Genomic DNA, 55,701 nt, shown 5'->3' with positions numbered 1-55,701 from the left:
AAAAAGCTTTTTACCGCGTCCGCTGTTTGTCAGGAAGGAAGCCCTGCGGCCGGGGTCAGTTTTTTCGCTCCTGACCGTTTACGGATTCAGCCAATGCCTACGCTTAAAATTTCAAAAACTCGGCCTGTCGGCCTCAAACAATTTGAAATTTTTTAGCTCCGGCATTTGCTGAATTTTTCCGTAAACGCTCAATGTCGCTTCAAAAACCGACCCCGTCCTTGGGCTTCCCTGGAAACGCTCTTCCGGGACCGAGAAAGTTTTTCTGCAAGCACTGGCATTTTTCCACGAAAAATGCAAATTGTAAACGCCTGTTCCTATCGCGTAAGCTTGGCCGCAGGGCTTCCTTCCTGACAAACCTGACGGGCGCCGGCCATGAGGCGGTCCGGTGGGGGCGGTTTGCGAGTCGCATTGAGCGCGCAAGCGGTCAGCAGGGAGCAAACCGCCACCACCGGCCCGCATCATGCGAAAACCCCTAAAAGACAGCCGATAAGCATCTGCACAAAGCAGGATGAAATTTACTGCCCGTTGCCCGGCGCCCGATGATTCGGTTGACAACGATGATCATATCGGTTAGCAATGTCATAGACACGCATTGTCCGGCCAGCCGCCGGATACGCCGAAACGATCCCATAGACCAGGGGCAGACCATGATCATCGGATTAGATGTTGGCGGAACCCATACCGACGTTGTTCTTGTGGGCGAAAACGGCCTGGAAAGACGGATCAAGGTGCCAACCGACACATCGGCGCTTTTTGATGCGGTTTTCTCCGGCCTGGAACACATTACCCGCGATATCGATATCAGTCAAATTTCCCACGCGGTTTTGAGCACCACCCTGACCACAAACGCCATTGTACAGGACAAGCTTCCGGCCGTGGGCATGATCGTGACCTCCGGGCCCGGAATCGACCCGGAAAATTTCCGCACCTGCGAGCACTATTACCGGGTGGCCGGGGCAATGGATCACAGCGGCAGGGAGATTTTAAAGCCCGATGAAAAGGCAGTGGAAGATGCCGCATCCCGCATGCGGGATTCAGGCATCGAGTACGTGGGCGTGGTGGGCAAATTTTCCATTCGCAACCCGGCCCATGAAAAACGCATCCGGGAAATCATTTCCCCCATGTTTGAAAAGGTCTTTCTCGGGCACAACGTCTCGGGCAACTTCAGCTTTCCCCGCCGCATCACCACGGCTTTTTTAAACGCATCCGTCTATCCCCTGCACAAACGCTTCTTTGAGGCCGTCCGGCAATCCCTGGACAAAAAAGGCATCCAGATACCCATCTATATCCTCAAGGCAGACGGCGGGACCATGGATTTTGAAACCTCCATTGACTTTCCCGGCCAGTCGATTCTCTCCGGACCGGCGGCAAGCGTGATGGGCTCCATCGGTTTTGCCGCAGATGACGAAGAGACCATTGTGCTCGATATCGGCGGCACAACCACGGATATGGCCGTGCTCATCAATGGCGTGCCTGTGCTGGCACCCTACGGAATCGAAATCGCTGAACACAAAACCCTGATCCGGGCCCTGCACTCCTATTCCGTGGGCCTGGGCGGTGACAGCACGGTGCGGGTGGAACACGGACACCTGTTTATCGGACCGGACAGAACCGGTCCGGCCATGGCCTATGACGGCCCGGAACCCACGCCCACAGACGCTCTTTTTGTCCTGGGCAAGGCCCAAAACGGCGACCGGGAAAAGGCGGAAAAAGGCATTGAGGCCATTGCACAGCTTCTGGGAGTTTCCACCGCTGAAGCCGCCCGGCGAATATTTGACCAGACCTGCCGGGAAATTCTGGATTCCGCCCGGCAAATGGTGAGCCTGATCAACAGCAGGCCCGTTTACACGGTGCGCGAGGCCCTGCACGGCCACCAGATCAAGCCCACCCGGCTTCTGGTACTCGGCGGGCCGGCACCCATGTTTGCAGAAAATTTTACGGCTGTTTCTGATTACCAGGTTAGCGTGGTACCGCACTGGGACGTGGCCAACGCCGTGGGCACGGCCCTTTCGCGCACCACATGCGAAGTGACCCTGTTTGCAGACACCTACAAGCTCGAGGCCTCGGCCCCTGAGGAAATGTTTATCCAGGCGCTCAAGCCGGGTTTTACAATGGCTGATGCCACGGAAATGGCCACGGAACTGCTGGAGAAAAAAGCCCTCAGGGAAGGGGCCAGCTCAGGCGACCTTGTCACCGATGTCACCGAGGCGCTGGAATTTAACATGGTGCGCGATTTCCGGATGATCGGCAAAAACATCCGCATCAAGGTCCAGGTCCGGCCCGGACTCATCGGCCAGTATGAAAAGATCATTGCGCAAATCAAAAAACAATCCCGAAACGGAGATCACCCATGCTAAAGGCCAAGACCCATACGGGCCTGGTTTTTTTCCCGGCATACGACTGGGCCATCAGCGCCACTCACCCGGAGCGCGAAGAGCGCCTTCTCTACACCCAGGACCAGATCTCCGAGGAGGGCCTTCTTGACGTTGAAGGCATTGACGAATTCAAGGCCGGTGTGGTGGATATCAAGGATGTACAGCGGGTTCATTTCTGCGTGCCGGATGCCAGAAGCGTTATGACCGAATCGCATTTCATCAGCGCCGGGGGTGCCAAAACCATTGGCAAGGCCAAAATGGACGGTCTTGTGGATCGCGGATTTGCCCTGGTCAGGCCCCCGGGCCACCACGCCATGCGCGTGGTCCACGGCGGAAGGGGGTTTTGCAACGTCAACAACGAAGCCATCATGATCGAATACCTCCGCCAGGCCTACGGAGTCGACCGGGTGGCCATCATTGACACGGACTGTCATCACGGCGACGGCACCCAGGACATTTACTGGCATGATCCGGACACATTGTTTATCTCCATGCACCAGGACGGCCGAACCCTGTTTCCGGGCACGGGCTTTAACAATGAAACCGGCGGTCCCACGGCTGCGGGCACAACCTTAAACATTCCGCTTCCGCCCTATACCTCGGAAGAAGGTTTTCTCACCGTGCTGGAAAAAGCCGTGCTGCCCATACTCCAGGAGTTCAAACCGGATCTGATCGTCAACTCCGCCGGCCAGGACAATCATTTCACAGACCCGCTGACCAACATGAATTTTTCCGCCAAGGGTTATGCGGATCTCACCGCCCGGCTCAAGCCCGACATTGCCGTGCTCGAAGGCGGATACTCCATTGAAAGCGCCCTTCCCTACGTCAATGTCGGCCTCATTCTGGCCATGGCCGGCATGGATTACAGCCACGTGGTGGAACCCGAGTACTCGGCCGAACGTCTCCGCCAGGGCCCCAGCATCACCGCAACCATTGAAAAAACCTGCCAGCAGGTCATAGATACCTGGAACGACCGGCAAAACATCCGCATCCGCATGCAGGAAAACGTAATTTATGCCGAGCGCCACAATACCGTTTTTTACGACACGGACGGATTTTATGAATCCCAGCATGAAACCCTCCAGGTGTGCCGGGAGTGCAGCGGTGTTTTGAAAATCGACTCTTCCGTGGAAAGAAAAATGCGGGTGCTGGCTGTCCACATTCCCCGCAAAGCCTGTGAAAACTGCCGCAAAACCGGATACCAATGGTTTGAAAAAACCGACATGGGCCCCTATGACATGATCCTGCTCCAGGACCGGCCTGAAGACCAGTACCGGGTGCGAAAAAAATAGGACGGCCCGGCTGCTATGACCGCGTTTCGTCAACAGGGGCTCCGCCACTGCCTGCAGATCCGTCACCGGCTGTTAAATGCGGTTCGCGCCTTTTTCTGCCGCCACGATTTTCTGGAGGTGGAAACCCCGGTGCGCACACCTGCACCCGCGCCCGAAGCCCACATTGAGGCCATCTCAGCTGACGGCGCCTTTTTGCAGACCTCCCCTGAACTCTACATGAAACGCCTGCTTGCTGCCGGGTATCCCCGGATTTTTCAGATCTGCAAGACCTTCCGTGCAAAGGAGCGCGGAAGCCGGCACCTGCCGGAGTTCACCATGCTGGAATGGTATGCGGCCGATTTTACCTATCATGAGATGATGAACCAGACCGAAAGCCTGATCCGCGAGACCTGTGAAAAGGTCCTGGGAACCCGGCATCTCAGGCGCCACGGCACGGTTATCCGCCTGGACCGGCCATGGCCCAAGATTACGGTCGAAAAGGCTTTTCAGCGCTTTACAAACACCACCATGGAAGCGGCACTTGCAGACCAGAGCTTTGACGAGCGTATGGCCCTGGAAATCGAGCCCGCTTTGGATCCCGCAAGACCCATATTTTTATACGATTACCCGGCGGAAAAAGCCGCTCTGGCCCGCCTCAGAAATGATAACCCCCATGTGGCCGAACGCTTTGAAGCCTATATCGGAGGGTTGGAAATCTGCAACGGATTTTCCGAACTCATTGATCCGGACCAGCAGCGCCGGCGCTTTGAGGCGGAACTGCAGCGGCGTCAGAAACAGGGCCTTGCCGCCGGCCCGATGCCCGAGGCCTTTCTTGCCGCCCTGGGCCAAATGCCGCCGGCCGCAGGCAATGCCCTGGGCATTGACCGGCTGGCCATGCTGCTTGCCAACGCTGAAACCATCGATGAAGTATCCGCCTTTGTGCCCGAAGAGGATTGAACCGGATTGTGTGCCCACCCTTCTTTTACTTGACCCCGCATAGGGATTTCATGTATACAATATAATAAATTTCGGGCATAACTATCGGAAAAGCGGCCCTTTCGGCCAGCAGCACCCAAACGGTTTTTTTGCCATTGACACGGCCCATGACTGCCAGAACCCGGAGCCTATCCGCAAATTTTTTTTGTTTTCTGACCGCCGGCCTTGCGTGCCTGGCCTTTGCCTGCCTGACGCCAAGCCCCGCCCGGGCGGAAATGTATATGTATATTGACGACAAAGGCGGATATCATTTCACGGATAGCCCCAAATCAGCGGATTACATACCAACCCCGCATCTTGAAGCACCCCGGCCGCCGGTGCAGTCAGGGATGCGGTATACTGAAATAATCAAAAGCATTGCAGCTACTTACGGGGTGCGGCCGGAACTGGTGCAGGCCGTAATCCGGGTGGAATCCGGATTCAACCCCACGGCGGTTTCCCGGGCCGGAGCCCGGGGGCTGATGCAGATCATGCCGGTACACATTAAAAAACACCGGATTTCAGACCCTTTTGATCCCAGGCAGAACATCACCGCCGGGACCCGCTATTTAAGCGGTCTGCTCAAGCGCTACAACGGGGATTTGAACCTGAGTCTTGCGGCATACAACGCCGGGCCCTCCAGGGTGGATCACTACAAGGGCATCCCGCCTTACCCCGAGACCCGGCAGTACGTGCAAAAGGTGATTTCCTGCTACAAACAATACCGCAGAGAGGAAAAATAAGCCGCCAATACCATGCCCATAAGCCAACCCAAACCAGTGAGCCACATCGATGCCCTGGGCAAGATTTACCGCCTGTATGACGACTACATGGGCAGCTTCTCCTTTGCCTGCGAGAAATTCTGCGCCGAATGCTGCACCACGGCCATTACCCTGACCAGTCTGGAAGGCCGGTTCATTGATCATTTCTTAGACGGGCAGAAAAAGGCGGCCTTATACCAGCAGATGCGCGGCCATCTCCATACCCCCCGGTATCAGCCGGCCATGACCACCAACGCCTATGCCCAAATGTGTCTGGAGAACAAAACCCCGGCCGAAGAAGCCCCGCCGGAACCGTCTTTGCCTTGTCCTTTGCTGGAAAACGACCTTTGCTCCATTTATCCGACCCGTCCGTTTGGCTGCCGGTGCATGGTTTCTTTCTCCAAATGCCGGAACACCGGAAGCGCCCATATCGATGAGCTGACATTGACTGTCAACACTCTTTTTCTCCAGGTCATCGAGCACCTGGACCAATCCGGTTTTTTTGGCAGTCTCATTGACGTAATGCTCTGTCTGGGATCTGATCCCGCGCATATGGCCAAAAAATGCGTCACCATAACCAACCGGCCTGTCAGCCAACTGATGATCCCCCCTGAACACCGGGAAAAAATCCATCCCCTGCTCGACACCCTAAACCACATCCTCTCGCGCACCGCCCAAGGGTAACGCCCTGCAATGACTCCTTGACTTGGCCTGAAAAAACACTTAAAAGTTTAGATTTTACCATTGCTTAAACCCATTGCAAGGACAGTTGCAAGCCAATGATCAAACAACGCGTGAAACAAATGGTGCTTAATGCGGCCCGCACCGCCCATGCGGCCGGGGTACTGGCATCAGACGATTTTCCGGATATCATACTGGAAGAACCCAAAACCGGTGCCCACGGCGATCTTGCCACCAATTTCGCCATGGCCGGGGCTGCAGCCCAGAAAATGGCCCCGCGCAAAATCGCAGAAGCTGTTGCGGAGCATATCACCGACCCGGATGGCCTGATTGAAAAAACCGAAATCGCCGGACCCGGGTTCATCAATTTTTTCATCCGCCCCTCGGCCTGGCTGCCGGTAATCCATGAAATCCACCAGCAGGACAGGGCCTATGGGGCCGAAAACCTTGGCGACGGGCAAAAGGTCCAGGTGGAATTTGTCAGCGCCAATCCCACCGGCCCCCTTCACATCGGCCACGGCCGGGGAGCGGTGGTGGGCGACAGCATAGCCGCGCTGCTGGATTTCTGCGGATACCGCGTGGAGCGGGAATATTATATCAATGATGCCGGCCGCCAGATCCTGACCTTGGGCAGATCCGTGTATCTGCGCTGCTGCCAGCTTGCCGGGCAGAATGTGGAATTTCCCGAAGACGCCTATCAGGGCGATTACATCAAAGACATTGCCCGATCCGTGATCGCGGAAAAAGGCCAAAGCCTTTTTGACATGCCCCGGAACAAGGCTGAAAAAGAGCTTGCCGGGCAGGCTGCAGAACAAATCCTGGCCGGCATCCGGCAGGATCTTGAAAATCTGGGGGTTTGTTTTGACCGCTGGTACAGCGAGCAAAGCCTATATGATGCCGGCAAGGTGGAAGCGGCCATCGCGTTTTTGAGACAAAAGGATCTGATTTATGAGCGCGAAGGGGCCCTGTGGTTTTGCGCCACCGCGTTCGGAGACGAAAAAGACCGGGTGGTGGTGCGCCAAAACGGCCAGACCACCTATTTTGCCTCAGACATTGCCTATCACCTGGAAAAATACCAGCGCGGGTATGACCGGGTCGTTGATGTGTGGGGCGCGGATCATCACGGGTACGTGCCCCGGCTGACCGCCGCCATCTCGGCCATGGGCAGACAGAGCAACCAGTTTACCGTCATTCTCACCCAGCTGGTCAATCTGCTGCGCAAGGGCCGGCCGGTTTCCATGTCCACCCGGGCCGGCCAGTTTGTCACCCTCAGCGACGTTGTCAGCGAGGTGGGCCGGGATGCGGCCCGGTTTATCTTTCTGACCCGGCACCATGAAAGCCCCCTGGATTTTGACCTGGAGGTGGCCAAGGCCAAAACCAACGACAACCCGGTGTATTACGTACAATATGTTCATGCCCGGATTTCAAGCATTTGCAAAAAGGCTGCAGACGAAAACCCGGATGTGCAAAAAAGCCCGGAACCCGCGGACCTGCAGCGGCTGAGCGAAGCCGAGGAAATCGCTTTGATCAAAAAAATGGGAAAATACCCGGAGGTTCTCTCCGGTGCCGCCGCCCTCATGGAGCCCCACCGGATCGCCTACTATCTTATGGATCTTGCGGCATTGTTTCATGCCTATTATAATAAGCACCGGGTGCTTACCGATGACACACAGCTGAGCAAGGCCCGCCTGCACCTGGTGGTGGCCGTGCAGAAGGTGATTCGAAACGGCCTGAAACTGCTCGGGGTCAGCACCCCGGAAATCATGTAGCAGGAACTGTAAAAAAAATCATGGGCGGCAGTTTTCCCAAAACCGATTCCTTCAGCAGCCGCGGAAGCACTTCCGGCTGGGTACTGATGATTTTTATTGCCTCAGGATGCATGTTTATCCTTGGGGTCCTGGTGGGGCGAAATTCCGCACCACTGCATTTTGACATGCAGCACCTGGACGAAAAGCTGTCCCAGCTGCAAAGCAGCGTTCTCTCCGAGCCCGGAGAACAGCAGGGCACTGACGGGCGGCTGCCGGATGACATTTCCTTTGAATTTTACGACCGGCTCAGGGAAAAATCAGAGATCGACGAGCATGCTCAGGGACGGCCCCGGGTACTGACACCAAAACACCCGAAACCGGATCTGGCAGAAAGCAGGATCCAGCCGCCCCGGGCCAAGCCGGCCGCCGAACCGGTGCCGGCCCAGCCTGCTTCAACGGAAGTGACCGAGCCGGATTCCAGGAAATTATACGCCATCCAGGTGGCATCCCTGCGCGACAGACAAAAAGCCGAAACCGTGAAAAACAAATACAAAAACAAGGGCTATCCCGCTTTTACCCAGAAGGCCGCAGTGGAAGGCCAGGGCCGTTGGCACAGGGTGCGCATCGGCCCCTACACCAACCGAAGCCAGGCGGAAAACGATCTGACCCGGCTCCAGAAAGCCGGCGTGGATGCCATGCTTCTGCCCCATGAGCCGGGGTTTTGACAATTTTTCAGCGCGGCCGGGATTTAAGGGAAAAGCGGCAATAACCGCCCGAAAGGAAAATCCATGAAAATTTCCAGAGAAGAAGTGGCCCACGTGGCCGCACTGGCCCGGCTGACCATCGATGAAACCGACGTGGACGGTTTTGCCCGCAACCTGGGCGATATCCTGGCCTATGCCGAAAGCGTAAGCCGGGTGGATACCACGGGTGTATCGCCCACGGCCCATGCCGTGGAAATCTGCAATGCCTTCAGACACGATGAAGTGGCCGGCCATCTCGAAGCCCAAAACACCATGGCCAACGCCCCGGAATCAGAAGACGGCAGCTTTGTGGTCCCCAGGGTCATTGAATAGTCATCCAGTAACAGAAAAGAGCCGACCATGACATCGACCAAACTATATGAGCTGACCATCCATGAAGCCAAAGGGCTTCTGGCCAAACGGCAAATCAGCGCCCGGGAGTTAACCGATGCGGTTTTCGGCCGCATCCGGCAGCTGGACCCGGAAATCGGCGCTTATATCACAGTGGCCGAAGATACAGCCAGACAGCAGGCCAAACAGGCCGATGCCCACTTCCGGCAGGGAAGCGCCGGCCCGCTTACGGGAATCCCCCTGGGCATCAAGGATCTGATCTGCACAAAAGGGATTGCCACCACGTGCGCATCCCGCATGCTGGCCGATTTTGTGCCCCCTTACAATGCAACGGTCATGGAAAAACTGTTTTCCGCAGGCGCGGTCATGACCGGCAAACTCAACATGGACGAATTTGCCATGGGCTCGTCCACGGAAAATTCCGCGTTTCAGATCACCCGCAATCCCTGGGACCGATCCCGGACCCCGGGGGGCTCCAGCGGGGGCTCTGCTGCGGCCGTGGCAGCCGACATGTGCCTGGGCGCCCTGGGATCGGACACTGGCGGCTCCATCCGACAGCCTGCGGCCCATTGCGGGGTGGTGGGGTTAAAACCCACCTACGGCCGGGTTTCGCGCTACGGACTGGTGGCCTTTGCCTCGTCTCTGGACCAGATCGGCCCCCTTGCCAAGGATGTCACGGATGCGGCCATCCTTCTCGGGGCCATTTCCGGCCATGACCCCAAAGACGCCACCTGCGCCAAAAATGATGTGCCCGACTATACGGCCGGGCTGGATGCCGGGATCAAGGGCCTGACCTTCGGCATTCCGGTGGAATACCAAAACACCGAGGGCATGGACCCCGGGGTCAAAGCGGCGGTGGAAAAGGCGGTTTCACAGCTCACTGATGCCGGAGCCAAATGCGTGGAAATCTCCCTTCCGCATACTGAGCATGCCGTGGCCGCCTATTATTTGATCGCCCCGGCAGAAGCCAGTTCCAACCTGGCCCGCTACGACGGGGTCAAGTACGGATTCCGGCACAAGGAGGCCGGAAGTTTGAAGCAGATGTATGAACAAACCCGCTCCAGGGGGTTTGGCCCTGAGGTCAAGCGGCGGGTTCTGCTGGGCACTTACGCCCTTTCAGCGGGATATTACGATGCCTATTACAAAAAAGCCTCCCAGGTCAGGACCCTGATCCGAAATGATTTTGCCGCTGCATTTCAAACCTGCGACATCATTGTTTCCCCCACGGCCCCCACACCGGCATTCGGCCTGGGCGAGAAAACCGATGACCCGCTGCAGATGTATCTGTCTGACATTTTCACATTGTCGGCCAACCTGGCCGGAATTCCCGGCCTGTCGCTTCCGTGCGGGTTTTCCGAAAGCGGACTGCCCATCGGCCTGCAGATGATGGCCCCGCACTTTGCCGAAGCCAGACTATTGCAGGCAGCATACGCCTTTGAACAGGCCGCCGGGATCTGTGGTCAGAAGCCGGATCTGCCGGCGGCTTAAAAACAGCGCTTAACACCAGACCCAAACCCGAAAGGGGGAAAATCCTGATGCAGCCCAAAAAGGAAGATTTACGAAAAGCAGTGAAATGGATCGGCCAGGTCAAAAAATACGAACGCCCGGATGCGCCCAACCAGGACCTGGTGGAGGAGGCCTCCAGAAAATTTGATCTTTCGCCCACTGACACCGAATTTCTGTATCGTTTTCTCCGGGGAGAAGTGGATGCCCCCGGCCAGTAACCCGCCCGGGAGGCTATGGAAATGACAGCCATCCGCATTCTGCCGGAAATTTTGTCCAATCAGATCGCAGCCGGCGAGGTGGTGGAGCGGCCGGCCTCCGTGGTCAAGGAACTGCTGGAAAACGCCATTGACGCCCAAAGCGACCGGATCCGGGTGGAAATCGAGCAGGGCGGCCGCTCCCTGATCCGGGTTTCTGACAACGGAGCCGGCATGGACCAGGACAATGCCCTGCTCTCCATAGAGCGTTACGCCACCAGCAAGATCCGAAACGCCCAAGACCTGCACGCCATTTCCAGCCTGGGATTCAGGGGCGAGGCCCTGCCCAGCATTGCCGCGGTTTCCCGCTTTCGCATGGTCACCCGCAGCCGGCAGGCCGATGCCGCCACCGAGATCCTTGTCGACGGCGGAAAAATCAAGGCGGTCAACCAGACCGGGGCCCCGGCCGGCACCCTGATCAGTGTCAGCCAGCTTTTTTTCAACACCCCGGCCCGGCGCAAATTTTTAAAAACCGTGAACACGGAAATGGGCCATATTTCCGAAACCGTTGCCTGTATTGCCCTTTCCCGGCCTGATATCGGATTCCAGCTTTTGCACAACAAAAAGCCGGTCCGGGACTGGCCCAAGACTGCAGAGCCGGCCGAACGGGTGGCCGATGTCCTTGGCAGCGAGTTTTCGTCTTTGCTTTATCCCCTGGCATACAGCGACCCCCGGACCCGGATATCGGGCTGGGTGGCTGACCCCTCTGCCACCCGCAGTTCCACAGCCCGGATCTACGTGTTTGTCAACGGCCGGTTTATCCGGGACCGCGGCATTATCTACGCCCTTTGCGAAGGCTTTCGGGGGCGGCTCATGAAGGGCCGTTTTCCGGTGGCGGTGGTATTTCTGGAGGTGCCGGCGGAAGAAGTGGATGTCAATGTGCACCCGGCCAAGCAGGAAGTGCGGTTTTTACATCAAAAAGACGTGATTGGGGCCGTGCGCAGGGCTGTTGAAAACACCTGGCAGCGCCCGCAGCCGCGCCCCGCGGCCCGCATGGAAAAAAAGGATTTGCCCTGGGAGCAGACAAACCTGTTTGAGCCCAAAGCCGCATACCAGCAAGGTTCACAGACACCCGAATCCATCCCGGCGCCTTCTCCTGAACCGCAAACCCGGGTTCAGGTCCCGGTCTCTTCAAAAGCCCCGGCCGAAACTTCTCCCGGGGCCGCCCCGGTGCCGCATCAATCCGGTTTTTTTGCAGATGCGGCCATCATCGGCCAGTTCCGCAACACCTATATTATCTGCGAGAGACCCGATGAGCTTCTCCTGGTGGACCAGCACGCCGCCCATGAGCGGATTTTATACGAGCAGCTGGCGGCTGCGGGCCAAAATCAGGCAACCCCTCCGGCCCAGCGGCTGTTGATGCCCGAAACTGTTGAGCTCACCTACCGGCAGGTTCCGGTCATCGAGCAGCTACTTGGAGAATTTAAGGCCATGGGTTTTGAAATCGAGCCTTTCGGGGACCGGACCTTTGTGGTCCAGGCCGTGCCGGAAATGCTCGGGGGCGAGGGCATCGGCCGGCTTGTGGCCGACATGGCCGAAGCCGCGGAAACCACGGGCGCGGCCCCGGAGCTTTCCCGGCTCAAAGACAAGTGCATCATTGTCATGGCCTGCCACGGGGCCATCCGGGCCAACCAGAGACTTGTGCCCGAACAGATGACCGCCCTGCTCAAAGATCTCGATGCCTGCCAAAACCCCTTTCACTGCCCCCACGGCCGGCCCACGGTGATCCGGTGGCCGGTTTCGCACCTGGAAAAGCGGTTTCACCGGATCGTATAAAAATCCGTCATTTGTCACACAGTCAGCCAAGGCGCTTTTTTAGCACCTCATTGACCACCTGGGGATTGGCCTTGCCCTTGGTCTCCTTCATGACCTGGCCGACGAAAAATCCCATGAGCTTTTTCTTGCCCTGGCGGTATTTCTCCGCCTCATCCGGATGATCGGCCACCACCCGGTCCACGATCGCCTCGATTTCCCCCTGGTCGCTGACCTGGACCAGGCCCTTTTTTTCAACAATGGTTTTGGCCTCATCTTCAGAGTCCGCCATTTCATCAAACACGGTTTTGGCGATCTTGCCGCTGATCACCCCGCTGTCAAGCAGCTCGATAAGACCGGAAAACCGGCTTGGGGATATGGGCGATTCTGTGATGTTTATGCCGCGGGCGTTTAAAAGGCCCGTGAGCTCGCCCATCATCCAGTTGCTCACCAGCTTGGGCCGGTTGACCATTTCCAGGCACTGCTCAAAATAATCGGCAAACTCCCGGGATGCGGTCAGGACCCCGGCGTCGTATTCGGGCAGGCCGAAATCAGCGATAAACCGGGTCCGCCGCTGGTCCGGCAGCTCGGGCAGGTCCTTTTGGACCTGGTCAATCCAGGTGCGGTCAATAACCAGAGGCACCAGATCCGGATCGGGAAAATACCGGTAGTCGTGGGCTTCTTCCTTTCCCCGCATGGATATGGTACGTCCCTTGTCCGTGTCCCACAGCCGGGTTTCCTGGACAATTTCCCCGCCCTGCTCCAGAACTTCGGTCTGGCGGTCTATTTCCCAGGCCAGGGCTTTTTCCACGAACTTAAAGGAGTTGAGGTTTTTTAACTCCGTGCGGGTGCCGAATTGCTCCTGTCCCTGCGGCCGGACCGATACATTGGCATCACAGCGGAAACTGCCTTCCTCCATGTTGCCGTCTGAAATATCGAGATAACGCAAAACCGCGCGCAGCTGCCGCAGATAGGCCCCGGCCTCGGCAGGAGAGCGCAGATCCGGCTCGGATACGATTTCAATCAAGGGCACGCCGGTGCGGTTGTAATCCACGTAGCTCACGGGACGGTCCGGATCATGGATGAGCTTGCCCGCGTCTTCTTCCATGTGAATGCGGGTGATGCCGATGCGCCGGGTCGTGCCGTCTTCCAGTGCAATGTCCACGCAGCCGTTTCTGGCAATGGGCAGCTCGTACTGGGAAATCTGGTATCCCTTGGGCAGGTCCGGGTAAAAATAGTTTTTTCGTGCAAACCGGCTGGTGCCTTCCACCCGGCAGCCCGTGGCAAGGGCCATTTTCATGGCATATTCCACAACAGAGCGGTTTAAAACCGGCAAAACACCGGGCATGCCCAGGCATACCGGGCAGACATGGGTGTTGGGCGGAGCGCCGAATGCAGTGGAGCATCCGCAGAATATTTTTGTCCGGGTTTTGAGCTGGGCATGGACTTCCAGGCCGATGACGGGTTCATAGCGCATGTGTGCAGATCCTTAACCTGTTTTACGTAAAATTGAATGGCTTGATAAATGCCGTGGTTCCAAACCCCTTATCTGCCACGGCTGCAAATCTTTTTCAAGCCCCGGACGGTTTTATTTTTGACAATCCATCAACCCGGCAGATATAGTAAACGATTTGAATAACGCAGCAACTCAAGGATACTCACTTATGGATTTTTTTCTGTGTGTCATCGGCATGGTCATGATTATTGAAGGCCTGCCCTATTTCACCTTTCCCGACCGGATGAAGGAAATGATGGCCAGGGTCCTGGAACTGCCGGATCAGACCCTGCGCATTTTCGGATTCACGCTCATGTTGATGGGCCTGATTCTGACCTATATCGGCCGGAGCTATTTCAGATGAACGCAAACAGTGTCACACAAGAGCAGAACCCCTATGCCATTGACGCCTATGACTATGACCTGCCCGAGGCATTAATCGCCCAGCACCCGGCAGACAGCCGCCAGGATTCGCGCCTGCTGGTGGTTTGCCGGGCGGACGGGGCTACAGCGCACCGGCGCTTCTACCAGCTTGCGGATCTTCTTTGTGCCGGTGATGTGCTGGTGGTCAACAACACAAAAGTGATTCCGGCACGGTTGTTCGGGCACAAGGCCTCAGGAGGCAAAATCGAGGTGCTGCTCATTGATTACGCAGGCAGAAAACAAACCGGCACCCGGCCGGACCGGTTTGAGTGCCGGTGCCTGATCCGGGCCTCAAAGGCCCCGCGGCCCGGAACCCGGCTTGTTTTTGATGACAGTCTGCACGCAGCGGTAATCTCGGCCGAAAACGGCACGTTTGTGGTGGAATTTACCTGCTCGACCATGTTTGAAGAAATCCTGCACAAAATCGGCCATGTCCCGCTTCCGCCCTATATCCGCAGAAACGGGCAGAAACACGACAGGCATGCCTATCAGACCGTGTATGCCGCGCAAAACGGGGCCGTGGCCGCCCCCACCGCAGGGCTGCATTTTTCTGCCGATCTGCTGGAGCAAATCCGGCAGAAGGGGGTGGAGATTGCTGAACTCACCCTGCATGTGAGCTACGGCACCTTCATGCCGGTGCGGGTCACAGACATCCGCGAGCATCAGATGCACACAGAGCATTATGAGATCAGCACGCCGACAGCAGACCGGATCAACGCAGCCCGGGCCAACGGCCAAAGGATCGTGGCCGTGGGCACCACATCCGTGCGCACCCTTGAATATGCCGCAGACGATTTCGGCCGGATCCAAAGCGGATCCGGGCAGTGCGACCTGTTTATCTACCCTGGATACCGGTTTAAGGCCATTGATGCCATGATCACCAATTTTCACCTGCCCCGGTCCACCCTGTTGATGCTGGTATCGGCCTTTGCCGGAAAAGACAATATCATGGCGGCCTACCGCGAGGCCATTGCCGAAAGATACCGTTTTTTCAGCTATGGCGATGCCATGTTCATCCACTAGAAAAACACCTGGACCCGGGAAAAAGCAACCTCATGTCTGTTTTTGCCATTAAATCCCAAAGCTCGGAAACCCGGGCGCGGACCGGATCCCTTGCCACCGCCCACGGCATTGTCAAAACCCCGGTGTTTATGCCCGTGGGCACCCTGGGCACGGTAAAGGCCCTGTCCCCGGAAGAAATTTCGACCTGCGGGGCGCAGATCATCCTGGGAAACACCTATCATCTTTATCTGCGGCCCGGCTGCGATGTCATTGATATTTTTGGGGGCCTGCACGGGTTTATGAACTGGAACGCCCCGATTCTCACCGATTCGGGCGGATTTCAGATCTTTTCCCTGGCCAAAATGGCCAAAATCACCCCAGACGGTTATGCCTTCCAGTCCCATATTGACGGCTCCCGGCATTTAATCTCCCCGGAGGATGCCGTGGACATCCAGCTCAGGCTCAACTCCGACATTCTCATGTGCCTGGATCAGTGCATTTCCCATCCGGCAGAGGAAAAAGAGGCACAAGCCGCACACGAGCTCACCCTGGACTGGGCCGCACGCTGCCAAAAGCAGGTGCAGGCAAAAAACATGGGGCAAAACCTTTTGTTCGGTATTGTCCAGGGCGGGATGTATCCGCACCTCCGCCGACTCTCGGCCCAGGGCCTTGCGGATCTGGATTTTCCCGGCTATGCCGTGGGCGGATTGAGCGTGGGCGAACCTGTGGCGCTCATGCATGAAATGGCCCGATCCACCCTGCCGCTTCTGCCCGAAAACAAGCCCCGGTATGTCATGGGCGTGGGCCGGCCCGAGGATCTTGTGGAAATGACCGGGTTTGGGGCGGATATGTTCGACTGCGTCATGCCCACCCGAAACGCCAGAAACGGCCAACTTTTCACCGCCTTTGGCAAAATCAACATCAGCAATGCAAGATTCCGCACGGATACCGGCCCCATCGAACCCGGCTGCACCTGCTACACCTGCCTAAACTTTTCCCGGGCCTACCTGCATCACCTCTACCGCACCCGGGAGATTCTGGCCTACCGCTTAAACACCATCCACAACATCCATTACTACACCACCCTGATGGGCCAACTGCGATCGGCCATTGAAAAAGATCGGTTTTTGACCTTCAGGGACGATTTTTACCGCAAAAGACAGACATAAAGACAAATCCCATGACTTTGCCCAATATCGGGGGCATCGGCGGCTGCGCCCCAAAGGCGTGGCTGAAAAATATCATTTGCAAATCAATGCAATCTGGCTTATAATTATAATTTAACCCTTGAAAAAACAAGTGGTTAATCCAACACAGACAAATACATAAGGAGACAAGAGATGAAAGAACAAGTACAGGCAGTGATTGATAAAATCCGCCCCTCATTGCAGGCAGACGGCGGGGACGTGGAACTGGTGGATGTGGAGGACGGCGTGGTCAAGGTCAGGCTGCAGGGCGCATGCGCCGGATGCCCCATGAGCCAGATGACGCTGAAAAACGGAATCGAGCGGCTGGTGAAAAAGGAACTGCCGGAGATCAAATCTGTTGAATCGGTGTAGCAAGACCATACTTGACACAATCCGAAGGGATCACAGCGGAACGACTTATGCCAATTGCCAGAAAGATGGGGGATTTTATTGAAAAATCCTCCTGGATACGGAAAATGTTTGAAGAGGGTGCGCGCTTAAAGGCCATCCACGGCGCAGACAACGTGTTTGACTTCTCCCTGGGAAATCCCAACATGGAGCCGCCGGAAGAGGTCAGAGACCATCTGGAGCAGGTCGCCGCAGATCCCGCACCAGGGCTGCACGCCTATATGCCCAACACGGGGTACCCCCATGTGCGTAAGGCTGTGGCCGATTTTCTGGGGCAAGAACAGGGAATTGAGATCACGGAAAACGAAATCATCATGACCTGCGGGGCTGCAGGGGGGTTAAACATTGTCTTAAAGGCCATTCTGGACCCCGACGATGAGGTCATCACCCCGGCGCCCTATTTCGTGGAATACGGCTTTTATGCCGACAACCACGGGGGAAGGCTCGTGGCCGTGCCCACCCGGCCGGATTTCACCATAGACGTGGCCGCCATTGAAGCCGCCATTACCCCAAAGACCCGGGCGGTTGTTATCAATTCCCCAAATAACCCCACCGGACAGGTTTATTCCGCCCAAAACCTTGCGGAACTGGGCCGGTGCCTGGAGAAAAAAAGCCGGGAGTTCAACCGGCGCATCTACCTGGTCTCGGATGAACCCTACCGAAAGATCGTCTATGACAACATCGAGGTGCCCGGGGTGTTTGACTGTTATGCAGACAGTGTCATGGCCACTTCCTATTCCAAGGATCTTTCCCTTCCGGGCGAGCGCATCGGGTTTGCGGCGGTCAACCCGGCAGCGGGCGGAAAACAGGAACTGCTTGCCGCCATGGCCCTGGCCAACCGGATTCTGGGCTTTGTCAACGCCCCGGCCCTGATGCAGCGGCTGGTTGCTCTGGTGCAGGGAACCAGCGTGGATATTGCCGAATACGACCGCAAGCGCAACCTTTTGTGCGACGGCCTGGAGCGGCTCGGATACCGATTTGTCCGGCCCGCGGGCGCATTTTACCTTTTTCCCCAAAGCCCGGTCAAAGATGATGTGGAATTCGTGGGCGCTTTGCAGCAGGAGCGCATTTTGGCGGTTCCGGGCAGCGGATTCGGCGCGCCCGGTTATTTCCGGCTCAGCTTCTGCGTGACCGATCAGACCATCACCGATGCCATGCCGGGGTTTGAAAAAACCATTTCCAAATTTCAATAAGGGCGGCCCCCGGCCGCCCGTCCGGCATTAAGCTCAGGAAAATCCCGATGAAGGATTGGGGCTGCATTTACCGGAGATGTTTTTGGCGCTCCCGCCGGAAGTGTTGACAAAACTCATTTTCCGCACCACCTGGCGGCTGCCGCAATTGTCACATGCCGGCGCCTTGTTGTCTTTTCCCAGCACAAGCGTTTCAAACACGCAATTGCATTTCTTGCACTGGTATTCATAAATGGGCATCAGAAAACTCCTGTGTCATGATTCTGTTTTTTGGGTTGTATTTATGACGCAATCGCAAAAAGTCGATTTTCAGATGGCGCCGTAAAAAGTTCAAGATCAAGGCTTGCGCAATTTCGAAGAATGCAGCGTACTTATTATCAGTACGTGAAATTCTGAGAAATCGCGCGTAACGCAGATATTGAACTTTTTACGGTGCCATCATTTATTACATGGGTTGCATTTCAATGATAACATAACCATTTTCAGAATACAGGCAAGACACAGACACAATCAAAGCACCCTGATCCACAGAGAGAAAAAATCAGTCTTATAAGGAGGTGGGGCCATTATGCGTAAGCGAAAACCCGCGTTTGCCGGTTCCTGGTATCCCGGGAATCCTGATGAATGCAAGCGCATGATCCGGTCGTTTCTGGAACAAAACCGCTTTGCCGCAAAAATTTCCGGCGCCGTTGCCGGCGGCATCGTGCCCCATGCGGGCTGGGCTTTTTCCGGGGACCTGGCCTGCCGGGTCATCGCCCATGTGCGGGGCGATACGGCAGAACCGGACCCGGACGTGGTCATCGTTTTCGGCATGCACCTGCCGCCCGGAACCCGGCCCGTTATGATGACCCGGGGCGCATGGCAGACACCCCTGGGCGATATTGAAATCCAGGAGCAGTTGGCACAAGCCGTGGCTGAAAAATTTTCCTGCGCCATTGAAACACCGGACAATTTTGTGCCGGAAAACACCATTGAACTCCAGCTGCCCTTTGTGAAACATTTTTTCCCGGATTCCAGAATAGTCACAATTGGCGCCCCCCCTTCCCAAACCGCCCTGGAACTGGGCCGGTTTGCGGCAGAAAAGGCCGCGGAGCTCAATCTTTCGGCAAAAGTGATCGGATCAACGGATCTGACCCATTACGGACCCGATTTCAACTTCACCCCAGCCGGCACAGGACCGGATGCCTATCAATGGGTAAAGAGCCAAAACGACCGCCGGGTCATTGACAAAATGCTGGAAATGGACGGCCCGGCAGTGATAGAACAAGGCCTTTCCAATCAAAACGCCTGCTGTGCCGGAGCAGCGGCTGCGGCCATTGACGCATCCAAAAGCCTTGGGGCCACTGCCGGGCACCTGGTGGGCTACGGCTCCAGTTATGAAAAAAATCCCGGCAGCACCTTTGTGGGATACGGAGGCATTGTTTACACCCGATGATGGACAATGTGCGGCAAAACCCCCTTGTTTCAGTGATCATCCCGGTTCACAACCGGCAGGACTTTATTGCCGATGCCGTGGACTCGGTGCTGGCACAAAAGTATGCGCCCTTTGAGCTCATTGTGGTTGATGACGGCTCAACCGATGACACAGCCCGAATCCTTTCGGCCTACACGGAGCGCATCCGTGTCATTCACCAGGAAAACGCCGGGGTGAGTGCCGCGCGAAACCGGGGTGTGCGCGCGGCGGCAGCCGAATGGATCGCGTTTCTGGACTCTGATGACTACTGGCTTTCCGAAAAACTGTCCCGGCAGATGGCATGGTTTAACGAAAATCCGCAGATGCGCATCTGCCAGACAGAAGAATACTGGATCCGCAAAAAAAAGCGCGTGAACCCGGGCCGGCGTCATCAAAAGCAGCAAGGCCATATTTTTGAGCCATCCCTTTGGCTCTGCCTGATCAGCCCCTCTGCGGTCATGCTGCACAGATCCCTGTTTGAGCAGCACGGGGGATTTAACGAAGCCCTGCCTGCATGCGAGGACTATGATCTGTGGCTCAAAATCACCTGCACCGAACCCGTGGGTCTGATTCCCACGCCCTTGATCGTCAGGCAGGGCGGACATGCTGATCAACTGTCGGCCCGGCCCGGGCTGGACCGCTACCGGATTGCCGCCATCTGCCATGTCATGGCCTCTGGCCGGCTCAGCCCCGGACAATACCGGGCCGCTGCAGCCGCACTTTCTGAAAAATGCCGGATTTATGCCCAGGGATGCGAAAAACGGGGAAAATTGAAACAAGCCGCCTGGTACCGGAACCTGATCCGGGACCCGTCTGCCGGGGTCAGTTCCTAGGTCATTCTCTTGATTTCCTGATACATCTGCTTTAGCCGCTTTTCTGAGACCGGGACTGCGGTTTTTAATTCCTGGGCAAACAAAGATACCGCAAATTCCTGGATCATCCAGAAAAAGGCTTCCACCTGTCGGCGTTTTTCCGCGGATGCCGATTCATCCAAAGACCGGATCAGTTCGGTGAGAAACTCCTCGAACGCATCCAGGCGCGCGGCCTTTGCCTTTTCCTTGTCCGGATCATTGATCCCCCGCTCGGCCCTTAAGCCCAGAGCCTCCAGGTACCTTGGAAGATGGGCCATGGTCTCTGTATCATAGAGCTCAATGAAATTTTCCGGGACCAGTTGGGAGATCCGGGTGCGGATCTGCTCCAGAAGCCCGGGGGCCGGGCCGGCCTTGAAATGCCGGGTTTCAAAGCCGTGGACCTGCTGCCGGGTTTTGTGATGGGCCTCAAGCACCCGGAGAACGGCCTTTTGAATCTCCATGCCCCTTTCCATGATCCGGTTGATATTTTTCTCCCCGTGGTCGTAAAATTGCGCCCGGGTCCGGATATTGACGGCAAACAGCTCGGTTTGGACCCTGTGCACCATCTGGTCGGCCACCGCGTCAGCTCCCCCGAAATACACCGCCATGGTTTTTGCCGAAGCCGGCAGGCTCATGCTGCGGCGCAAATGCTTGAAGGATTTGGCAAAATAATGGGCATACAGGCAGGCCACCCCGCTTTTATGGGTTTCTTCGGCCTGACTGCGGTTGTCTATCAGCCGCAAATCCGCCCCGTTTTTCCCGGGCACCAGGGCCGGATACACCGGCCATGCCTGTCCGCCGGCCCCGGACACGGATACGGTTTCAGGCAGATCCGGCAGATCCCAGTCCGTGAGCCCCTGTTTTTCCCATTTTTGCCTTTCCTCCTGCAGGTCATCGCAAAGCCCCTCTTTTGCCGCACCCCGGGTCAAAACAGATCTGTCCCGGCCGGCGGCCAGCTCCTTTCCCTCCGGATCCACCAGGGAAAACCGGAGCCGGAGATGATCGGGCAGCGCATCCTCGCTCCATGCGTTTGCCGGAATATCCACATGAAATGTATCATATATAAACCGGCTCAGACTGCCGGCAAGAGAATCGCGATACATGGGCATCTCACCCATGATCCGCGAAACCGTCTCAGAAACCGGAACCAGTTGCCTGCGCCATTTTTTGGGCAGGTTACGGATAAGGGCGGTGATTTTTTCCTCCAGCAGGCCCGGCACCACCCAGTCCGTGCTTTGTTTGGGCACCCGGCCGGCGGCCGAGGCCGGCACCCGGATTGTAACCCCGTCATCATCACCGCCTGGATTAAACGCATATTCACAAAAAAACCGCTGCCCTCCCAGCCGGATCTGATCCGGGTACAGGGCCAGCTCGTCTGTGTCTGCATCAGCGGCCATAAGATCCTGTTCAGACATTTTTAAAAAATCGTCCGAACCCGCATCCCGAATCTTTTTTTTCAGGGTGCGCATATCATAAACCCCGGAAAGCCGATCTTTGTAAAACGCCATCATATCGGCCTCACCGGCCAGCAGATCCCGTCGGCGGATGCGGTTTTCCCTGTCCCGGATCTGCTCGGCCAAAGACCAGTTATGGGTCATAAAGGGCAAAACCGTCTGCACATCGCCTTCAATCAGGGCGTTTCGGATAAAGATCTCTTCTGCCGCATCCGGATCGATTCTGCCGTATAACACGGGCCTGGCCGAAACAATGATGAGCCCGTAGAGGCTGACCTGCTCGTCTGCCACCACAGCCTCGCGTTTTTTCTCCCACCTGGGGTTGAGATGGGTGTATTTGCACCTGGTCCCGCCCAGGGCTTCGAGCCAGGCCGGATCGATATTGGCACAGGTTCTGGCAAATTTCCGGGTGGTTTCCACGATCTCTGCGGCAACGATCCATTCACCGGCCCTGTTAAACAGCCCTGAGCCCGGAAAAACCATCACCTCCTGCTGCCGGGCGGCCCAGTAAAGGTTTTTTTCCCTGCGCCGGGCGATATTGGACAAAAACCCGCTGGTCACGGACTTGTGAACCGCGGTGTACAAATCGGAAAAATCCGGTTTCCCCTTTTTGGCAGCCGTCTTTTTTTCCTTTTCCTGGTTTTCCGGCCCGGAACCGGGCAGGGGGCGGATTTCGAGCCCGGATTCGGCCAGCAGGTCCACCATCTGGTCATAAACATCAAACCATTCGCGCATGCGTTTAAATGAAAGAAAATAATCCCGGCAAAAGCGCTTGAGCTCGCCGGCCCGGACCCTGGGCCGGATGTTTTCACTGTTTTGGGTACAGGCGCAAAACAGGTTGTAGAGGGTGATAAAATCCGAGGCCCGATCCACAAAAGGCGCCCGTACCTGATCAGCCTTGGTCTCCTTGCCCTCTGGCCGCTCCCTGGGATCGATCACGGAAAGGGCTGCGGCCACCACCGTGACCGGGCCCAGACATTGGTTTTGGTCCGCCTCGATAAGCATCCGCGAAAGCCTTGGATCCAGGGGCATTTTGGCCATGATCCGGCCCTTTTGGGTCAGGCGGGGCATTTTGGCGGACCCTTTTTTCCCCTTGGCCGGCTTTTCAACAGCTCCGAGTTCATCCAGGATATCAAATCCGTCTCTGATCTGTTTTTGCGGGGGGGCGTCCACAAAGGGAAAATCCCGGATCGCACCCAGGCGCAGGGAAATCATGCGTAAAATCACCTCTGCCAGGTTGGCCCGCAGGATCTCGGGCAGGGTGTAGACAGGCCGGGACAGATAGTCCTCTTCGGAATAAAGCCGGATGCAGACCCCGTTTTGCACCCGGCCGCATCTGCCCATGCGCTGGTCTGCGCTGCTCTGCGATATCGGGGAAACCGGAAGGGCGGTGGTGCGGGTGCCGGGATGATAGTGCGAGACCCGGGCCAGGCCCGTGTCAATAACGTACTTGATGCCCGGGATGGTAATGGAGGTTTCAGCCACGTTGGTGGCCACCACGATTTTTCTTCCCCGGGCCGGTTGAAATACCCGTACCTGGTCGACTGCGGCAAGCCGGGCATACAGGGGCAGGATCGCAGCGTTTTTGTATCTTCTGCCCTCAAGGATCTCGCATGTCTCGCGGATATCGCGTTCCGTGGGCATGAAGATCAGGACATCGCCAAAGGCCGACTCCTGTTCAATGCGGTCCATGGCCGCAGCAGCCGCGTCCACGTAAGAATATTCCCCTGCCTCGCCGCCGGCGTCCTCCGGAGGCAACCAGCGCACCTCCACCGGATACATGCGGCCGGAGACCTCGATGATGGGCGCATCTCCAAAGGCTTTTGAAAATTTTTCCGTGTCAATGGTGGCAGATGTGACAATCACCTTCAAATCCGGGCGGGTGCGGACCAGGCCCCTAAGCAGTCCCAGGAGAAAATCAATGTTGAGGCTTCGCTCATGGGCCTCGTCCACGATCAGGGTGTCATATTCGTTTAAATACTTGTCCCCTTGCGTTTCTGCGAGCAAAACCCCGTCTGTCATCATCTTGATCACGGTCTGGTTGCTGACCCGGTCGGAAAACCGGATTTTGCAGCCCACACTGGCCCCGGTCTGCTGGCCGAGTTCCTCTGCGATGCGGTCTGCCACGGTGACCGCGGCAATGCGGCGGGGCTGGGTGCAACCGATGCGCCCGTCAATACCCCGGCCGGCCTGCAGGCAGAACTTGGGCAGCTGGGTGGTTTTGCCCGATCCGGTCTCCCCGGAGATGATCACCACCTGGTGGGCGGCAATGGCTGCTGTGATCTCATCCTGCTTTTCCCATACAGGCAGATCCGGGTTGGCTGAAATTTCCGGGAGATTGTCCATACGCTGTTTTCGCACGGCAATGGAGGCATCAATTCGCTTTTCTGCGCGCTGAAGAATGTTTATCGGATCTTTGGGCTTTTTTTTGCCGGCATTGCCCTTTTCAAGACCACGGATTTCGCGCTCCACGGCATGCCGGTCGCAGTGAAGGGCGCGGTCCGTCTTTGATCGAAGCCGGGCGATTTGTTTCCGGATTTGTTGACTTGTACTCATACGGCAAATATTGACTGGTTGAGTTGTATCCCAAAAAAAACATGCAAGCCGCCTTTTCCGGGCAAACCGGCGAAAAACAGATCACCTGCGGCATGCAAGGGCAACATAGCGAGCCTTTTGGGCAAAATCAAGGAACACCCAAAATTTCAAAATAAAAATAGATTTTTTCCACTTTTAAGCCCCCGTAAAATATGTTAAACGAATTGTGCACAGCAAAAGGCATTCCTGCATAACCGCCAATTCGGACACGCGCAATGATCAAGTATATTGACCGCCGGATTTTTCCGGTCTGTTTTCTTGCGTGTTTTCTGCCTGCATCCGCAAGAGCAGAAACCGCCCCTTTTGTCAAACAAACCGGGACATGGCTCTGTCAAACCGGCTATGCCGGATGGGTCGGGGCGGCGGCCGGTTTGCTGACCTTTGTGCTGGCCTGCTTTCTGATTTTGCTGCTGCGCCAGCAAAGCAGAATCCGGAAAATGAAAGCCGAAATCAACCGGCAGCGGAAGACCGCAGACAAAGCCATCCGGCAGCAGCAGTCAATGGAAGACATCCTTAACCATCTAAATGATTATGTGTTCTTCCACGATCTTTCCGGCAATTTTTCTGAATTCAACAGCGCCGTGAGACGGGATTCAGACTATTCAGCCACCGAGTTAAAGCAGATGAATCTCAGAAACCTGGTGCGCGCCCCCTATCTCCCCCAGGTAGACCAATATCTTCAACGGGTCCGCAAAAACGGCAAGGACCATGGCTACCTGCGGCTGGTCAACAAGGACGGAAAAGACCTGATCCTGGAATACACCAGCACCCTGATCCACAAAAGCGGCGGCGGGGTTGCCGGCGTGCGCGGCATCGCCAGAAACGTCACCGAACAGCACAAAACGCGCAAAGCCCTGAAAAAAAGCGAAAAAAAATACCGGACCATTTTAAACACCATTGAAGACGGTTATTACGAAGTGGACCTGGCCGGTCATTACCGGCTGTTAAACCGTTCAATACTCCGCATGCACAATTACACATGGGAGGAGCTCAAGGGGCAGAGCTACAAAAAGCTCATTGACGAAGAAGACGTTCAGTCCGTATTTGAAACCTTCAACTACGTCTACCGAACCGGAAATCCGGTCAAGGCATTTAACTGGAAAGCCCGCAGAAAAGACGGCAGCATCCTGCACCTGGAAGCCTCGGTCTCCCTGCTCTACGACAATAAAGGAAAACCCGCGGGTTTTCGGGGGATCACCCGGGATATTTCAGAACGCATCCAGGCCCGAAGGAAAACCCGGCAGCTCGAAGCCCGGCTTCAGCAGGCTCAGAAAATGGAATCCATCGGCACCCTGGCCGGAGGTATTGCCCATGATTTCAACAATGTACTGTTTCCCATCATCGGATATACGGAACTCGCCCTCCAGGACATCCCTTCGCAAACTCCGGCGGCTGCAAATCTGGAAAAAGTGCTCCAGGCTGCTGACCGGGCCAAGGGGCTGGTGCGCCAGATTCTGGCCTTCAGCCGCCAGAGCACCGAGCAGGATCCGGAACCTGTGCGGGTTGAGCCCATCATCAAGGAAACCCTGAAACTGCTTCGCAACACCATCCCCGTATCCATTGAAATCCACTCAGACATCCAGCAGGATGCGGGCGAAGTGACCATTCACCCGGCCCAGCTCCACCAGGTGATCATGAACCTGTGCACCAACGCCTATCACGCCATGGAAAACCAGCCAACCGGAAAACTTGAAATCAAGCTCAGGCGGGTGCGGGTCACTGCTGAAAACACCGGACTCCATGCCCAGCTTGATGCCGGCGCCTATATCCGCATCACTGTATCAGATACGGGATGCGGCATGTCCGCCGAGGTGATGGAAAAGATTTTTGATCCATATTTTACCACCAAATCCCAGGACAAAGGCACCGGCCTGGGCCTGTCAGTGAGCTACGGGATTGCTCAAAACGCCGGGGGCATCATTATCACAAACAGTACACCCGGGAAAGGAAGCCGCTTTCATGTTTACCTGCCAGCAGCCAAAAGCCGCCAGGACCGGCAGCCCGACCCGAAACCCGACACTGGCCTGCCTGAAGGCAGTGAACGAATTTTGCTGGTTGATGATGAAAAAGGGGTTCTTGAAGTCGAACAAATGACCCTGGAAAAACTGGGTTACCAGGTCACTGCATTTTCTGACAGCCCAGAGGCGTTTAATGCCTTTAAAGCCAACCCTGATCAATTTGACCTGATCATCACCGACCAGAGCATGCCGCAGATCAGCGGCATTGAGCTGGCCCGGAAAATCCGGCAGATCCGCAGTCATGTCCCGGTGATCCTGTGTTCCGGGTACAGTGAAAAAATCACGCGGGAAACCACCCTGGAAGATGACATCCAGGCCGTTTTGCTCAAGCCCATCTCCAGGCAGGAAATGGCCGGGGTCATTCGGAAAACCCTTGATTCCATGGGGCAAATACCTGTAAAAGAACAAAAGTGACAAAAAAGCAGGAAAGCAATGCATTGATGAATCTTCAGAATGTAAAAATACCATCCGAGATTCCCGTACTGGTGGTCGATGATGAGACGCCCATCACGGAAATGCTTTTTCAGGCCCTGTCCAAGGCCGGCTACACATGCCGCACAGCCGCAAACGGAGAGCAGGCCCTTTCGGTTATGGCTGAAAACCATTTCGATGTTGTGCTCACTGACATCCGTATGCCGGGCATGAACGGCGTAGATCTGCTGAAAAAAATCAAGGCCGCTTATGACAGCGATGTTATGGTCATGACCGGATTCACAGAAGACTACAACTACGAGTCCATTGTCACGGCCGGGGCAAGCGATTTCATCCAAAAGCCCATCAGCTTCAAGGAACTGATGATACGGCTCAAGCGCGTGCTGCGCATGCGCTATCTGCTCGTGGAACGGGACCATATCAATACGGAACTCCAGAATTCCGTTAAAAAACTGGAAAAATACTCTGTTGAGCTCAAAAATGCCTTAATCGAGGTGGAAGAGGCGCATGAGGAACTCCAGTACGCCTACCTGGACACGATCAACCGTCTGGTCAGTGCGGCGGAATACAAGGACGAGGAAACCGGCGATCATATCGTGCGCATGAGCCGCTACTGCACCCTGATGGCTGAAAAAATCGGTCTTGCAGATGAAACCGTCAAACTCATCCAGTACGCCTCTCCCATGCATGACATCGGCAAAATCGGAATTCCCGACCAGATCCTGCTCAAGCCCGGGCGGCTGACCGCCGGGGAATTTGAAACCATAAAGACCCATACCACCATCGGCGCCAGCATCCTGGGCGAATCCAGAGCGGATGTGCTCAAAACCGCCCATGAAATCGCGTTGAACCACCACGAAAAATGGGACGGATCCGGATATCCCAGGGGCCTGAAAAAGGAAGAAATTCCCATCAGCGGGCGCATCGTGGGCATTGCCGATATTTTTGATGCCCTTACCTCCAGGCGCCCCTACAAGGACCCCTATCCCCTGGAAGTGGCCGTGGAAATCATCCGCTCAGAACAGGGGATCAAGCTTGACCCGGACCTGGTGGCGGTGTTTATCAGCAACATCAACCAGGTGGAGCAGATCCGCCGGGAAGTCGGAGAGATCGAACACCCTTCTCTGGCCGATTTTGCCTGGAGCGAACGCGACCAGGCCGTGCACATGGACCGGCTCATCGCCCCAAGGCTGAAATAAACCTGATTATCCGGCCTTTTTGTTATTCCCCGATGATTTTGACCAGAACCCGTTTTTTGCGGCGGCCGTCGAACTCACCGTAAAAAATCCGCTCCCAGGTACCAAAATCCAGCCGCCCGTCTGTTACGGCAACCACGGCTTCCCGGCCCATGACCTGGCGTTTCATGTGGGCATCGGCATTGTCCTCGCCCACGTTGTGGCGGTACTGGGACACCGGCTCATGGGGAGCCAGCCGCTCCAGCCACTCGTCATAGTCCTGGTGCAGTCCGGATTCGTCGTCATTGATAAATACCGAGGCTGTGATGTGCATGGGATTGACAAGCGCGATGCCCTCTTTAATCCCGCTTTCAGCCAGGCATTGTTCCACCCGGGGTGTGATATTGATAAACGCGCGGCGGGTGGGAACGTCAAAAACCAATTCCTTGCGATAAGATTTCATTTGGCCTCCTTGCTTTGTTTGTTTTATTCCTGCAAATCCGACCAATGGCGCCAGGCCGGGATCATGGGAAAATACAGCCCCAGGCACACAATGCGGCCGGGCTCCATCTGGCGCATCAAGGCGGCATACCTGTCCATCTGAGCCTGATAGCGCTGCTGTTCACGGTCCAGAAAGGCCCCGATGCCGCCGCCGCTGTGAATGCCGGTTTTATAGTCAATGATCCGGCGTACATTATTTTCATCCACAAAGGTGCGGTCAATGATGCCGTGGATGAGCTCACGGCCGTAAAAACCGCTGACCCCGTATTCACAGGCGCCCCCATGATGGGCCGATAAAATCCATCTTCCGGTTTCATGGGAAATGGCATTGGACAGGGCGGTTTCGACCTGGGCCACGGCATGGCTGATCTCTGCCTGCCCCACGCCCTCAAATTCAAGCTGTTTTTGCAAAACCGGCCGGATTGCCGCAATTTTCGCAGCGCTCCAGTTTTCCGGACCCTGCTCGCAGATTTTTTTCAGCCACCTGTGCACCACAGACCCCACATGGCGCACGGTCATCCCGGCCCAGTCAAACCGCGGCAAAAGCGATTCGTCTCCTGAATCGGCTATCCCTGAATCCTCCGGGATCTGCAAATCCGGGAACTCCCCCCTGGCTTTCACGGATACGTCCGCAGGCGGGGCAGGGGGGTGCCAGTGGGCGGCCAGCCTGTAAATGCAGGGATGGGAAGTTTCCTGGTCTTTTGCCGGCGCATCTGCGCCAGAGGGTTTTTTCCGGGCTGCGGCCTGTTGAAATTCTTCTGAGACAGCCGGCCAGAGCACTGCCAGCAGGGAGCGGGAATCGGGTTTCATGAGATTTCCCTGCCGGTCCAAAAATGCTGCGCCAAAAATGTGAAGCCGCTTTTTTGCCCGGGTGGCGGCCACATACAAAAGCCTTCCGGCTTCATGGTTTCTTCTTTCCTGCTCAAGGCGCCAGATATACTGATAAGTCGGGTCCGTATCCTCTCCGGCCCCGGAAATCGGGGCCATCAGGAGCGACTTTTCAAATGGCGCCCCTGCGCGCTCCTGCCAGAGCAAAAGGGCCGGATCCTGGCCGCGCGGGGCCTTGTGCAGCCCGGGCAGAATCACCGTGTCAAACTCCAGGCCCTTGGCCTTGTGAATGGTCATGACCTGCAGCCGGCTGTCCGCACCCGGATCAGGCTGGGCAAACAACTCCATTACCCCCTGTTCAAAGGCGTCCATATCCGCCAGGGGCTCTGCGCCGGCCCGGGCCTCCACGTAATCGAGATAAACATCCACGTCCGCCAGATCAGCCGGATCTGCGGCAGCCGGACCGCCCATGGCCATCCATGCCTCTTCCACCCGCCGCCGCAGGCTCTGTCTTGCCCTGCGCTCCACTGCCGCATCCAGCACCGGCCGGATGCGCTCCAACCGCATGCGGCCGTCATGGCTTACACCAGCCAGTCGGTCCGGATCATGGATCAATTCCGGGACCGGGGTTTTGAAATCATCGCCGGCAATGGCGTGCAGGTCCTTTAGCGTCAGCCCGCACCAGGGCGCCCGCAGCACAGACAGCCAGGCAATGCGGTCTGCCGGATGGTTTATTGCCCGGGTCAAAGACACCAGATCCCGAATCACCGGCCGGTTGCCCAGGGCATCGATTTCCACTGCACAAAAGCGCAATTTCGCAGCCCGCATTTCCGGAACAATGGCCTGCAGATGCGGCCGGCTGCGCACCAGCACGGCTACCGTTTCCCGACTGTCGCACTCCAGGGCCTGCTGCACGCAGCAAACCACATCTCTTGCCTCTTGGACATTCACGTCGTCCTTGTTTTGTTTTGCATAAACACCCGCATGGACAAACACGGCCTCTTCCCGCCCCCCGGATGCCGCGGCAGTGGCGGGCATGTAGGGCACGGCTCCGGAGTCTGCATCAGCGGTTTCCGGCAGCACCTGTGAAAATGCGGCATTGACCCATCTGACAATGCCGGGGCCGGAGCGGAAATTGGTTTCCAGCAGCAGGGGCTCTAAGGGCAAATGGGTATCGAGTCCCTGCTCCCAGGCGGTTAAAAACAGGCCCACCTCTGCCTCCCGGAATCCGTAGATGGACTGCATGGGATCGCCCACGGCAAAAAAGCTTCTGCCGTCTCCCGGGACCCACCCGGCGGTGAGCTGCTGCATGAGGGCAAACTGGCTGATGGAGGTGTCCTGGAACTCGTCCATGAGAATGTGGGATATCCGGTAATCCAGAGACAGGGCAAGATCGGTTGGTTCCTGGGCATCGCCCAGGGCGGCCTTGGCCCGGATGGCGATTTCGGAGAAATCCACCTGCCCGGTTTGTTGGAAAATGGCCGCCAAATGTCCGGCCGCCCGCTTTAAAATCACAAACAGCGCCTGGAGAAGCGCCCACTGGCCGTCGGTGTAGCCGGCCGCCGGCAGGCGGCGAAACCCGTCTATGATTCCGGCCAGCTCAGGGTCTGTGTCCAGGGCGGCCACAAGGTTTTTAAACTGACGTTTCCTGGCTTCAAAAAATGCCTTTTGCCCGGAATCGCGCACCGAGGACGGGGCCGGAAACCCGGTGCTCCTGTTTACGGTCTTGCGCCACTGGCCGTCTTTGGTCAAAAGCAGATGCGCAATGCCCTGCCAAAGGGGCAGATCCCCGATGTCCGTACCCGGCAGGCCGGAAAGCTCCCGGGCCGCGCAAACAGGGGACTCCGGGTCCGCGTGTTCGAGGTTTTGCCCGGCAAACCCGCACAAATCCGCCAGATCCATGATACAGGAAACCGGAAACCGATCCCGGATCTGCTCCAGGGTGTTTTTGATCACATCTGCCATGGCCGCCTCCAGCATCCGCCGCAGACCGTCTGCATCCCGGATATCGGCCACATGGCGCATCCACTGCTCCCGGCGGGGCAGCATCAGGGCCACGAGATTTTCCACCAGATCCAGCCGGTTGTCCAGGTGGCGCACCAGGGTCTCCATGGCTGCAGCTTCGGGTCCGGCTGCTTCCAGTTCCGCCACCGTGTTTCTGGCAGCCCGGGCATAGAGATCCGCCGGGTCTTCTGCAATACGGCCCGGCGCACCGAATCCGGAGAGCACCGGCATCTGGCGGGTCAGGCCCGCGCACAAGGCGTCGATGGTCATAATCCGCATCCTGGAAGGATCTTCCCGGATTTTCCAGTTCAGATCCGCGTCCCGCTGGCACACATCCCGGGCAAGCTCCCATGTGACGGCCTCGTGCTCCTTTTCAGGCCGGCTGCCGGCTTGCGCCCCGTCTATGGCCCCGAGCACCCGGTTGCGCATCTCGGCTGCGGCCTTGCGGGTAAAGGTGATGGCCAGGATTTCCTCGGGATGATTGACCCGGCAAAGCAGTTTCAGATACCGCTGGATCAGCAGTCCGGTTTTGCCCGATCCCGCCGGGGCCTGGACAATAAAGGCGGTTTCCGGATCCAGGGCGCGCTGGCGCTGGTGTTTATCGGCAATATCGTTCATTGCACCCCTTCCCCGGCCGGATTTTCACGGCCGGCCTCCAGTATCCGGCACAGGCCGTGCAAATCGCAATACCGGCAGGTTTTGTTCACCGATTGCGGGGATACGGGCGCATGGCCGGAGGCGATTTCTTTGGCCAGCTGAACAAGTCCCTGCTCCCAGCTGCTTATCACTTCGGCCATGCTGCCGGCATCCGGTGCCAGCTTGTTGTCGTCTGCCACACAGCCGATGCCGTCCACAAGGCCCTCTGATGCGGCAATGCCCAGATAGGCGCAATTTGCCTTTTTTACCCGGGCAAAAAGCACCCCGGCCAGGTTTTCACCGCCGATGGCCAGGCTGTAGAGGGGAAGCTGGGGCTCGGCAATGCGGTCGGTAAACCAGTCACTGGCCGAGGGCGAGCCGGTCTTGTAATCAATGATGATTTGCCGGCCGTCTTCCAGGCGGTCAATGCGGTCGGCAAACGTGCGGATGGCCATGTTGCCCACAGACACATGAATCCGGCTTTCCAGGGCTTCCACAACAAACCGGGCCCTGTTTTTTTCCTGGTTGATCCACTCGGCCAGCAGGCCGGCCAGCCGGTCGGTTTCCACCCGGCAAAACCCGGGGGTAAAGGTTTCGGGCATGTGCGCGGCCATTTTTTCAACCGCCCCGGCCACGGCCTCCTGGATGCAGACGGCCAGCCCGGGTTCATCCATATCCGCCAGGCTCTGATAATCCCTGACCCGGCGCCACAGCCCCTCCAGGGCATAATGGACCAGGTTGCCCCGGTCCCGGGCGTTTAACCCCGGCGCCGGCATCTCCAGGCCCCGCGCGCCCAGCCGGTACCGGGCATAGGCCTGAAACGGGCAGGCGGCCTGGGATCTGAAAATCCCGGTACCCCCGGAGACCCCGGCACCCGGGGGTACCGGGGCGCCGGAGACATCTGAAAGTTTTTCCATTTGAGCCGGGGCCGCCAGGCTGATCCATGTATCGGCCTTGTTCAGAAATTCAAACTCCCGGGGGCCGGCTTCGGGCAGATGGGCGATCAAAGGACTTGGCAGGCGCGGGCTGCCCCCGTCGCTCTGCCCCCAGGAGCAGACCACCCGGTCTGCCCCGCCCAGCAGCCGGGCGGTCATCTGCCGGGCCCAAATGAGTTCCCGTTCCGGGCTGCAATGGGGCAGGCCCAGGGCCCGGGACACTGCTGACGGAATAAAGGCATTGGGCCGGGCCGAAGGCGGCCAGGCATCATGATGCATACCCATGACCCACAGATGATCAAACTCCTGGCCCGCAGCCTCCAGCAGTCCCAGGATCTGCACGGGCGCCTCGGGCTGTTCAGGCGCAAACGGGATCTGATGCAGCATGGAAACAAAAATCTGCCGGGCCCGGGCAAAGCTCAGGTTCCCGGCTGCCGGATACAGCTTTGCAAACCGTTCCAAAGCCTGCCTGAAAGCAGCCACGGACTGATACTCGGCACTTGTCAGGCTGCGCTGGCCCGGCCAGCCCGCGGCATCCAGGATTCGGACAAAGATTTTTGCCCACTGGTCCGGGGCATTGTTTTGGGGCAGGCCCCGGGCCTGGTGCTGCAAACCTTGCAGCAAATCACTCAATACAGGAGCATCTCCTGCGCCCGCCAGCGAGCGGGCCAGAAATGCCACCCGGGAGACAGACAATAGAAAATCGCCCTGTTCCCGAAGGGCCGCATCCACCACGGCCCGGAAATGATATTCACTCTGGCCCCCGTCCAGAAACGGGCTTTGCAGAAGCCGGCTCCAGGCGGCTGCATCGGCTTTCTGCTTTTGGGCCAGCTCCAGGATTGCGCACGCGGCTGCAGGCGCCGGATATTGCACGAGCATGGGAGGCGCTGAAATGTTGAACACCGGATGCTCCACAGGATCGGCAAAACCGGGCACAGACGGGTAAAACACCTGTTCAAACACACGCAGCACCCGGCTTCGTTCTTCAGCCAGATTCATGCAGACCACCCCGATGCGGGCCTCCGGATCACCCTCCACCCGGTCTCTGGCCCATTTTGCAGCAGCCCGCATTTCTGCGGCATCGTCTTCAAATCCCGCCCGGCAGACATCTGCCCGCTTTTGGGCAGCAGCCAGGGCCGTCACCCGGACACCTCGGTGAAAGAGGGCCTCAAACAGATCCCGGTCCGCAGGGGCGATCTCGTCAAACCCGGCCAGAATCAGGCCGGAAACATTTATGAAACTCCCGGCTTCAGCCGCTTTTGCCAGGCAACCAGCCAGCCCGGCCCGGTCCATGAACCCGGCGTCTTTGCACAACTGCTCAAACCTCTGGGCCCATGCGGCAAAAACCGCAGGGTCCGGGGCCTGCCAGTGTTGATCCGCACCCACGGCAACCTTCCACTCACGGCAGAGGGCCCAGGCGTCCTGCACGCGCCGGGCGGTTGCCCGGGTATCGAGAAGCCCGGCCCCGGCTTCGGACTCAGAGATGATTTTTTCCCAGATCAACTGCTCCTGGAATTCGTCCAGCAAAAGCACCGGCAGATCACCGGGCTGCTCCTGCCACAAATCTTCTGCCAGATCTGCATACACCCGGGCCAGCCAGGCCGTGTACGGCAGAATATCCGGACTTTGCCAGGCCCGACACCCCCGGGCCTGGCAAAAGCGGGCGTATTGCCCGGAAAGGCTTCTGGCCAGACGGCGGTTGACACATACCAGGACGTCGCCGGACTGGATCTGCTCAAAACATTGCTGAAGGGAAATTTGCCGGATATTCAACTCAGGGCACCTGTGATTGATTCAACTGCCTGGCGTTTTTCCATCAGGGCCGGCAGAAACCTGCGCGTCATGCCGGTAAAAGGGCGCTTTTGCAAAACCCCCACTCCGGCCCATTGAAAATCAGCCGGCCCGTTTGGCCGGATGCGCCCTGCAGCATAATCGCAGATCACCACCCGGGCTTCAACCCGGAAATGGGTGTAGGCATGGCGAACCCGGGTCCATTCATATGCGTTTTGCACCCGAAGGTTGACTGTCTGGCCGGCAATGCGGTGGCAGGCATCAATTGCCGACTCCCCCCCGCTGATGCGGCCGCCGGGAAATTCCCAGAGCCCGCCGAGAAGGCCGTTTTCCGGCCGGCAGACAATCAAAACTTTCCGACCCTTTTGAATCACGACCGCAACCAGCCGGTGCAAAGGCACAGGCCGGGTTTTGCGCCGCACTGGAAACAGATCCGTCTCGTTGCGGCCATATGCCAGGCAATGGGAGAATACCGGACAATTCCGGCAAAAAGCGGTCTTCGGCCGGCAGACCAGGGCCCCAAGCTCCATGAGCGCCTGGTTAAAGGCACCTGGCCGCCGGCAGTCCAGCAGATCTGCGGCCATGGCCGGATAGGTCTTATGGGCGGCCGGGACATTGACCGGGGCGGGATCGGCAAAAACCCTGGCAAGCACCCGCTTGACATTGCCGTCAGCCACCGCAAGGGGCCGGCCAAAGGCAATGCTTAACACGGCTGCACCAATGTATGGCCCCACCCCGGGCAGGGCTGTAAAGGCCTCAACAGTATCCGGCACCTTTCCCTGATAGTCTGCTGCCACAATGGCCGCGGCCCGGTGCAGGTTCCGGGCCCGGGCATAATATCCCAGGCCCTCCCAGCTCTTGAGCACCTGCTGAAGCGGGGCTGCAGCCAGGTCTTCAATTGCCGGAAAATTTTCCAAAAAACGAAGGTAATAGCCGATAGCTGTGTCCACACGCGTCTGCTGCAGCATCACCTCCGAGACCCAGATACGGTAGGCATCGCTGGTGCGGCGCCAGGGAAGATCCCTGCCATTTCTCTGATACCAGTTGATCAGGGCCTGCTGAAAATCATTTTTTTTCTGCGGATCAAGCATGTCTTTTATTTTTAAGCCTCAAGGGGTTTTTCCGGAACACGGATTTTTGCGGCTAACACCGGAATTGGGGTTGACCTGTTGTACGGTTGCGGTTATGGTATAAAACTTTTTTAATGGGGTATTTTTTTCAAACAAGACAAACCGGCTGTCAACAGACAGCATAAACCAAAAGTGTTGTTACATCAATGGCTGCAAACGCCCCCCAACCTCCGAAAAAGGACCTGGTCGCTGACTGGCAGCGACTGGCCAGGGTCTTTATCCGTCCTGAAGACGATGATTCCCGGGCCACCTTGATCAAGTACATGGAGCGGATTCTTTTCGGACTCCACGATTTTTTAAAGCGCCATGTGGGCATTACAGAGGCCAAAAGCCTGCGGGATCTTTCACAGAACTACATGCGCACCGATATCAGCGAGGAGCCGGAAAAAAAACTCGCAGATGTTATTGCCTGCCTGATCAATGAAACCGCCCCTCATGCGGTCAACGTGGCATCGCCTTATTTCGTGGGTCACATGACCTCGGCGATTCCGTTTTTCATGGTTCATCTAAAAACCATCGTGGCGGCCTTAAACCAGAACGTGGTCAAACTTGAGACCTCCAAGGTGGTCTCGGTGATTGAAAAACAGGTCATCGCAAAAATCCACCGGTTAATCTATGATTTTGAGGAAGACTTCTACCTGGCCCACGTGCAGAACACGGAAACCACCCTGGGGGTGTTTACCGAAGGGGGAACCACGGCCAATCTCACTGCCCTGTGGGTGGCCAGAAACGCAAAGTTTGCCCCCAAAAACGGATTTTCCGGCATAGAAAACGAGGGGGTGGCCGCAGCCTACCAAGCCTACGGGGTCAACCGTTGCGTGATCCTGGCCTCCCGCCTGGTGCATTATTCCCTCAGAAAATCCGCCGGCATCCTGGGTATTGGCAACAACAACGTCATTCCCGTGGACACGGACAAACACCACAGAATTGATATCAAAGCCCTGGAGCAGACCATTTCACGCATCCGCTCCGAGTCGCCCGAAACCTGCATTCTTGCAGCCGTGGGCATTGCCGGGGCAACCGAGACCGGCACCGTGGACCCCCTGGGACCCATGGCAGACGTGTGCCGGCGCCACAACATTCATTTCCACGTGGATGCCGCCTGGGGCGGGCCCACCCTGCTGTCGGCAAAATACAAGCACCTGCTGGCCGGCATTGAAAAAAGCGATTCCGTGACCATTGACGGGCACAAACAGTTTTACATGCCCATGAGCTGCGGGATGGTTTACTTCCGGGACCCGGAACTGCTCGATGTTATCGAGTACCACGCCAATTACGTCAACCGCCGGGGATCAGTGGACCTGGGCATCAAGTCGCTTTCCGGCTCCAGGGAGGCCAACAGCCTGATTCTGGATTCAGCCCTGAAAATTATGGGGTCCCAGGGCTATGCCCTGCTCATTGACCACGGAATCCAAACCGCTGGGGCATTTGCAGACGAAATTGAAAGCCGGCCGGATTTTGAACTGGTCACCCGCCCGGTATTAAACATCCTCACCTACCGGTACTGCCCGCAAAAAATCCAGCAGGCCATCAAAGACGAAAACCAGGACCGCAGGTGCAGCCTCAACAGCGCAATCAACCGGGTCAACCGGGACCTGCAGCGGCTGCAGCGGGAGGCGGGCTACAGTTTTGTCTCGCGCACCACCCTCCGGGGAGATCCGGCATGCGGTGAAAACCTGGTGGTCCTGCGGGCGGTGATCATGAACCCCATGACCGACATGAAAATTCTCCGGGAGATATTAGACGAGCAGCAAAACATTGCCGCCCGTTTTTGTGCCCCGGACCTGCCGGCGGTATAAAAACGGCTCAGACAGCAGCCGTTTTCAGGTCGTGGCGGCCTTGCGCCCCAGCTCAAAGGCTTTCAGGTTGGTTTCCGCAAACGCCTGCCGGGTCACCGCGCTGATAGCATCTTTGAGGCTCTGCTCGTTTAAGGGAATCAGGTTTGTTGCGCTAAGCGCACCGAGCAGCACCATGTTCACCGAAAGCACGTTTCCGGCCTCCCGGGCCAGGGCGGCGGCATCCAGGGAAATCAGCCGGGCGCACTTGGAGGCGATCAGGCGCTGGATATCATCGAGATCCGGATAAACGCCTTTTCCGATAGCTGCGGTAAAGGGCTGCAGGGCGGCGGTGTTGATGATCACCGTGGTGTCGGCATTGCATTTTTTCAGCGCGCGCAGGGCTTCGGCCGGCTCAAAGCCCACCAGGATATCGGCCTCGCCGTCGGAAATAATGGGGCTTTGCGCATCTCCGAAAACCAGGGCGGATTCCACCACCCCGCCGCGCTGGGCCATACCGTGAATTTCACTCATGCGCACGGGCAGCTGCGAGCGCCGGGCGGCTTCCCCAAGCACACGGGAGGCCAGCAGATTGCCCTGACCGCCCACGGCCACGATGATCAGTCGGGTTACATCCATTATTTTTTCTCCTTGACGGGCACAATGGCATTTTCCGGGCATACCTGGGCGCAGACCGAACAGCCCGTGCATATGGACTCATCAATGCAGACCCGGTCTTCATCCATATAAAAGGCCGGGCATGCCAGGTCATTGATACAATTGCGGTGATTGGCGCATTTCTGCGGATCCACCCGAAAGGGGCGCCCGGTTTGTTTCTTCAGGCTCCGGGCCTGCAAAACGCAGTCCTGCCGGGCAATGACAACCGAGACCCCCTCAAATTCGATGGCTTCTTTGAGAGCGGCCACGCTTTTTTTGACATTATAGGGCCGGATCACGCTGACATGGGGCACGCCGATTCCCTTTACCAGAGACTCAATGGAGACCCGGCCGTAACCCTCCTGGCCAAGGCCGCTCATGTCCACGCCCGGATGGGGCTGATGACCGGTCATGGCCGTGGTGTGGTTATCCAGAATCACCAGGGTCAAGTCATGGTTGTTGAAAACCGCATTGATCAGCCCCGGAATGCCGGAGTGGAAAAACGTGGAATCCCCGATATAGGAGATGACCTTGTCATCGAGCACCTGGGAAAACCCGCATCCCGTTCCCACAGACGAGCCCATGCAGATGAGAAAATCGCCTGCTGACAGCGGGGGCATAAACCCAAGGGTGTAGCAGCCGATATCATTGGGCTTGACCGTGGCCATGCCTTCGGTGGCCTTGTTGACCGCATAAAAGGTGGCCCGGTGTGAGCAGCCCGCACACAGGTTGGGCGGCCGCTGGGGGATTTCCGGCACATCGGAGAGATCCAGGGGCACGGCCGGCTCCAGGGCCACATCAAACCAGGCGGCGATTTTTTCACGCACCATGGCCGGATCATATTCAAACAGCCGGGAAAACAGGTGCGGGGCCTTGCCGCCGATGGGCAGAGTCAGGCCCGCTTCCTGGGCCAGGGCGCGGATGGCCTCTTCCATGTAGGGCTCGCCTTCTTCCACCACAAGGACTTTTTCACACCCCCGAAGAAAGGCCTTTACCTTTTCACCGGGCATGGGATGGGAAAAACCCACGCGGAAAATCCGGGTTTGGTCTTCAATGCCCAGATCCCTGATTGCATCGGCCACGTAATTGTAGCTCACCCCGTTGACCACAATACCCCAGGGGCCTTTTCCATGGATAAAATTGTATTTGGACTCACAGGACAGGGCCTCTGCCTGGTCCAGCCGCTTTAGCAAACGCACGTGCAGGTTGCGCGACACGGCCGGCACGGTAACCAGATGAAACGGATCCTTGACAAAGCTTCCCTTTGTTTTCGGCGGGGTGATCTCACCGAGCACCACCTGCCCGGTGGAATGATTGATCCGGGTGGTGGTGCGCACAATCACCGGCTCCTGGAGGGTTTCGGACAATTCAAATGCATATGGCATAATCTGCCGGGCCTCATCCACGCCGGACGGCTCCAGGATGGGAAGACCCGAGAGCTTGCCGTAATACCGGTTGTCCTGCTCGTTCTGGGAGGAAAACATGTAGGGATCATCTGCGCAAAGAATCACCAGGCCCGCCTTTACCCCCACGTAGGCCAGGGTCATCATGGCATCTGCCGCCACGTTCATGCCCACGTGCTTCATGATGCACATGCTCCGAACCCCTGAATTGGCAGCGGCTGCGGTTACTTCCAGGGCCACTTTCTCATTGGTGCTGTATTCGAAATACAGGTCGCTTTGCTTTGCCATCTGGAAAAAATTGGCCGAGATTTCCGAGGACGGCGTTCCCGGGTATGTGGCGGCAAAGGCCAGACCCGCTTCCACTGCACCCCGGGCGATGGCCTCGTTGCCCAGAAGCATCAGCGTTTCTCCGGCATTGTCCTGCAGCAGCTTGTGCATAAGCCGTGTTCCTTTATTATACTGGGTTTGATTTTTTCACGTTTCGGGTTAACTTTTAGAGAGTTTCTCACGTTGCATGATGTTTTTACAGAAAGGAACCCTGCGGTGGGGGTCAGTTTTTTTGGTTCCAAAAAAAGATCCCGACCTTGAGTTGCCCTGGAGGTCCTATACCATGGAAAAACCCTGTATGAAACATTTTTCGTTGAAAAGCGGGCCGGAAGCAGGCGGCACTATCAAAGGGGTTTACAATCAAAAACAGATCCAGTATAAAAAAGGTTTATTTCCTGACATTTCCAGCCGATAGAATATTTGGAAATCTGACTGGATCATCCTGTTTTACAGTTTTTTGTTACAGACTCTGAGGCGCATATGGACGAGCGAACCACCCTGGTGATTGCCACCCGGAATTCGGGAAAAACCCGTGAAATCCGTGAACTGCTGTCCGGATATCCGGTGACCGTAAAAAATCTCGACGATTTCGGCCCGATTCCGGAAATCGATGAAGACGGTGAGACCTTTGACGAAAACGCCTATAAAAAAGCATCCTTTGCCTCCCGGGTACTGGGACTGCCAACCCTGGCAGACGATTCAGGCCTGTGCGTCAATGCCCTGGGCGGGCAGCCCGGAGTGCACTCGGCCCGGTTTGCCGGCGCTGATGCCACGGACGTGGAAAAATGCCGAAAATTGCTGGAAATGATGGAAAACCAGCAGGACCGGAGCGCGGCATTTGTTTGCGTGATCTCCATTGCCGTGCCTACGGGCGCAGCACTTACCTATGAAGGCCGATGCGAGGGGCAAATCCTCCGGGAGCCGACCGGACAAAACGGCTTTGGCTATGATCCGGTATTTTATTACCCGTCTTTGGGCAAATCCTTTGCCCAGCTGCCGGCTGCGGAGAAAAACCGGGTCAGCCACAGGGGCCGGGCCCTTGCCGAGATTTGCGAGGAAATGGACAAGATACTCAAATGGATCGATCTGCAGATGCCGGTGCCGGAAAAGTTTGCCTGCGGGCCTGCGGATGATTCCACAATCACTTAAACAGGGCAGGTAAATCCATGGCCATTGAAACCTTAAATCAGATGATCGCCACTCATCCCGAGGTTCTGCGCAATTTAAAACGCGCCCAGATTACCCGATATGCCGTAGACCAGCGCGAAGGGCTGGTTTTGCCCTGCGGTGCGCTGTCCACCTGGACCCCGCCTGAATCAACGGGCCGCTCCCCGAAAGACACGGTGATCGTTCGCTACCCGGAACTGGAGGAGCACATTGACTGGACCTCGCCCAACAACCTGTCCATTGACCCGGAAACCTTTCACCGTCTCTGGATTGATGCGCTGACCGTGCTGTGGAAAAAACCACGGGTTTATGTCACCGACCGTGTCATCGGGGCGGATCCCCAGTATGCCATGCCGGTACAGACGGTTACCGATTTTGCCTTAACCAGCCTGTTTACCATGAACATGTTCCGGCCCGTGCCTTCAAAAATCGATAAAAGCCTGTTTGCAGACAAGCCCTTTACCCTGCTGGTCGCCCCTTACGACAAAATCGACACCTCCAGGTATGAAGGCCGGCTCAGAAAACGCGAGGACGGCACCACCTCGGACATGATCATTGCCATGGATTTCAAAAACCGGCTTGGGCTGGTATACGGATCGGCCTACTGCGGCAGCGCCAAAAAGCTCATGTTTACAGCCATGAACTATTACCTGCCCCATGAAAACATTCTGCCCCTGCACTGCTCGGCCAATGAAGACCACCAGGGCAACGTTTCTTTGTTTCTGGGCCTTTCCGGAACCGGCAAAACCACCCTGTCGGCCGACAAAAACCGATCTTTGATCGGCGATGACGAGCACGGGTGGGATGAAAACGGCATCGCCAATTTTGAGCACGGCTGTTATGCAAAGCTCATTGACCTGGAGCCTGAAAAAGAGCCCGAAATCTACAAGGCCGTGTTTTCCCACAGGGAAATCGAGGAAAACGGGGTGATCATTGAAAACTGCATGACATATCCCAACGGCACCGTGGACCAGTTTGACGCCCGCCTGACCCAAAACAGCCGGGTCTCCTACCCGCTGCGGTATTTGAGCAACGTCAAAATCAAGGGCACGGGCCGGCATCCGTCCACCATCATATTTCTGACCGCTGATGCCAACGGGGTGCTGCCCCCCATTTCCCGGCTTAATGCCGAGCAGACCATGCTCTGGTTTCTCATGGGATACACCAGCAAGCTGGCCGGAACGGAAACCGGCATCAAGGAACCCCAGACTACGTTTTCCAGGTTTTTCGGCCAGCCGTTTATGGCCAACAAGCCTTCGTATTACGCCAACCTGCTCGGCGAGAAAATGAAACAGCATCAGACCCGGGTATTTCTGGTCAATACCGGCTGGAGCGGGGGGCCTTACGGAACCGGCACGCGCATTGACATCACCCAGACCCGCGCCATGCTGGATGCGGCCATGGAAGGCCACCTGGACAATGTGTCCTACACGGAAAACAAACGCTTTCACCTGAGCGTGCCCGACTCCTGCCCGGGTGTGGATGCGGAAATCCTGCATCCCGAAAATACCTGGTCTGACAAAAACGCCTTTGAGCAGCGGGCCGAAGCTTTAGCCAGGGAATTTTCAGATTATTTTGACCAGGCCTATTCAGACGCTGACATTGATCCGGGCGTCCGTGCCCAGTGCCCGGGAAAATAAGGCGTCCTGAATTTATTTATACGCAAACAGAATTGATGGTGCCGTAAAAAGTCCTAAAACGGATATCTCCGTCAACCACTAAAGAGACAACTTTTTGATTTTACTTAACACTTAATCACTTAAAACTTAACACTGCCTGTAAAAAAGACTTTTTACAGGCGCATCAGAATTGATTTTTTGAAAATGGCAAGTTCCGAATCCGAAGACACGCAGATCCGCTCCGCCCACCAGCAGCGCATGGCCCGGCTGGCTGCAGACAAGCAGCGCATTTTAATGCAGCCGCCCGAAAAGGCCCTGGATGAACTCCTGGACCACCCCCAGGCCACTGCCCTGGTTCACTCCATGGCAGAAGAGGACATATATTTTCTGGTCCACGAAATCGGGGCGGAAGACGCCATGGAACTGCTGTCCCTGGCTTCCAACCGACAATGGGAATACCTGCTGGACCTGGAAATCTGGAACCGGGACCGCATCAACACCCAGGCCCTGGGCCACTGGATGAGCCTGCTGTCCCGGGCAGATCCGCCGCGTTTCCACCAGTGGACCGCATCAGAGAAATATGACCTGTTGGAATACTATCTCCATGAGGCCCTTGAAATCCGGCTCCCGGAAGAAAACGAAGACCCCGGCGATTATCCGGACGGCTTTTTCACCCATGACGGGGTTTTTTACGTCCGCATCCTGGACGGATTTTTAAACGCCATTGAAGACGAAGACGACCGGGAAGAGCGCCAGCAACTCATCCACCAGCTTCTTCGCCACATTGCAGACGAGGACCTGCAGACCTACCAGGCCACCCTGCTTCGCAGCGTCAACGTCATGGAGGCCGAAAGCCAGGAAGAAGCCCTGCGGTTTCGCAATGTGCGTCTTGCGGAAAAGGGATTTCTGCCGTTTGAAGAAGCCGTTGGCGTATATGCCCCCATGCGGCCGGAATCGGTGCGCAAACGCCCGGCCCGGACACCGGATACGGCATCTGATGCGGACTTCAACCTTCCGGTGCCTGTGCAGCACAGTTCCATGCTCTCAGACAGCGGGATTTTCGGCACGGCGCTCTGGCAAATCAAATCAAGCCAGCTTGTCTACGAGCTTCAGGTGGAATTTGCCGCCCTGTGCAATCAAGTGATCGCAGCAGACCAGCAGCCCGTGCGCCAGCGCGAGGAGCTTGGCCACGTGGTGGAAAAGGTTTCCGCATACCTCGGTCTGGGCCTGCACCGGCTGGCCGGGACCCAAAAACCGCCGGCACCCGGACAAAGCGCAGAGATCTTAAGCAACTACAGCCTGGCAGACATCTTCCGAACCGGTTACGCCCTGGCCGTTGATCTGCGGAACCACGCCCGGAAATGGAAGGCCGATGCCTGGTACGCACATCGCCGGCTGGCCCTGAGTTTCTGGGGAGAGCGGCTTGTGGGTTTTGTGGGCGGACTTCTGCTGACCCGGCCCAAATTTTTTGACAATTACCAAACCGGCCGGATGTACCGGGAATTTGAAACCATGCAGGACATCGCGACGGCCGAAGCCGCCTTAAACGAAATCACGGCCTTTGACCACCTGCTGTCGTGCATGGACATCAATACCCATTATCTGCCAAAGCGGTATTTTATCACCCATGAAAACCTGCTGCTGACCCTGTGGGCAAAAGACCGCCTGGGCCTGGCCCGGATTCCGCTGCCGATTCCGGTCAATGCGTTTCAGCCCTTTTTCAGTGAGCTTTGGGAACAAGGCACAAAAACACCCGGGATCCGGGATTCGGCCAAATCCGATTTTCTCCAATGGCTTTCAGCCCAAAGCGGGATTTCCATCCATGACATATCTGTTCGCATGGAGGAGGCCCTGGAAAACCTGTTTTCCAGGATTGCCGAAGAATACGGCCATGTTCCGGCAGCGGACCTGGATCCACGATTTGTCCATCTGTTTATCCTCGAGAAAACTGAAAATCAATGACGCTTCTGTTCATTTACCTGTCTATCGCCCTGGGGGTCTCATTTCTGTGCTCCATCATGGAATCGGTCCTCCTGTCGATCACCCCTAGCTTTACCGCAGCCTTCGAAGAGGTTCATCCCAAAACCGGCAAACTGCTGCGCACACTGAAAACCGATATTGACCGCCCCCTGGCCGCCATTTTAAGCCTAAACACCATCGCCCATACAGTGGGTGCCGCCGGTGTGGGCGCCCAGGCCGTGGAAGTGTTCGGCAGCCAATACGTGGGCGCCACATCCGCGGTGCTCACCTTTTTGATTCTGGTTTTATCCGAGATCATTCCCAAGACCATCGGCGCGCTTTTCTGGCGGAGCCTGACCCGGCCCACGGTGCTTTTGCTCCGCAGCCTCATCATTGTCCTGTATCCACTGGTGCAAATGTCACAGGTAATTACCTACCTGTTTTCCAGGGGCAAAAAAATCACGCCGGTGACCCGGGATGAAATCCGGGCCCTGGCGGATCTGGGGTTTGAAGAAGGCCTGTTTCTGGAAAAGGAATCCCGGATTCTCAAAAACCTGATGCGCCTGAGTTCCATCCGGGCCGCTGATATCATGACCCCTCGCAAGGTGATGTTTTCCCTGCCCGAAAACATGCGCATAGAGGAAGTCTACAAGGTATATCCCAGCATTCATGTTTCCCGGATTCCCCTGTATGAACCGGACAACAAATCCATTGCCCGATACATTTTAAAAGACGATCTGCTGCTGGCCCTGGCCACCGGGGATGCCACCCGGACAGTATCCGAGCTGGGCCGGGACATGCTGGCCGTACCTGAAACAGTCAACCTGTTTCGCCTGTTTGAACAGCTTCTGGACCGGCGGGAGCATATTGCCCTGGTGGTGGATGAATACGGCGGCATTGCCGGACTGGTGTCCATGGAAGACATCCTGGAGACCCTTCTGGGCACGGAAATCATTGATGAAACCGACACCATTCCCAACATGCGCAAGTGGGCCAGAAAGCAATGGTATGAAAGAGCCCGGTCCCAAGGCCTGATTGCCGCAGAAGATGACCAGAGCATAGAAACGGAAAGATCCCTTCCGGAAAGTTCATAAAAATGGAGAAAACCCGGGCCTGTATGGGACAGCAGATATTCAGCAGCAATTTCAAAGACGAGTTCCGGCGGTATGAAAAATATATTGCCGGGTGCGGAAAACACTTCTAATGGTTGTTATTGTCTGCATTTTCGTAATCCTTGCCGCAACCGCGGCTGTATGGCACGGCAGTTTTCTGCTGGAAAAGGCCGCCGGCCGTCTGGCCGCCCATTACCATTTGCCGGCCGTGGTCCAGGGATCGATTATCATGGCCGTGGGCTCCAGTTTTCCCGAACTTTCCAGCACAGTAATCGCCACTTTGGTCCACGGCAAGTTCGAACTTGGCGTGGCTGCGGTGGTGGGATCGGCGGTGTTTAACATCCTTGTCATTCCCGGAGTTTCCGGGCTTGTGGGCAAGGGACTGGAAGCAGACCGGGAAATGATTTACAAGGAAGGGCTGTTTTACATGATCAGCGTGGCCGTGCTCATGTTAAGCTTTGCCCTGGCCCTGATCTATTATCCGGTGGCCGGCAGCCAGTGGGAAGGAAGCATCACCCGCCCCCTCGCCCTTCTGCCCGTGGGATTTTACGGGCTCTACATTTTCCTTCAGCACCAGGATACGATGGAATACCGGATACAGCAGCGGGAAAACGGCCTTCATGCCCAAAAGATCCAGGGCGGGCGGGCAGACTTTGGCTGCGCCTGTTGCTGGGCCTGGCTTTTATCGGAGTCGGCGTGGAAGGACTGGTGCGATCGGTGATCATCCTGGGAGATGTTTTCAACACCCCGCACTTTTTCTGGGGGCTGAGCGTGATTGCCGCTGCCACAAGTCTTCCGGATGCCTTTGTCAGCATCCAGGCCGCCCGCCGGAAAGACGGTGTCGTGAGCATGGCCAATGTGTTGGGCAGCAACACCTTTGACCTGTTAATCGCCATTCCCGGCGGCGTGCTCATTGCCGGCACCTGCATCATTGACTTTTCCGTGGCCGCCCCGGCCATGGGGCTTCTGGCCGTGGCCACCATTGCCCTGTTTGTCATGCTGCGCACCCATCTGCGCCTTACCCGGTTTGAATGCATTCTCCTGCTGGCTCTGTATGCCGGATTTCTTGGCTGGATGGGGGTTGACGCGTTTTTTTACGCATAACCAACACCGTGGATCTGTTTGACATCCCGGGGATTTTATTCTATTTTAATTTAGTTGAGAATAAAATGAGTTAACAAAAAGCCTGTGCGTTGTTTTAATGGCACCGTAAAAACTCTGATTTCAGATGGTGCCGTAAAAGTTTAAGATCAAGGCTTGCGTAATTTCCAAGAATGCAGCGTACTTATCCGTACGTGAAATTCTGAGAAATTGCGCGTAACGCAGATATTGAACTTTTTACGGCGCCATCATACATTACCGGGAGAAACAGCCAATGGCCAAGATTACCATCGAGGACTTACAACGGATCAAGGAAAAGACCCTGCATGAAACCGCACTGCGCCATCAGCAGCCCAATGTCCGGGTCACGGTTCACATGGGAGACTGCGGAATTGCCGCCGGCGCCAGGCAGGTAATGAATGCCGTGATCGAAGAACTGGGCAAAAGCGGTCGCCATGATATTCATGTGCTGGCCTCTGATTGTCTGGGCGTGTGCGAGACCGAACCCAACGTTACAGTGGCGGTGGCCGGACAGAGTCCGGTGGTATATCAGAAAATGAATGCCGAAAAGGTCCGGCAGGTATTTGAGCGCCATGTTTTAAACAACGAGGTGTTAACCGACCATACGGTGGAAGTGCCGGAGCCGGACAACAGCACGCAGACCAGCAAGGAGGCATGATAAATGGCAGACCAGATTCAAGACGTTTTGCGGCAGACCGAGGCGTTTTCCGACATAGAGAATGAAGAGCTGAAAAAAATTGCCGGTTTCAGCGGCATTGCCGGATTTGAAAAGGGCGCGCGCCTGTTTAAGGAAGGCGAAGCCGCCGCCCACTTATGGGCCATTGCCGGCGGGCAGGTGGATCTTCGCTTTGAAATGCCGGCCCGGGAAACCACACAGATCCAAACCATCTCCACGCTTTCATCTCACGGCATCATCGGGTGGTCCAGCCTGTTGCCGCCTTATAAATACAAGCTGTCTGCATACTGCTCCTCTCAATCCTGCGAAGTGGTAAAAATCAGCGGTGAGCAATTGCTGGCTTTTTTAAAGGACAATCCTGAAACCGGATACAGGGTTCTAAGGGCCATGATCCAGGTTGTGGGCACCCGGTTTGAACACCTGCAGGCAACAGCTGATGCCGCACCCCTGAGCAATTCATAAAATTTGCGCACGCGGCCTTGTTTGACGCAAAAACCCAGACCAAGGGAGAAAAATAATGACCAGTCTTGATTTCATGGACCAGGTGGAAATGTTTACAGGCTTAACAGACCAGCAGCTGGAAGCCCTACAAAATACAGCCGAAGTGGTGGAATACAGAAAATCCGATCCCATCTTCAAGCATGGAGAGGCGGCCAAAAACCTCTGGATTGTGCTGGAAGGCGAAATCCAGCTGATCTGCGAGTCAGAGCAGTCCAGACAAAAGGATGTGTGCGAGCCTTTGACATTTATTTCCTCGGCCCAGACCTATGGATGGCACTGCTTTGTCCCGCCCTTTGAGTACCGCCTGTCCGGATACTGTGCATCCCGGCACTGCCGGCTCATCCGGCTGAAAAAAGAGGATCTGGAACAGCTGTTTAAAAAATACCCGGAAATCGGCTATTCTGTGATGAACTACACCCTCCGGGCCATCGGCACCCAGTTCCAGGAACTTCAGGATGAACTGGCCCGGCGGCAGGGCCAGGAAATCATGAGCAACTGGTAAATCAAAGAGTTCATGCCGCCCGGGACAGCCTGACCGCACAGACCTTGTATTCCGGGATTTTGGAGACCGGATCCAGGGCGGAATTGGTCAGCCGGTTGGCTGCCGCCTCTGCATAATGAAACGGGATAAACACGGTTCCGTCCACAGCCTTTGGCGATACGGTCATTTTTGCCACGATCTCACCGCGTCTGGAAGCAATGCGGATCTTGTCCCCGTCTTCCAGACCGTATTTATCGGCATCCGCAGGCGAGATTTCCACAAAGCTCTCCGGCGCCCGCTCGTTTAAGCCATCGGTTTTCCGGGTCATGCTGCCGGTATGATACTGGTACAGAACCCGGCCGGTGGTCAGGTACAGGGGATATTCCTCGTCCACCTGCTCAGCCGGCGGGATATAGTCAATGGCATGCAATACCCCCTTGCCGACGGGAAAGGACTGGGTGTGCAAAATCGGCGTTCCCGGGTGATCCGGGCTGGGACACGGCCAGTGAATCCCTTCATGTTCGATGCGCGCATAACTGAGACCGGCATAGGAAGGCGTCACCAAAGCCATTTCATCAAAAATTTCCCCGGCATTCTCATAATCCATGGCATAGCCCATGCGCTTGGATATGGCCGCGATTATCCACCAATCCTCCCGGGCCTCCCCAGGGGGATTGACCGCCTTGCGCACCCGCTGAACCCGGCGTTCGGTGTTGGAAAACGTACCGTCTTTTTCCGCAAAGCAGGTGGCCGGCAGCACCACGTGGGCTTTCTGCGCGGTTTCGGTCATGAAAATGTCCTGCACTACCATTAAATCCAGATGATCCAGACTTTCCTCGGCGTGATTGAGATCCGGATCCGATACCAGCGGGTTTTCGCCGATGATATAAAGATTCTTTAACTCTCCGGAATGGGCTTTGGGAATCATTTCCGTCACCGGCAACCCGGCCTTGTCTGACATGCCGGAGACCCCCCATGCTTTTTCCATTTTGGAGACATTGTCGGCCACTGTCACGGGCTGGTAGGCGGAAAACACGTTTGGCAGCCCGCCCATGTCACAGGCGCCCTGGACATTGTTCTGGCCCCGCAGGGGATTGACCCCGGTGCCGGGCCGGCCCAGATTGCCGGTGATCATGGCCAGGTTGGCCAAAGATTTCACATTGTCGGTGCCCGAGATGTGCTGGGTAATGCCCATGCAATAGACGATGGCCGCGTTCTTTGCGCCGGCATACAGGCGGGCGGCCTCAATAATCTGATGGGCGGGAATGCCAGTTATCTCAGAGACATATTCAGGGGTGAATTTGGCAACCGCCTCTTTTAGAGCATCAAAGCCCTGGGTGCGGTTTTCCACAAACTCCTTGTCATAAAGGTCTTCCTTTATAATCACGTGGATCAGGCCGTTGATCCATGCCACGTCCGTGCCCAGGTTGGGCCGGAGCCACTTGTCGGTAAACTCGGCAATCTTGATCCTGCGGGGATCCACAAGGATCAGCTTTGTATCCTTAAAGGATACGGCCCGCTTGACAAAGGAGGAAATCACCGGATGATTTTCCGTGGTATTGGAACCTGTGATCAAAATGACATCGGCTTGTTCAACGTCTGCGATGGTGTTTGTCATTGCCCCGCTTCCGAATGCTGCGGCCAGACCGGCCACGGTGGAGCTGTGTCAGAGACGGGCGCAATGGTCGATGTTATTGGTTTTCAGCACCGCCCGGGTAAATTTCTGGGCAATGTAGTTGTCCTCGTTTGTGATCCGCGCCGAAGTCAGCACCCCGATACTGTCGGGCCCGTGGGTGTCCCGGGTTTCGGTGAACCGCCGGGCCACAAGGTCCAGGGCCTCGTCCCAGGTGGCTTTGCGGAACTCTCCGTTTTCCTTGATCATGGGGCTTGTGATCCGCTCCGGTGAATCAATGAACTTGTATCCAAACCGGCCCTTGACGCAGAGGCTGCCGTAATTGGGCGCCACATCCGCGGCGCCGGTGACCTTGAGTACGGCATTGTCCTTGACATGCAAATCCATCTGACAGCCCACACCGCAGTAACTGCAGGTGGTGCGCACCTTTTGCGCCTCCCAGGGCCGCCACCGGTACCTGGCCTCCTTTTCCACCAGGGCGCCCACCGGGCATGCCTGGACGCATTCCCCGCAAAAAACGCAGTCCGAGTCCTTCAGGGGCTGGTCGCCGGCGGCCACGATTTTGCCGTCTTTGCCGCGATATCCAAAGCTGATGGCGCGGTTGACCTGGACTTCGTTGCAGGCCTGCACGCACCGGCCGCACAGGATGCAGCGGGAAAAGTCGCGCACGATAAACGGGTTGACCGTTTCCATGGGATACGGGGTTTGCGTGGCGGAAAAAGCATCCCCGGAAACCTGGTACCTGTAGGCCAGATCCTGAAGCTGACAGTCGCCCCAGACAGGGCAAAGCCGGTTGCTGTGATCATAGTCCTGCACCTGGAGCTGAAAATCGGCGAAACTGCCGGATGCGTCCACCTTGCGCACGGCGCAGTTGTGGTTGCCCGAAGCCAGCAGCAGCTCGATTGTTTTCTTGCGCGACTTCACCACATCGGGCGACTCGGAGTGGATCACCATGCCGGCCTGTGCCGGTGTGCAGCATGCCGGCAGCAGGTTGCGGGCCTTTTCCACTTCCACCACGCAGATCCGGCACGCCCCGGTGGGCGTGGCTCCCTTGAGATGGCACAATGTGGGGATATCAATGCTGTTTTTCCGGGCCACATCCAAAATCGTTTCCCCGGGTTCAAAGGAAAACCGGTTTCCATTAATGGTCACTTGATTTTCTGTCATGGCTCAATCTCTGCAACTTTTTGGATTTTCATATTTTTGCGCCCAATGGCGCACAAACGAATCTTAAAAGTCTTAAAAATATATTAGATAGCCGATTTTGCAACACCTTTCAAGAAAGAAACTCAGGATCCCGGAGCTACAACCATATTTCCCGTTCCGGATCCCGCAGGGACATGGGCGGACCCAGGACTTCATACCAGATCACGGCCCGGCGCAGCTCATGCCTTGAAAACTGATGCGACCGAAGGGGTTTTAATTCCTTTTTTCCCATTTGCTCGAGTGCCGGCGCCGGCGGCCTTCTTGTTGTTTCCCCGATGCGCGCCTCCGGGGTCCATCCCTGCCGGCTGCGCGATTCAATCAGGGTTTGTCCCCGTTCCGGCCGGGGACTTTGCCGGGGGGCGGCGGGCTGTTTTTCCCCCCGGGCCTCGGATGATTTCTTTAAATCCGGTTTGTCCGCCCCGGGCCCGGTACGGACCAGGTCCTCCCACCCGGTGCCGCGGCCCGGCTGCCGGGCGGGCTCCGGGGTCTTTTTTCCCTGCTGCTCAACAACCTCCTGCCGGAGTTCGGCCAGCAAATCCCGGATATTGCGCTTCCACCCGGCCGATGCCTTGTCCTCAGGCGCAGCTTTCGGCTCTGCTTCACCTGGGGTTTGTTCCGGCGGGGCAGAAGCGCCTTTATCAAACTTTTTTTTGGCCTTGACAATATTGGTGATGATAATGAAAGCCACCACCAGAAAAAATATCAGGGGTTCCATGGGTATCGGCCTTTTTTATTCCTCGGTTTCCGTTTCCTGGCCGCTGCCGTCGTCTTCTTTTCCGCCGATGCTGTCGCGCATCTGGGTGTCGGCCTGGATGTTTTTAAACCGGTAATAGTCCATGATTCCAATGTTGCCGGCGCGCAGGGCCTCTGCCATGGCAATGGGCACCTGGGCCTCGTTTTCCACCACCTTGGCGCGCATCTCCTGGACCTTGGCCTTCATTTCCTGCTCTGCGGCATAAGCCATGGCCCGGCGCTCTTCAGCCTTGGCCTGGGCGATCTTCTTGTCTGCCTCGGCCCGGTCGGTTTCCAGCTCTGCACCGATGTTTTTGCCCACGTCCACGTCCGCGATATCAATGGAGAGGATCTCATAGGCAGTACCCGCGTCCAGCCCCTTTTCCAGAACGCGCTTGGAAATGGAGTCCGGATTTTCCAGAACGTTTTTATGACTGTCCGAGGATCCGATAGTGGTGACAATGCCTTCGCCCACCCGGGCCAGGATGGTTTCCTCTCCGGCGCCGCCCACCAGCCGGTCAATATTGGCCCGCACCGTCACCCTGGAGATGGCTTTCAGCTGGATGCCGTCCTTGGCCATGGCCGCCACCATTGGCGTTTCAATCACCTTGGGATTCACACTCATCTGAACGGCTTCCAGCACGTTTCGACCCGCCAGGTCAATGGCGGCCGCCCGGTTGAATTTCAGGTCAATGTTGGCTTTGTCTGCGGCGATCAGGGCCTGGATGACGCGCATGACATCACCGCCGGCCAGAAAATGCGATTCCAGGTCGTTTGTGGACACCTCCAGCCCGGCCTTGACCGCCATGATCTTGCCATTGACGATAAGCTTTGGCGAAATCTTGCGAAGCCGCATGAAAATGATGTTGAAAAGCCCGATGCTCGCACCGGAAACCAGGGCCTGGACCCACAGGGAAATGGCCGATCCGATAAAGTAGAGCAAAACAATTAAGGCAATGACAAGAATAACGAGAATGATAAATTCGACCGGCATAAATCCTCCTTCAGAAGGTTGCTGTTGTTCAGGGCCGGCCGGCACAAAACCCCGGACCCTGAACTATTGATCTTTTCGGACCACGATGCGGCTGCCTTCCACGGCAATGACCGTCACAGCCGATCCCTTTTCAATATAGTCGCCCCGCGTGACCACATCCACACGCTTTCCGTCAATGACAGCCGTTCCCGCAGGACGCAGATCGGTTGCCGCCTTGCCCTGCCGGCCCACGTAATCCTCGCCTTTTTCCTGATCATAAGAAGAAAATCCGCTTTTGCTCGAAAGGCTGGTTTTCAAAGCCAGGGGGGAGCGGGCCAGCAGCTTGAGCCCGGCAATGAGCACCACGGGTATTAAAATGATGTCGGCCAGCACAAACACCATGCCCGCAAACACGGACACGGCAGTAAACACAAAATAGAGGGAATAGCCGAAGCATCCCAGGGCCACGATGGTGAGAAGCCCGCCGGAAGGCAGCATGACTTCGGCCAGAAGCACGGCAATGCCGGCAACCTGCAGGAGCACCGGAACAATGTAGGGCTGGATCATGCCGGGTCCTTTCTGTCCACGATAATCCGGTTGCCCCGGATATCAATGACTTTTATCAGGGTCCCCTTTTCCAGAAACTGATTTTCCGTGATCACGTCCACCCTTTCATCATTGATTTCCGCCTTGCCCGAAGGCCGCAGATAGGTCAGGGCCACACCGGTGTCACCCGGATGCACCATCTGGGTGTCTTTGGCATCTGCATGGGCATCTTTCAAGGATGCGGCCAGGTAAGGCCCTTCCCGGCTGGAGGGGATTTTCGGCATCACATAGCGTATAAAAACAAGTCCTGCAACCATGGCCACAAGATAGGCACCCAGCACCCGCACCCCGTTTTCAATGAGAAGCTCCTTCTGCCAGGGAAGGGAAGGGTCGGGCACCACAAAATCCTGCATGGCCAGCACCATGCCGATGACGATAAAAACAATCCCGGCAAATCCGGCCATACCGAATCCTGGCAGCACAAACATCTCAACGCCCATCAGGATCAGCCCGGCCAGCAAAAGGAAAAATTCCGTGTAATGGGCCAGTCCCACAAGGTACTGGCTCAAAAACACCAGCGCCAAACAGAAAACCCCCACAGCCCCGGGCACGCCAAAGCCAGGGGACTTGATTTCAATATAAAGCCCGGCCAGCCCGATCATCATCAGAATCGGGGCAATACCGTCGATAAGGCGCACCAGAGCCTCGGACCAGGTCTGCTCGATGCGGGTGAGCTCGTATACGGACATATCCAGATTGTTGAGCAGGGCATCGATGGAATCCACGGTCATCATGGACAGGCCGTAGGAAAGGGCCTCGGCATCGTGGAAAGTCAGCAGTTCGCCGGCTTCCACTATGGTTTTTTTCGATGTCACGGCCTTTTTTTCGCTTTCGCTCAGTTCCTCAAACTGCTGCGCATCCATGTAAACAGTGGTGCCGTCGGTCATGGTGACTTCCAGGACGTGCTTTTCCTTGGTGACCATGGCCTCGACCAGGGCCGCGGGATAGCCGTTTCTTTCTGCCAAAGCGCGAAACTTGGCCCGGATGGGGGATTGAAATTTCTCACCCAGTTCCCTGGGCCCTTCGCTGGACTGCATGATCGGGGCCACATCCCCGAGGGTGCTGCCCGGGGCCATGGCCAGATCCCCGCAGGCAAGGGCAATCAACGCGCCGGCGGATATGGCCTTGGGCGAAACATAGGCAATGGTCTGATCCCCGGGGATTTTGAGAAGCGTATCAACAATTTCCAGGGCTGAATCCACCCGGCCGCCAAAAGTGTTGATTTCAAAAACAGCCAGGGCTTCCGGATTTTGGGAGACTTGCTGGCGGGCCCGTTCCACGAAAGCCGCCATGCCCGGATCCACGGTGCCGGAAATCGGAATCACAAAAACCTGCCGGCCGGCTTCATTCCGGGCGTCCGGCCGGGCCGCAAGCCATGCAGAGCCGATTAGCACAAGACACAAAAAAACAACAATTCGCGGCCGAAAAACCGGGTTGCGGTGCATGATCGTTTCCGAATTCACCAAAAAGTAACCAAAAGGATAATCAATAGATAAAATTTTTAATTTTCTTCAAATTATACTGCCGGGCCCTTCGGTGTCAAGCCGAAACGCCGGGATGGCCGGTTTCGCAAAATCCCGGCCCCGACACTCAGAAAAATCCGGGTTTCCAATTTTGTATTGGCACCAATGTTTTGTGTATGGTACAGTGTTTACAGTTATTCGGCTTTGTTCAAAGCTGATGCACCGCCAAACCAAGGGTTGATGGCATCGTAAAAAGTCTGACTTTAGATGGTGCCGTAAAAAGTTCAAGATCAAGGCTTGCGCAATTTCGAAGAATGCAGCGTACTTATCCGTACGTGAAATTCTGAGAAATTGCGCGTAACGC

At 56.6% G+C, this 55,701-nt stretch carries 44 protein-coding genes; 30 read left to right on the top strand and 14 right to left on the bottom strand.

The window, feature by feature from the left end; all coding sequences use genetic code 11:
- The first annotated feature begins 557 nt into the window (after positions 1 to 557).
- The 11 genes from ACTCIA_RS06410 to mutL all read left to right on the top strand — a co-directional run bounded on the left by ACTCIA_RS06410 (position 558) and on the right by mutL (position 12,441).
- Positions 558 to 2,357 (top strand): hydantoinase/oxoprolinase family protein, encoded by a 1,800-nt coding sequence (locus tag ACTCIA_RS06410; RefSeq protein ID WP_463000973.1) that lies wholly within the window; start codon positions 558 to 560, stop codon positions 2,355 to 2,357.
- Complete coding sequence (locus ACTCIA_RS06405) at positions 2,351 to 3,667, top strand: histone deacetylase family protein (protein ID WP_463000972.1); 1,317 nt, start codon at positions 2,351 to 2,353, stop codon at positions 3,665 to 3,667. Before ACTCIA_RS06410 ends, ACTCIA_RS06405 begins: the two co-directional genes overlap by 7 nt.
- 15 nt (positions 3,668 to 3,682) lie before the next feature.
- On the top strand, positions 3,683 to 4,603 hold the full coding sequence (gene epmA / locus ACTCIA_RS06400) for an EF-P lysine aminoacylase EpmA (RefSeq protein WP_463000971.1): 921 nt from the start codon (positions 3,683 to 3,685) through the stop codon (positions 4,601 to 4,603).
- Positions 4,604 to 4,749: 146 nt separating this feature from the next.
- The gene (locus ACTCIA_RS06395; protein WP_463000970.1) at positions 4,750 to 5,364 is read left to right on the top strand and encodes a transglycosylase SLT domain-containing protein; all 615 of its coding nucleotides are present in this window, start codon (positions 4,750 to 4,752) and stop codon (positions 5,362 to 5,364) included.
- A gap of 12 nt (positions 5,365 to 5,376) precedes the next feature.
- Entirely contained in the window at positions 5,377 to 6,066 is a 690-nt protein-coding gene (locus ACTCIA_RS06390) for a hypothetical protein (protein WP_463000969.1), read from the top strand.
- A gap of 98 nt (positions 6,067 to 6,164) precedes the next feature.
- Positions 6,165 to 7,832 (top strand): arginine--tRNA ligase, encoded by a 1,668-nt coding sequence (gene argS, locus ACTCIA_RS06385; protein ID WP_463000974.1) that lies wholly within the window; start codon positions 6,165 to 6,167, stop codon positions 7,830 to 7,832.
- Positions 7,833 to 7,852: 20 nt separating this feature from the next.
- Positions 7,853 to 8,536, top strand: coding sequence for an SPOR domain-containing protein (locus ACTCIA_RS06380; RefSeq protein ID WP_463000968.1), 684 nt, complete (start codon positions 7,853 to 7,855; stop codon positions 8,534 to 8,536).
- A 63-nt stretch (positions 8,537 to 8,599) separates the two neighbouring features.
- A complete protein-coding gene (gatC, locus tag ACTCIA_RS06375) occupies positions 8,600 to 8,887 on the top strand; it encodes an Asp-tRNA(Asn)/Glu-tRNA(Gln) amidotransferase subunit GatC (protein WP_463000967.1) in 288 nt (95 codons plus the stop codon).
- Positions 8,888 to 8,914: 27 nt separating this feature from the next.
- Positions 8,915 to 10,393: an Asp-tRNA(Asn)/Glu-tRNA(Gln) amidotransferase subunit GatA gene (gene gatA, locus ACTCIA_RS06370; RefSeq protein WP_463000966.1), complete on the top strand. Its 1,479-nt coding sequence runs from the start codon at positions 8,915 to 8,917 to the stop codon at positions 10,391 to 10,393.
- Positions 10,394 to 10,440: 47 nt separating this feature from the next.
- Entirely contained in the window at positions 10,441 to 10,629 is a 189-nt protein-coding gene (locus ACTCIA_RS06365) for a hypothetical protein (RefSeq protein WP_410268428.1), read from the top strand.
- A 21-nt stretch (positions 10,630 to 10,650) separates the two neighbouring features.
- The gene (gene mutL / locus ACTCIA_RS06360; RefSeq protein WP_463000965.1) at positions 10,651 to 12,441 is read left to right on the top strand and encodes a DNA mismatch repair endonuclease MutL; all 1,791 of its coding nucleotides are present in this window, start codon (positions 10,651 to 10,653) and stop codon (positions 12,439 to 12,441) included.
- A gap of 22 nt (positions 12,442 to 12,463) precedes the next feature.
- Here mutL and gatB read toward each other — a convergent pair whose 3' ends face one another.
- Positions 12,464 to 13,894 (bottom strand): Asp-tRNA(Asn)/Glu-tRNA(Gln) amidotransferase subunit GatB, encoded by a 1,431-nt coding sequence (gene gatB, locus ACTCIA_RS06355; protein WP_463000964.1) that lies wholly within the window; start codon positions 13,892 to 13,894, stop codon positions 12,464 to 12,466.
- A 187-nt stretch (positions 13,895 to 14,081) separates the two neighbouring features.
- Between gatB and ACTCIA_RS06350 the strand changes: the two genes are divergently transcribed.
- From ACTCIA_RS06350 to ACTCIA_RS06330, 5 genes are all read left to right on the top strand, one after another.
- Positions 14,082 to 14,276: a DUF2065 domain-containing protein gene (locus tag ACTCIA_RS06350; protein WP_463000963.1), complete on the top strand. Its 195-nt coding sequence runs from the start codon at positions 14,082 to 14,084 to the stop codon at positions 14,274 to 14,276.
- On the top strand, positions 14,273 to 15,358 hold the full coding sequence (gene queA / locus ACTCIA_RS06345; RefSeq protein ID WP_463000962.1) for a tRNA preQ1(34) S-adenosylmethionine ribosyltransferase-isomerase QueA: 1,086 nt from the start codon (positions 14,273 to 14,275) through the stop codon (positions 15,356 to 15,358). Before ACTCIA_RS06350 ends, queA begins: the two co-directional genes overlap by 4 nt.
- Positions 15,359 to 15,390: 32 nt before the next feature.
- Positions 15,391 to 16,506 (top strand): tRNA guanosine(34) transglycosylase Tgt, encoded by a 1,116-nt coding sequence (tgt, locus tag ACTCIA_RS06340; RefSeq protein ID WP_463000961.1) that lies wholly within the window; start codon positions 15,391 to 15,393, stop codon positions 16,504 to 16,506.
- Between the two features lie 171 nt (positions 16,507 to 16,677).
- Complete coding sequence (locus ACTCIA_RS06335; protein WP_463000960.1) at positions 16,678 to 16,896, top strand: NifU family protein; 219 nt, start codon at positions 16,678 to 16,680, stop codon at positions 16,894 to 16,896.
- Positions 16,897 to 16,943: 47 nt separating this feature from the next.
- Positions 16,944 to 18,125, top strand: a complete 1,182-nt coding sequence (locus ACTCIA_RS06330; RefSeq protein WP_463000959.1) for a pyridoxal phosphate-dependent aminotransferase — start codon at positions 16,944 to 16,946, stop codon at positions 18,123 to 18,125.
- A gap of 33 nt (positions 18,126 to 18,158) precedes the next feature.
- On the opposite strand, the gene ACTCIA_RS06325 is transcribed toward ACTCIA_RS06330, so the two are convergent.
- Positions 18,159 to 18,362, bottom strand: coding sequence for an FmdB family zinc ribbon protein (locus ACTCIA_RS06325; RefSeq protein ID WP_463000958.1), 204 nt, complete (start codon positions 18,360 to 18,362; stop codon positions 18,159 to 18,161).
- 328 nt (positions 18,363 to 18,690) lie between these two features.
- Between ACTCIA_RS06325 and amrB the strand changes: the two genes are divergently transcribed.
- Both amrB and ACTCIA_RS06315 read left to right on the top strand, forming a co-directional pair.
- A complete protein-coding gene (gene amrB, locus ACTCIA_RS06320) occupies positions 18,691 to 19,557 on the top strand; it encodes an AmmeMemoRadiSam system protein B (RefSeq protein ID WP_463000957.1) in 867 nt (288 codons plus the stop codon).
- On the top strand, positions 19,554 to 20,408 hold the full coding sequence (locus ACTCIA_RS06315; RefSeq protein ID WP_463000956.1) for a glycosyltransferase family 2 protein: 855 nt from the start codon (positions 19,554 to 19,556) through the stop codon (positions 20,406 to 20,408). The genes amrB and ACTCIA_RS06315 overlap by 4 nt, the downstream gene beginning before the upstream one ends.
- On the opposite strand, the gene hrpA is transcribed toward ACTCIA_RS06315, so the two are convergent.
- Positions 20,405 to 24,436, bottom strand: coding sequence for an ATP-dependent RNA helicase HrpA (gene hrpA / locus ACTCIA_RS06310; RefSeq protein WP_463000955.1), 4,032 nt, complete (start codon positions 24,434 to 24,436; stop codon positions 20,405 to 20,407). The two genes, ACTCIA_RS06315 and hrpA, sit on opposite strands and share 4 nt — an antisense overlap.
- A gap of 254 nt (positions 24,437 to 24,690) precedes the next feature.
- Between hrpA and ACTCIA_RS06305 the strand changes: the two genes are divergently transcribed.
- Positions 24,691 to 26,907 (top strand): hybrid sensor histidine kinase/response regulator, encoded by a 2,217-nt coding sequence (locus ACTCIA_RS06305; protein WP_463000954.1) that lies wholly within the window; start codon positions 24,691 to 24,693, stop codon positions 26,905 to 26,907.
- A gap of 26 nt (positions 26,908 to 26,933) precedes the next feature.
- On the top strand, positions 26,934 to 28,124 hold the full coding sequence (locus tag ACTCIA_RS06300; RefSeq protein ID WP_463000953.1) for an HD-GYP domain-containing protein: 1,191 nt from the start codon (positions 26,934 to 26,936) through the stop codon (positions 28,122 to 28,124).
- Between the two features lie 22 nt (positions 28,125 to 28,146).
- Here ACTCIA_RS06300 and ACTCIA_RS06295 read toward each other — a convergent pair whose 3' ends face one another.
- Genes ACTCIA_RS06295 through mutY form a run of 4 tightly spaced genes read right to left on the bottom strand, consistent with a single transcriptional unit; the run spans position 28,147 to position 35,886 of the window.
- A complete protein-coding gene (locus ACTCIA_RS06295) occupies positions 28,147 to 28,563 on the bottom strand; it encodes a secondary thiamine-phosphate synthase enzyme YjbQ (RefSeq protein WP_463000952.1) in 417 nt (138 codons plus the stop codon).
- 23 nt (positions 28,564 to 28,586) lie between these two features.
- A complete protein-coding gene (locus tag ACTCIA_RS06290; RefSeq protein ID WP_463000951.1) occupies positions 28,587 to 32,051 on the bottom strand; it encodes a UvrD-helicase domain-containing protein in 3,465 nt (1,154 codons plus the stop codon).
- Positions 32,048 to 34,777, bottom strand: a complete 2,730-nt coding sequence (locus ACTCIA_RS06285) for a PD-(D/E)XK nuclease family protein (RefSeq protein ID WP_463000950.1) — start codon at positions 34,775 to 34,777, stop codon at positions 32,048 to 32,050. The genes ACTCIA_RS06290 and ACTCIA_RS06285 overlap by 4 nt, the downstream gene beginning before the upstream one ends.
- Complete coding sequence (gene mutY / locus ACTCIA_RS06280) at positions 34,774 to 35,886, bottom strand: A/G-specific adenine glycosylase (protein WP_463000949.1); 1,113 nt, start codon at positions 35,884 to 35,886, stop codon at positions 34,774 to 34,776. The genes ACTCIA_RS06285 and mutY overlap by 4 nt, the downstream gene beginning before the upstream one ends.
- Positions 35,887 to 36,071: 185 nt before the next feature.
- Here mutY and panP point away from each other — a divergent pair, with 185 nt between their 5' ends.
- Positions 36,072 to 37,724 carry a pyridoxal-dependent aspartate 1-decarboxylase PanP gene (gene panP / locus ACTCIA_RS06275; protein ID WP_463000948.1) on the top strand — a complete coding sequence of 551 codons (1,653 nt, stop codon included), beginning with the start codon at positions 36,072 to 36,074 and terminating at the stop codon, positions 37,722 to 37,724.
- Positions 37,725 to 37,748: 24 nt separating this feature from the next.
- Here the strand turns inward: panP and ACTCIA_RS06270 are convergent, their stop codons facing one another.
- Both ACTCIA_RS06270 and iorA read right to left on the bottom strand, forming a co-directional pair.
- Positions 37,749 to 38,339 (bottom strand): indolepyruvate oxidoreductase subunit beta, encoded by a 591-nt coding sequence (locus ACTCIA_RS06270; RefSeq protein ID WP_463000947.1) that lies wholly within the window; start codon positions 38,337 to 38,339, stop codon positions 37,749 to 37,751.
- Positions 38,339 to 40,198 (bottom strand): indolepyruvate ferredoxin oxidoreductase subunit alpha, encoded by a 1,860-nt coding sequence (gene iorA / locus ACTCIA_RS06265; RefSeq protein ID WP_463000946.1) that lies wholly within the window; start codon positions 40,196 to 40,198, stop codon positions 38,339 to 38,341. The genes ACTCIA_RS06270 and iorA overlap by 1 nt, the downstream gene beginning before the upstream one ends.
- A gap of 369 nt (positions 40,199 to 40,567) precedes the next feature.
- Between iorA and ACTCIA_RS06260 the strand changes: the two genes are divergently transcribed.
- The 9 genes from ACTCIA_RS06260 (at position 40,568) to ACTCIA_RS06220 (ending at position 48,745) form a co-directional block, all read left to right on the top strand.
- The gene (locus tag ACTCIA_RS06260) at positions 40,568 to 41,236 is read left to right on the top strand and encodes an XTP/dITP diphosphatase (RefSeq protein ID WP_463000945.1); all 669 of its coding nucleotides are present in this window, start codon (positions 40,568 to 40,570) and stop codon (positions 41,234 to 41,236) included.
- Positions 41,237 to 41,253: 17 nt separating this feature from the next.
- Complete coding sequence (locus ACTCIA_RS06255) at positions 41,254 to 42,894, top strand: phosphoenolpyruvate carboxykinase (protein WP_463000944.1); 1,641 nt, start codon at positions 41,254 to 41,256, stop codon at positions 42,892 to 42,894.
- Between the two features lie 183 nt (positions 42,895 to 43,077).
- The gene (locus ACTCIA_RS06250) at positions 43,078 to 44,835 is read left to right on the top strand and encodes a DUF6178 family protein (protein WP_463000943.1); all 1,758 of its coding nucleotides are present in this window, start codon (positions 43,078 to 43,080) and stop codon (positions 44,833 to 44,835) included.
- Positions 44,832 to 45,926, top strand: coding sequence for a CNNM domain-containing protein (locus ACTCIA_RS06245; protein WP_463000942.1), 1,095 nt, complete (start codon positions 44,832 to 44,834; stop codon positions 45,924 to 45,926). Before ACTCIA_RS06250 ends, ACTCIA_RS06245 begins: the two co-directional genes overlap by 4 nt.
- A gap of 109 nt (positions 45,927 to 46,035) precedes the next feature.
- Positions 46,036 to 46,665 carry a sodium:calcium antiporter gene (locus ACTCIA_RS06240; RefSeq protein WP_463000941.1) on the top strand — a complete coding sequence of 210 codons (630 nt, stop codon included), beginning with the start codon at positions 46,036 to 46,038 and terminating at the stop codon, positions 46,663 to 46,665.
- Positions 46,641 to 47,048 (top strand): sodium:calcium antiporter, encoded by a 408-nt coding sequence (locus ACTCIA_RS06235; RefSeq protein WP_463000940.1) that lies wholly within the window; start codon positions 46,641 to 46,643, stop codon positions 47,046 to 47,048. The genes ACTCIA_RS06240 and ACTCIA_RS06235 overlap by 25 nt, the downstream gene beginning before the upstream one ends.
- Before the next feature lie 271 nt (positions 47,049 to 47,319).
- Positions 47,320 to 47,724, top strand: coding sequence for a (2Fe-2S) ferredoxin domain-containing protein (locus ACTCIA_RS06230; protein WP_463000939.1), 405 nt, complete (start codon positions 47,320 to 47,322; stop codon positions 47,722 to 47,724).
- 3 nt (positions 47,725 to 47,727) lie between these two features.
- Positions 47,728 to 48,204 carry a Crp/Fnr family transcriptional regulator gene (locus ACTCIA_RS06225; RefSeq protein ID WP_463000938.1) on the top strand — a complete coding sequence of 159 codons (477 nt, stop codon included), beginning with the start codon at positions 47,728 to 47,730 and terminating at the stop codon, positions 48,202 to 48,204.
- A 55-nt stretch (positions 48,205 to 48,259) separates the two neighbouring features.
- On the top strand, positions 48,260 to 48,745 hold the full coding sequence (locus tag ACTCIA_RS06220; RefSeq protein ID WP_463000937.1) for a Crp/Fnr family transcriptional regulator: 486 nt from the start codon (positions 48,260 to 48,262) through the stop codon (positions 48,743 to 48,745).
- A gap of 10 nt (positions 48,746 to 48,755) precedes the next feature.
- Here ACTCIA_RS06220 and fdhF read toward each other — a convergent pair whose 3' ends face one another.
- The 5 genes from fdhF to ACTCIA_RS06195 form a co-directional block, all read right to left on the bottom strand.
- Positions 48,756 to 51,524: a formate dehydrogenase subunit alpha gene (fdhF, locus tag ACTCIA_RS06215; protein ID WP_463000936.1), complete on the bottom strand. Its 2,769-nt coding sequence runs from the start codon at positions 51,522 to 51,524 to the stop codon at positions 48,756 to 48,758.
- 136 nt (positions 51,525 to 51,660) lie between these two features.
- Entirely contained in the window at positions 51,661 to 52,278 is a 618-nt protein-coding gene (locus tag ACTCIA_RS06210; protein WP_463000935.1) for a hypothetical protein, read from the bottom strand.
- A 15-nt stretch (positions 52,279 to 52,293) separates the two neighbouring features.
- Complete coding sequence (gene floA, locus ACTCIA_RS06205) at positions 52,294 to 53,289, bottom strand: flotillin-like protein FloA (RefSeq protein WP_181549573.1); 996 nt, start codon at positions 53,287 to 53,289, stop codon at positions 52,294 to 52,296.
- Between the two features lie 63 nt (positions 53,290 to 53,352).
- A complete protein-coding gene (locus tag ACTCIA_RS06200) occupies positions 53,353 to 53,835 on the bottom strand; it encodes an NfeD family protein (protein WP_463000934.1) in 483 nt (160 codons plus the stop codon).
- The gene (locus tag ACTCIA_RS06195; protein WP_463000933.1) at positions 53,832 to 55,319 is read right to left on the bottom strand and encodes an NfeD family protein; all 1,488 of its coding nucleotides are present in this window, start codon (positions 55,317 to 55,319) and stop codon (positions 53,832 to 53,834) included. The genes ACTCIA_RS06200 and ACTCIA_RS06195 overlap by 4 nt, the downstream gene beginning before the upstream one ends.
- Between the last annotated feature and the right edge of the window lie 382 nt (positions 55,320 to 55,701).

Source organism: Desulfosalsimonas sp., assembly GCF_055149105.1.
Note: the sequence above shows the minus strand (reverse complement) of the source record. Positions and strands in the feature narration are given on the sequence as shown.

What these genes read in the sequence shown, in the direction of transcription:
- floA (WP_181549573.1), bottom strand. Translation starts at nt 53,289, where the DNA reads ATGCCGGTCGAATTTATCATTCTCGTTATTCTTGTCATTGCCTTAATT.
- queA (WP_463000962.1), top strand. Translation starts at nt 14,273, where the DNA reads ATGAACGCAAACAGTGTCACACAAGAGCAGAACCCCTATGCCATTGAC.
- ACTCIA_RS06210 (WP_463000935.1), bottom strand. Translation starts at nt 52,278, where the DNA reads ATGGAACCCCTGATATTTTTTCTGGTGGTGGCTTTCATTATCATCACC.
- ACTCIA_RS06315 (WP_463000956.1), top strand. Translation starts at nt 19,554, where the DNA reads ATGATGGACAATGTGCGGCAAAACCCCCTTGTTTCAGTGATCATCCCG.
- ACTCIA_RS06255 (WP_463000944.1), top strand. Translation starts at nt 41,254, where the DNA reads ATGGCCATTGAAACCTTAAATCAGATGATCGCCACTCATCCCGAGGTT.
- ACTCIA_RS06195 (WP_463000933.1), bottom strand. Translation starts at nt 55,319, where the DNA reads ATGCACCGCAACCCGGTTTTTCGGCCGCGAATTGTTGTTTTTTTGTGT.
- ACTCIA_RS06410 (WP_463000973.1), top strand. Translation starts at nt 558, where the DNA reads ATGATCATATCGGTTAGCAATGTCATAGACACGCATTGTCCGGCCAGC.
- ACTCIA_RS06290 (WP_463000951.1), bottom strand. Translation starts at nt 32,051, where the DNA reads ATGAACGATATTGCCGATAAACACCAGCGCCAGCGCGCCCTGGATCCG.
- ACTCIA_RS06295 (WP_463000952.1), bottom strand. Translation starts at nt 28,563, where the DNA reads ATGAAATCTTATCGCAAGGAATTGGTTTTTGACGTTCCCACCCGCCGC.
- iorA (WP_463000946.1), bottom strand. Translation starts at nt 40,198, where the DNA reads ATGCACAAGCTGCTGCAGGACAATGCCGGAGAAACGCTGATGCTTCTG.
- ACTCIA_RS06325 (WP_463000958.1), bottom strand. Translation starts at nt 18,362, where the DNA reads ATGCCCATTTATGAATACCAGTGCAAGAAATGCAATTGCGTGTTTGAA.
- gatC (WP_463000967.1), top strand. Translation starts at nt 8,600, where the DNA reads ATGAAAATTTCCAGAGAAGAAGTGGCCCACGTGGCCGCACTGGCCCGG.
- ACTCIA_RS06395 (WP_463000970.1), top strand. Translation starts at nt 4,750, where the DNA reads ATGACTGCCAGAACCCGGAGCCTATCCGCAAATTTTTTTTGTTTTCTG.
- mutL (WP_463000965.1), top strand. Translation starts at nt 10,651, where the DNA reads ATGACAGCCATCCGCATTCTGCCGGAAATTTTGTCCAATCAGATCGCA.
- epmA (WP_463000971.1), top strand. Translation starts at nt 3,683, where the DNA reads ATGACCGCGTTTCGTCAACAGGGGCTCCGCCACTGCCTGCAGATCCGT.
- ACTCIA_RS06330 (WP_463000959.1), top strand. Translation starts at nt 16,944, where the DNA reads ATGCCAATTGCCAGAAAGATGGGGGATTTTATTGAAAAATCCTCCTGG.
- ACTCIA_RS06240 (WP_463000941.1), top strand. Translation starts at nt 46,036, where the DNA reads ATGGTTGTTATTGTCTGCATTTTCGTAATCCTTGCCGCAACCGCGGCT.
- ACTCIA_RS06335 (WP_463000960.1), top strand. Translation starts at nt 16,678, where the DNA reads ATGAAAGAACAAGTACAGGCAGTGATTGATAAAATCCGCCCCTCATTG.
- ACTCIA_RS06230 (WP_463000939.1), top strand. Translation starts at nt 47,320, where the DNA reads ATGGCCAAGATTACCATCGAGGACTTACAACGGATCAAGGAAAAGACC.
- tgt (WP_463000961.1), top strand. Translation starts at nt 15,391, where the DNA reads ATGTCTGTTTTTGCCATTAAATCCCAAAGCTCGGAAACCCGGGCGCGG.
- ACTCIA_RS06365 (WP_410268428.1), top strand. Translation starts at nt 10,441, where the DNA reads ATGCAGCCCAAAAAGGAAGATTTACGAAAAGCAGTGAAATGGATCGGC.
- ACTCIA_RS06245 (WP_463000942.1), top strand. Translation starts at nt 44,832, where the DNA reads ATGACGCTTCTGTTCATTTACCTGTCTATCGCCCTGGGGGTCTCATTT.
- panP (WP_463000948.1), top strand. Translation starts at nt 36,072, where the DNA reads ATGGCTGCAAACGCCCCCCAACCTCCGAAAAAGGACCTGGTCGCTGAC.
- ACTCIA_RS06225 (WP_463000938.1), top strand. Translation starts at nt 47,728, where the DNA reads ATGGCAGACCAGATTCAAGACGTTTTGCGGCAGACCGAGGCGTTTTCC.
- mutY (WP_463000949.1), bottom strand. Translation starts at nt 35,886, where the DNA reads ATGCTTGATCCGCAGAAAAAAAATGATTTTCAGCAGGCCCTGATCAAC.
- ACTCIA_RS06260 (WP_463000945.1), top strand. Translation starts at nt 40,568, where the DNA reads ATGGACGAGCGAACCACCCTGGTGATTGCCACCCGGAATTCGGGAAAA.
- ACTCIA_RS06200 (WP_463000934.1), bottom strand. Translation starts at nt 53,835, where the DNA reads ATGATCCAGCCCTACATTGTTCCGGTGCTCCTGCAGGTTGCCGGCATT.
- ACTCIA_RS06390 (WP_463000969.1), top strand. Translation starts at nt 5,377, where the DNA reads ATGCCCATAAGCCAACCCAAACCAGTGAGCCACATCGATGCCCTGGGC.
- ACTCIA_RS06300 (WP_463000953.1), top strand. Translation starts at nt 26,934, where the DNA reads ATGAATCTTCAGAATGTAAAAATACCATCCGAGATTCCCGTACTGGTG.
- ACTCIA_RS06270 (WP_463000947.1), bottom strand. Translation starts at nt 38,339, where the DNA reads ATGGATGTAACCCGACTGATCATCGTGGCCGTGGGCGGTCAGGGCAAT.
- ACTCIA_RS06405 (WP_463000972.1), top strand. Translation starts at nt 2,351, where the DNA reads ATGCTAAAGGCCAAGACCCATACGGGCCTGGTTTTTTTCCCGGCATAC.
- ACTCIA_RS06305 (WP_463000954.1), top strand. Translation starts at nt 24,691, where the DNA reads ATGATCAAGTATATTGACCGCCGGATTTTTCCGGTCTGTTTTCTTGCG.
- gatB (WP_463000964.1), bottom strand. Translation starts at nt 13,894, where the DNA reads ATGCGCTATGAACCCGTCATCGGCCTGGAAGTCCATGCCCAGCTCAAA.
- gatA (WP_463000966.1), top strand. Translation starts at nt 8,915, where the DNA reads ATGACATCGACCAAACTATATGAGCTGACCATCCATGAAGCCAAAGGG.
- ACTCIA_RS06220 (WP_463000937.1), top strand. Translation starts at nt 48,260, where the DNA reads ATGACCAGTCTTGATTTCATGGACCAGGTGGAAATGTTTACAGGCTTA.
- amrB (WP_463000957.1), top strand. Translation starts at nt 18,691, where the DNA reads ATGCGTAAGCGAAAACCCGCGTTTGCCGGTTCCTGGTATCCCGGGAAT.
- ACTCIA_RS06350 (WP_463000963.1), top strand. Translation starts at nt 14,082, where the DNA reads ATGGATTTTTTTCTGTGTGTCATCGGCATGGTCATGATTATTGAAGGC.
- ACTCIA_RS06250 (WP_463000943.1), top strand. Translation starts at nt 43,078, where the DNA reads ATGGCAAGTTCCGAATCCGAAGACACGCAGATCCGCTCCGCCCACCAG.
- ACTCIA_RS06380 (WP_463000968.1), top strand. Translation starts at nt 7,853, where the DNA reads ATGGGCGGCAGTTTTCCCAAAACCGATTCCTTCAGCAGCCGCGGAAGC.
- hrpA (WP_463000955.1), bottom strand. Translation starts at nt 24,436, where the DNA reads ATGAGTACAAGTCAACAAATCCGGAAACAAATCGCCCGGCTTCGATCA.